We start from the raw sequence: 57,671 nt of genomic DNA on the forward strand, positions 1-57,671 counted from the left end.
CTATTTGAAGCAACGAAATAAGATTGAAACATTGTTTGGTTTGTTGAAAGCTAAATACAACTTAGTGACAAGTAAGGCGAGAAGTGTTCAAGGCTATTTAGCAGGAATTTATGCATCTTTATGTGCGTATCAGGTTTGTCATAAGAATAAGCCGAACATTCGAATCATCGGTGCTTCGGCTTAAACAGGATTCGGGTTACTTATTATTTTTTTAAATAAATATTAATATAAAAAAACTTACATTTTTAATTAAATAAATGTACTTTTTTAAATTTATTAATTTACTTTTTTATCATAACTAATTTACGTTTTTTATTTTATAAAATTACCTTTTTATTTTAGTTAATTTACATTTTTAATAAAAAATATTACATTTTTTTAGCCATAGAATCGACCTGCTCTACGACGTAATCCGAGCTGATGAATCGCTTTCACTAATACAGCATAAGAAACTTTATAGCCAAATTTTTTTTCAAATAATGGAACTAAATCACTGATATTTTGAAATTTTTGTTTATTAATGAAGGTTTTAAATGCATCAAAATCCTTGATATGAGAAGGTGCTCCACGTTTTTTATGACTTTGAGATTGTAGAGATCCTGTTTGTTCTTCAAGTTTTATCCAAGCATCAAGAGTGACTCTAGAAATATTAAATTCTTTACAAACAGCCACCTTATAATCGGTTTTTTTATATTTATCGATCGCTTTTCTTTTGGTTTCTAAACTATACTTTGCCATATTAAATCCATAAATAAGAAAATTATATTATATGGCATATTTTATGCAAGTTAATAAAAAGTGTTTATAATTTGAAGTGAAGTGTAATGGAAAAAACCTCTAAAGGATTGTCGTTGTGGCAAGTGGTTGCTATTGGCATTGCATATATGACACCGATGACTGTATTTGATACCTTTGGGATCGTATCAGGTACAACACAAGGTCATGTACCGTTAGCTTACTTGTTTGCCATGGTTGCGATGTTATTGACTGCATTTAGTTATGCACGTTTTAGTCGAGTTACTGAAAAATCAGGATCTGCATATACCTACACAGCGGATAGTTGTGGAGCATCTGTCGGTTTCTTTATCGGATGGTGTACGTTACTCGATTATTTACTGCTTCCATTAATTAATGCACTTTTATGTGGTATCTATTTATCTGCTTTATTTCCGAATTTACCTTATTGGTTTTGGGTCATGTTATCTGCAAGTTTTGTCACTTTTATTAATTGTTTTAGAGTCAAATTATTAGCGAATTTAAGTTTAATTTTTGTAGTTGCACCCATTGTTCTGATGTTTGTTTTTATTTATTTGGTGATTATTGGCGTTGGAAAATCACCTGATTATCATACAGTATGGACATTAAACCCTTTGTTTAATCAGCATACAGAGCTTTTACCCTTAATTGCAGGTGCATCTATTTTATGCTTTTCTTTTTTAGGCTTTGATGCAGTCACGACATTAGCGCATGAAACACATAATCCTAAAGTGAATATTCCTAAAGCAATTATTTTAACCACATTGATTGGCGGTTTTATTTTTTTTACTGCGTCATGGTTTATTCAATTGTATTTTCCAAGTAATCGATTATTTAAAAACCCTGATGAAGCATTACCTGAGATTGTACTGATTGTTGGTGGTGCCTTGTTTCAATCGGTATTTTTAGTGGGGCAAATTATGAATACTGTTGCATCAGGTTTAGCCAGCCATGCAAGTGCATCGCGTCTACTCTTTATTATGGGTAAAGATGGTATTTTTAATCAAAAAACGTTTGGTCATATGAGTAAAAAATGGGGCACACCTGTATTTTCCACCATTTTTGTGGGTGTGGTGTCTTTGGCTGCAATGTTTTTAAATCTTGCACAAGTGGTGAGCTTAATTAGTTTTGGTGCTTTGATTGCTTTTACCGCTGTAAATTTTTCAGTTTTTATGCGTTTTTATATTAAAGAACAGCAAAAAAATGGCATAAAAAATATGTTTCTGAATCTTATTTTACCCCTAGTGTCTGTTCTAGCGATCGCTTGCTTATGGTTTAACCTAGATCGCGAAGCTATGGTTTTTGGTGGGTTATGGTTTGCAGTGGGCGTAATTTTCTTTGTGTATAAGAAGTTGAAAAAGCAAGCATTACATATTAGTGGCGTATAAGGATAGTTTTGGAGTAATGATGATGAGTAAGCCTGTAATTTTAGAAGATGTTGAATTTAAACGAAGTCAGAATACATTAAATAGTGCAGATTGGAATTGGAGTTCAAAGCATTATGCAAATCATGATATTCCTGCTAACTACTATGAAAGCTCTCTTGCATCGTGGTTGTCATTTGATGCACTGAATAAAGATCTAACGTGTGATGTCGTTGTGATTGGTGCCGGTTTATTGGGTGCTTCTGCAGCATTACATTTAGCAGAGCAAGGGCTTGAAGTTGTATTGGTAGATAAAGATCGTATTGGTAGTGCAGCATCTGGTCGTAATGGTGGTCAGCTTACACCGGGGCTTGCTCGCTGGGAAGCGGAAGATATGATTCATCATTTTAGCCATGAAGAGGCAAAAAAAATATGGCAATTTACCGCGATTGAGTCGATGCAACTGATTGATGATATTGCTGATAAGTATGGGCTTCATTTGGCGCGAAGTTATGGTCATATTACTGCAGCTGTACATCCTGGGCATATTTCATCATTAACTAAAGGTGCGAATGCTCGTGTATTATTAGGAGATACCAATACTCACATAGTGAGTAAAAAAGAGCTTTTAGATTATGTCGTATCAGAAACATATCATGGTGGATTAATCGATAGATTAGGCGGGCAAATACATCCATTGGCATTAAATCGTGGTTTGGTACATGGGTTTTTAAAAAATAATGGTAGTGTGTATGAAAACACAACCGTGACATCTATCCATGAACAGAATGATTGTACATATGTAAATACAACTGAGGGCACAATCAAAGCTAAAAAAGCCGTAGTGATGGCTGTACATCATTCTTCTTTTCAGCTTTTAGAAAATAGCCCTAATACAACAATTCCATTTTTCACCTATGTGGGAGTAACGAAGCCTTTAGATGTAGATCTAGAGCAAATTCTACCCAAAAAATATCCTGTTTATGATACCCAATTACAAATTGATTATTACCGAGGAGTATCAAAAAATCGCTTGTTATTTGGTGGACAAGGTACAGGTTCGTGTTGGAATCCAGAAAAAACATCAGCATATTTACTTGGGCGTATCGCTCATGTTTTTCCAGATCTTAAAGCAACTTCATTTGATTTTGTATGGAGTGGTAAAACTGATTTAACGGTGAATGGTGCGGTAGATAGTCGAAAAAGTACTGCAAAAGCCCCTGTTTATGCTGTACATGGTTGGAGTGGGCATGGTGTTGCTCAAACGGTACGCATTGGTAAAGCAATTGCTGATGATGTATTTGGTTATAACCAAGATTATGATCGATTAACTCAAATTGAACATAAAAATATTCCATTGGGTCGGATGTTTGCACCTTTAGCTATTCCTTTAGCAAAATGTTTATACAGTGCGCAAATTGCTTTACAACCAGGAAAAATGATTTCTTTTTGATCGATATTGTGTGGTACAGATGAAAATATTCACGCTATATAGAGTCTTGCAGAATGCAACATATGCCGATATATAGCGTGTGATGAGATCTGGTATTGATTTTGCTGTACTGGAGGACTTTTGCAAAATAGAACAGATCGTATGGAAATCATCATATATTTTTTAATAGGTGGGATTGCTGGTTTTACAGCAGGTTTATTTGGGGTTGGCGGTGGTTTAATTATTGTTCCTATTTTATATATTGTGTTTCAACAACAAGGATATCCTATAGATACAGTAATGCATCTTGCATTAGGCACATCTTTGGCAACTATTCTTATTACCTCAATCAGTTCAATTTTAGCGCATCATAAAAAACAAGCTGTACTTTGGCCAGTGGTGAAAAATTTAAGTTTTGGATTATGTACAGGATCTTTTTTAGGTGCTGGTATTGCAGGCATACTATCGGGGTTTATTTTACAATTTTTGGTGGGATTATTTGCATTATTTATTGCTTACAGTATGTTTAATCATCGAAAAATAAATGTTGATACGAATAAAACATTGCCTTCAAAACAAAATCAATGGACTGCTGGAGCATTGATTGGTATAGCATCTGCCATCTTTGGTATTGGTGGAGGTTCTTTAACGGTACCTTATTTAAATAGATGTGGTGTTGTGATGCAAAAAGCGGTTGCCACTTCTGCTGCGTGTGGTTTTCCGATTGCTTTAGCAGGTGCTTTAGGTTTTATGTGGTTTGGTCAAAATCAAGCAATAAATTTACCACATACGTTGGGATATGTGCATATTTATGCTTTTTTAGGTATCAGTAGTATGAGTTTTTTATCGGCAAAATTGGGGGCTAAGATTGCACATCAATTATCACCACAGCGACTTAAAATAAGTTTTGGTTTTTTATTACTAACGATTGGGATTTACTTTATTGTCCAAGCTGGACGAGGGTTTTTTTAACCTACTGTTGATTTAAGAATCCATATTTTTTCCAAACATATATTTATTTTATTTGAATTTATCATAGGGCATTGAAAAATGCCCTATTTTTTATTGTACAGAATAAGTGCATTTTCTTTAAAAATGTTTCTTTCTAGCTCAGGCATTTTTGCAACATCCTTTGAGAAAACTTGGCTTTTACAGACAAATTTACTTCAGTAGACTCACTCTTACCGCAATATTTATTATTGTTTTTAAGTTTTTGATTCGTTCGCATAACGTTTGTTGGGGTGTATTGTCTAGGAGTGATTATGAATCAGGCACATGCATGGGATCGTATTTATGCAGATCCTCAGTTTAATCAATTGGTAATTAAACGACGTAAAGTCACTATTAAATTATTTTGTATTTCCATGTTGTTTTTTTTCGCTATTCCTTTTTTTTCTGTTGTATCTCCCAGTTTTTTACGTATTCAACTCATGGGTTCGATAAATGTTGGGCTCTTGCTAGTGATTGCTCAATATCTAGTTGGTGGATTAGTCGCATGGCGCTATGTGGTTGAATTGAAAAAAATTGATGAAATGTCACATCAATTAATTTCGACCTATGCTGATCATAGCTAGCATTTTTTATGTCTTATTTATACGGTTGTATTATGAATTATTTAAACATCAACGTACGTCGTATATTGAGCATTTTGAGCATCAGCTTAATCAGCCAATGTACTTTTGCACAATCTACTTTAGTGTCTGATAGTAGTCGTAATTTCACTTTTTTTATTTTTGCATTGTTATTTATTTTAACCTTTGTGGTTATTTATTTGGCCGCAAAAAAAAATACAACGACAGGTGATTTCTATACGGGAGGGGGTGCAATTTCAGGACGCACCAATGGTATTGCAATTGCAGGTGATTATTTATCAGCAGCAGCTTTTTTAGGTGTTTCAGGTTTAATTGCATTATATGGACTCGATGGCAGTATTTATTTGGTCGGTTTTTTTGTTTCATTTATTCCTGTCTTGCTTTTGGTGGCTGAACCTTGTCGTAATTTAGGAAAATATACGCTAGGTGATATTTTATCATTAAGAAATCACTTTAGATCGACCAAGTTTGTTGTGGCCATTTCAAGTATTTTAGTGGCTTTGTTTTATATGGTTCCACAAATTGTAGGTGGTGCTGTCATTATTAAAGCATTAATTGGTATTCCATACGAAACATCTGTGGTGGTTGTCGGTGTTTTGATGCTGAGTTATGTATTATTTGGTGGAATGCGAGCTACCACAGCTATACAGTTGTTTAAAGCAATTGTTCTGATTTCATTTTGTTTTTTACTGGTGATTTTAACGTGGATACCCTATGGATTTAATATTCACGGATTTTTTCAATCTGTTACAAATAGCCCGTTTATTCAGCAACATGTGTTATCTCTTTTAGGTAATTCATCTACTTTATCTGCAACAGAAGCGGGTCAGCGTTTTTTAGAACCAGGATTATATTTAAAAAGTCCTTTAGAGCAATTTTCTTTAAGTCTTGCGCTGGTGTTAGGTACAGCAGCCATGCCTCATATTTTAATGCGATTTTTTACGGTTGCTAATGCACAAGGTGCAAGATCATCTGCATTATGGGCCATGCTTGCGATTGGCGTGTGCCACTTATTTATTATTGTGATTGGTTTTTCAGCTGCTTTAAATATAGGCCCATTTGCCATTTCTCAAATTGACAAAGGCGGTAATCTTGCAGCACCGATGCTTGCTCAATTTTTAGGGGGTGGTGCTGACAGTATGACTGGTAATTTTTTACTGGCCTTAGTTGCTGCCGTTTCTTTTGCAACGATTGTTGCTGTGGTTGCAGGTTTAACACTTGCAGCAGCATCATCTTTGGCACACGATGTATATGTTGGTGCAATTAAAAATGGTCAAGCTACTGAGCATGAACAAAAAAATGCTGCTCGAATCGCCACAATTATTATGGTGCTCATTGCCATTGGTGTTGGAATTTTAGCGAAAGGTCAAAATGTTGCACATTTGGTTGGATTGGGTTATGCCGTTGCAGCTTCTGCAAATTTACCTGCATTACTCATGACATTATATTGGAAAAAATGCAGTACCGCTGGTGTGCTTGCAGGTGTTATTGGTGGAACGATACTGTCTATTGGTTTGGTCTTAATTTCACCAAATATGACCTATCCAATATTACAAAAAGAAGCGGCTATAGCCACAGTAAAAACTTTAGATACAAAACTCAATCAAGTTAAAGACGGGACGTTGCAAGCCTCTGATCGTGAGCTCATAGAGTGGAAAAAAACACGTGATATTGCAGTAGATAAAATCATTCATACACCAGATCAAGCAACAAGCCTTGTAGGGTTAGAAAAACCACTGATGAATTTAAAGAATCCAGGCATTATTTCCATTCCTGTGGGTTTTTTATTGGTCATTATTTTTTCATTGTTGTTTCCAAGTCGTTATTCACAACAGTCGTGGACAGAGTTTTCTGTGCGTAGAGAGTCGGGACTAGGTGTACATAAACCTGTCAATCATTAAATATCAGATCGTGAGTAAGGTCGAATGAACTTTACTCAGTGTCATTGAATATAGAGTATTTTAAGATGAGCAAACTACCTGTTACTAAAGTTGCTGCTGCTCACGTAGCACCTGTATATATGAATAAATCGGCAACGGTTCAAAAGGCTTTAGCGATTATTGATGAAGCTGCAAAAAATGGCGCAGAATTGGTGGTTTTTCCAGAATCATTTATACCCGGATTTCCAGTTTGGGCTGCATTATGGGCACCGATTTATAATCATGAGTGGTTTAAAATCATGGTAGAAAATAGTGTATTAATCAATGGTCCAGAAATCTGTGCCATTCGTGCAGCAGCAAAACGTCATGGCATATTTATTTCTTTAGGGTTTAGTGAGGCTACAGAGGTGAGCGTTGGTTGTATTTGGAACAGCAATATTATGATTGGTGATGATGGTGAAATACTAAATCATCATCGTAAATTAGTCCCCACATTTTATGAAAAAATGGTATGGGCTGCCGGTGATGGAAAAGGATTACAGGTTGTAGATACAAGAATCGGAAAAATTGGTGCGCTTATTTGCGGTGAAAATACCAATCCGTTAGCTAAATATGCTTTAGCTGCTCAAGGGGAGCAAATTCATATTTCAGCATGGCCTGCAATTTGGCCGACCCGAAAACCCGGAGTACATAACTTTAACAATTTAGAAGCCAATCGTATTCGTGCAAGTAGTCATTGTTTTGAAGCAAAAGTATTTGGCATTATTAGTGCAGGATTTATGGATCAAACAATGATTGATTGTTTATCAAAAGATGCAGATCAAGATGCGTTAGAGGTCATTTTAAATACCCCTAGAGCAGCTACACAGTTTATTACACCAACAGGTGAAGTGATTGGTGATACATTACAAAACGAAGAAGGGATTGCTTATGCAACGTTTGATTTAAATGCGTGTATAGAACCTAAACAATATCATGATATTGTCGGTTATTATAATCGGTACGATGTATTTGATTTGGCAATCACACGTAAACGTGATGTTCCTGCACGGTTTGTAGATGATATATCTCAGGCGAAAATAGGCTGTACTGAGTTTGATCAAAAACTTATTAGTGATGAATGATCAAAAACGGATTCACTCATCAAGTATTATATTTCTTTCATGATAATGCTTGGTGGGCAAGGGTAGTCCTGCTGAAATATTTCATATAAAAAAGACATCGTTGTTTTAATTCTACGAGTGTATCTTAAATCTTGGTGTACAGACATCCACAAAGTTCTAGATGTTTTCACTTGATTGTCTAATATTTTGATGAGCCCTAAGTTTTCTGCTTGTGCAAAATTAGGTAGCATAACAATTCCCATACCCGCAGCGGCAGCGTACATTTGAGATAACATACTTGTCGAGCAAAAGACAATGTGGGGTTGTGTAGTGGCTTCATCTAACCAACGTACAGTATCTAATTGTATTAAATCATTAATGTATGAAACAAAACGATGTGTATTTAAATCTTGAATAGATTTCGGCTGTCCTTTTTCTGCTAAATAAGCTGGAGAAGCATATAAATACAGTGAAAATTCACCAATCGGTAAGGCATCAAGACCTCTTGCTTCAAGTGGGAAAAAACTTAAAAAAATATCTGCTTCACGCCTATTCACATGAATCATTGTTGAAGAAGTTACCAACTCAATTAGTAACGAAGGATGACGTGCTCTTAGTTTTGCAAATTGCCCTGCAAGATATAAGGTTGCAATTCCTTCCATAGATGCAACACGTACTCTACCATGTGGTTCAGAAACAGTATGATTTACGCTTTCAAGCAAAGAAAGAGCTGCACGTTCCATGTCTTCAACATGTTGAAGTAGATTTTCACCTTGTGGTGTTAAATGAATACCTTGGTGATCTCTTTCAAGCAATGCGCTATTTAATTGATACTCTAAGTGAGTAATTCGTCGACTGACGGTTGAATCATCAATAGATAATTGTTTTGCTGCTGAGGACAGTGTTTTACTACGTGCTACGGTCAGGAAAACCCGAAGGTCATTCCAATTTAAACGATTGAGATCCATAGGAGCCCTCAATAAAAATGTAGGAGCCTAAGCATAGTGTCAGTATGAATCAAATGTTGTCAAACACTTTAAATAGATCATGTTTATTTTACCGTATTATGTCATTAAAATAAGATATATTGTGAACCTTTACGCCAATTGTAGCGTAAAGTGAAATTTATAAAGATATTGAGGTAAAAATGAAAGGCACTATTTTAGACTTTTCAATACAGTCGGGGACAGGGGAAATTGCAGCAGAAGATGGTCATTGCTACGAATTTCAGGGGAAACAGTGGCGTGAAAAAACAATGCCTGAAAAAGGGATGCATGTTGATTTTTCTATTGAATCAACGATAGGGCAAGCGATTGACGTGTACTTGGTTCAGCGCGATGAACCCTCTTTTTTGTCTAAACATCATGCAGTAGAAGAAAATTACAATCTGATTGATTGGACTAAAAAATGTTTTCAAAATTATACGAATTTTAGAGGTCGAGCATGCCGTAAAGAGTTTTGGTTATTTTACTTGACCATTATGATTGTGAGTATATGTACTCAAACAATAGATGCAAAGGTGGATTCAAATGGTTTGTTTAATATATTGTGGAATATCATGACTTTAATTCCTCTACTTTCTGCAGGTGCGCGTCGACTACATGACACAGGGCGTTCGGGGTGGTGGCAACTGCTTATATTAACCCTTATTGGTATTATTCCGTTAATCATTTTCTTAGCATCTGAAACAAAACCAGAAAATAACAAATGGGGTGTTCCTGCAAAATAAATAAATCTTCCCATTACATGAAATAATCTGTAATGGGGAGCTATTCCCCATATTTGGCAGCAAATTTTTCATCAGATGTACATAGATAAATAATAAATTCAATAAAAGAGATCAAATAAGGAATAAATGTCCAACAAAAGATTAAATAAACAATACCCCAGCCAGTTTGACCTAAATAAAATTTATGTACACCAAATCCTCCTAAAAAAAAGGCCAATAAAGCAGCAATAAAGCGATTTTTATGGCCAAATTTTTGATAAACAAATATTTTCTCATTGGCAGTGGCATAAATATCTTGGGCTTGATTACGGTGTGCAGCAAAGTCAACACTCATGCCTTTGTGTGGCACTGAACGATCTTTCCAAGCATGTGAGGTAAACTCATAACGATTGCCATCTTCTGCTGCAATAATACCTTGGTTGCGTTGTAACGAAAAATCTAAGATTGTACCTTTCATTTTTTGCTCTTGAGATGAGGGTGAAGTGGCTGTAACTCAATAAAAAAAGAGCATGAAGTGCTCTTTTTTTATTGAGTGTTGTCTTACGTTAAGCATCAAGCAATGCTTGAGCTTCAGCAAGTTGTAAAGTTCCTTCGTAAATAGCACGGCCTGTTATTGCACCCAAAATACCTGTTTGGCCTTTTAAGTGTTTGACATCATCTATGTTAGTGACACCACCTGATGCAATAATAGGTAAACCACAGTATTGTGCTAAAGCAACAGTTTGTTCAACATTTACGCCTTGCATCATACCATCACGTGCAATGTCTGTATAAACAATGCTTGAAACCCCTGCATCTGCAAAACGTTTTGCTAAATCAGTGGCTTTTAAATCGAGTACATTGGCCCAACCATCGGTAGCAACGAAGCCCTCTTTGGCATCAATACCTACAATAATTTTACCTGCAAAAGCACGGCAAGCCTCTTCAACGAACTCAGGTTCTTTGGCTGCTTTTGTACCAATAATTACATAAGATACACCTGCATCGAGATAATGCTCAATGGTTTCGAGTGAACGTATGCCACCACCAATTTGTATTGGCAATGTTGGATGAGCTTTTGCAATCGCTTCAACCACATTTTTATGAATTGGTGTTCCAGCAAATGCACCATTTAAGTCGACTAAATGTAAACGGCGAGCACCTTCATTAACCCAATGTGTTGCTGTTGCCACGGGGTCATCTGAAAATACAGTATCATCTTCCATACGACCTTGTTTGAGTCGAACGCATTTTCCATCTTTTAAGTCAATTGCTGGAATGATCAGCATAATTAAACACCTTTAACATCGCATCATAAAATGAAGCATGATAGTAACAAATTATTGAAATATCTCTAAAGTAAATTGTGAGTGATCGTATAATTTACACTACAACACATTGTTTAAGAGGAACTGATCGCACTTGCATTAGGGGTAGATGCAGGTTTTTGTTCGATATATGTGTGATGTTCAGAAATTTTTACTTCCGATACTGGCATAGAGTAAGCGTGAACAAATAACCAAATCGTGATTAAAAGACTCCATAAAGGTAGCAATAGCATGGGCCAACCAAGAATTTTTTCCCATGTTTGCGTTTTACGTACTGATCCATAGGTATTTTGATCATTTGTTCCTTTGGCATACATTAAATAAAATGTAAAAAAGAATCCAACTACAGGTACAAAATTTAATAAAAAAATCCAACCCACTTTGTCTAAGTCATGCAAACGCTTAATTGACAATATGACATTCATGTACATGATTGCTAAAGTGATTAATCCAATCACGACTATACTCACTACAGCAAAAGTATTACTCGTATCAAATTGAGTGTGTGCAGGGTCAACTCCAAAGCTTAAAAGGTAAACGACATAAATGGCGACTCCTATCATGACGGGTAAAAAAACCACCAAAAATAGCCATGCTGCATAAGACAGACGCCCCAATCTACCATCGGCACTGAAGATAGACGGATTGGGGGTATTTTGCTGTTCAATTCTTTGAGTCATTATTGTTCTCTATTTTGAATGTGATTTAATTCAATAAAAAAATGATCTATGATAATTGCTTATCTATTATAGGTCAGATGGTGCTTGGTTCAATAATTTTTAGTCAAAATAAAATGCGGAATACTTCTTAATAGCTTACGTAAAAGAAGAGAATAAACCAAGATGTTGTATAAATGATCATACAAAAAATGATACTTAAAACGACAATTGATCGCAAAGCATCTTTGATGGAGTGGCTGAGTGTGCAAAAAATAAGACATTCATCGTAATGAAATGATGGTTGAGTAGGTCATGATGATGGGTATATGTCGATGAGAAGAGATAAATTTGCAGCAGGGCAAATTTATCTCTATAAGCATATATTTGTTATATATTCCACTCAACAAAATTTTTCAATAATTGCAAACCTGCGGTATGGCTTTTTTCAGGATGAAATTGTGTTGCAAACAAATTTTCTTTATGAATTGCAGCGCAAAAGTCCACACCATACTGACAACGGGCAGCAACAAGTGCTTGATCGACAGGTTCAACATAAAAGCTATGCACAAAGTAAAAACGAGTATCTTGTGCAATGTTATTCCACATAGGGTGTGTAGGATCAACTTGCTGCACTTGATTCCAACCCATATGTGGTACTTTAAGGTTAGGTTGTTCAGGAAATTGTTTGACTGTACCTTCAAAAATACCCAAAGCTGTACTGCCGCCATTTTCTTCTGATCGATTCATTAAGGCTTGCATACCTACACAAATCGCTAAAACAGGTTTGTTTAACGCAGCGTGTTTGATTACATCATCAATACCGGCATCTTGCATCCCTTGAATGCAATCACGCATTGCTCCGACACCCGGAAAGACTATTTTATCTGCACGTGCAACTATTTTTGGATCATTTGTGACATCAACACGTGCACCCACATATTCAAGTGCTTTTGCAGCCGAATGCAAGTTGCCCATGCCATAGTCAAGTAGCGCAATACGAGTCATTATAAACTTCCTTTAGTTGATGCAATAGTACCCGCTGCACGAGGGTCTTGTTCACATGCCATACGTAGTGCACGTGCGAAAGCTTTAAAGGTACTTTCAATTTGATGATGACTGTTTTTACCTTTAAGATTGTCGATATGTAATGTCATCAAAGCATGATTTACAAACCCTTGAAAGAATTCTGAAAACAAGTCAACGTCAAATGTGCCGATACGTGCACGAGTAAAAGGAATGTCCATAAACAGTCCAGGACGGCCAGAAATATCTACAACAACGCGAGAAAGTGATTCATCAAGCGGTGCATAAAAATGACCGTAACGGCGAATACCTTTTTTGTCACCTAGTGCTTGGGCAAAAGCTTGACCTAGGGTAATCCCACAGTCTTCAACCGTGTGATGATCATCAATGTCTAAGTCGCCATCACAATGAATATCGATATCGAACAGACCATGGCGTTTAATTTGATCGATCATATGATCTAAAAATGGAACACCGGTATTGAGTGTGCCTTGACCTGTACCATCGAGATTGACACGCACTTTAATTTTAGTTTCGTTGGTGTTTCTCACTACTTCACTGATACGTTGTGTCATAAACACATTCCTCAAAATGGCTAATTCTAAATAAAAATGGCTGTTTCATCTTGCTATACTAGATGGCTAGGCAGGCTTAATCAATGCCCAAACGATTATATCATGTTGCCTATATTTACAAAGTATATTGAATGAATTAGACCATTTGAATCTTGGTTGTATGTTATAAAATAAAGCATTTAGTCTGAATAGAAGTACTTTTATAAGAAAAAAATTATATTTTTGAGATTTAATGCTTGACGAAATAATTTGAAACGTGTTTAATACGCTCCACATTGGCGTGATAGCTCAGTCGGTAGAGCAACGGATTGAAAATCCGTGTGTCCCCAGTTCGATCCTGGGTCTCGCCACCATAAATTTGTGTTTTTATATCTCTGATCTCATCAGAGATTTTTTTTGCCTAAACATTGCTCAATCATTTGAAAGATTAAAGTTTTTTATTGACTCAATGGCATAATTCAGGCTTAATATACCCATTGGCGTGATAGCTCAGTCGGTAGAGCAACGGATTGAAAATCCGTGTGTCCCCAGTTCGATCCTGGGTCTCGCCACCATATTCAAAAACCCCTATTACGTGTTAATAGGGGTTTTTTAATGCGTATTAAAGAATAAAATGTATATAATCTATTCATCGATGATGGGCTGAAAAATATTTGCTCAATCGTATTTCACGATATAAACAATTGATATTTAAAATGAAGACATCATTAATTTTAGATTCCCACTTGATTAAATGATAATCATTTTCATATACTAAATCCTACCTAAAAGGCATTCGGTTTATCTATGAAATATAAAAGCAATATTAGCCTACAAGAAGTCAATAACACGGTACCTATTCCTAAAAATGCATCTTTTTTACGTAAATTGTTTGCTTTTTCTGGTCCTGGTGCATTGGTTGCTGTTGGATATATGGACCCAGGAAATTGGATTACGTCTATTCAGGGTGGGGCATTGTATGGCTACTTGTTGCTGAGTGTGATTTTATTATCTAGTTTAATTGCGATGTTATTACAAGCCATGTGCAGTAAATTGGGTATTGTTACAGGTATGGATCTTGCACAAGCCACCAAGGTTATTGCAGGAAAAAAATGGTCTGTTGTGTTATGGATTGTGGCAGAACTTGCCATTATGGCCACAGACATTGCAGAAGTGATTGGCACAGCGATTGCCTTAAATTTGTTGTTTGGTTTACCACTGATGCTAGGGGTGTTGATTACCTTATTGGATGTGTTTTTACTGTTATTCTTTTTGTCTTTAGGCATTAGAAAAATAGAAGCTTTTGTTTTTACATTAATTTTAACGGTATTTGTCATCTTTGCATATGAAGTTATGTTGGCTTCTCCACATTTGGGTGATGTGGTACGTGGGTTTATTCCCCAAAAAGAAATTTTTACCGCCCATCTTTCAGGGCAAGATTCAGCATTATTAATTGCCTTGGGTATCGTGGGTGCAACGGTCATGCCACACAATTTATATTTACACTCATCGCTGGTTCAATCTAGAAAGTATGAACGTTCAGTCAAGGGCATGAAAGATGCCATTAAGTTTTCTATTTTTGACTCAAATTTACAGCTTAGTTTTTCTTTTATTATTAATTGTTTGCTCTTGGTTTTGGGTGCGGCATTATTTTTTGGCCATGACCCAGAGCAATTTGGCCGCTTTTCACAACTGTATCATGCTTTAGAAAATCCAAATATAGTGGGGCATATCGCAAGTGGTTTGTTGGCCACCTTATTTGCCGTTGCATTATTGGCTTCAGGACAAAACTCAACCATTACGGGGACTTTAACTGGTCAAATTGTGATGGAAGGTTTTGTAACGTTAAAAGTGCCTGCATGGCTACGTCGTTTTATTACACGTGGTTTAGCCACGCTACCTATTTTGACTGCAATTTACTTTTGGGGTGATCGTGAAGATGTTGTCGAAGGTTTATTGATTTATTCACAAGTCTTTTTAAGCTTAGCTTTGCCTGTATCTATGATTCCATTAATTTGGATCACATCAAATAAAAAATGGATGGGTGAGTTTGTAAATTCAAAATTAACGATCACTATTGGTGTTATCGCTACGGTGTTGTTGATTGCATTGAATCTGCAATTAATTATAGAAACAGCCAGTAAGTTTTTGAGTTAATTCTGAAAAATAAGATGAGAAAATGAATTGAAGTGGTTAAACAATATATGTAAAAACAAGTAACTAGATGCATTTAGTATGTATTTAGAATCATTGTGCAATCGAGTAAAAGACGTTTGTGTTTTGTTGCAAGTATGATGATTGAAACAGTGGTTTAGCCCAATCAATGGGAATGATCTGTAATAAAGTCTGATGTATGCGATAAGGTGTAAACCTTACCGCATAGATGCGTGTTTATGGTTTCATGGTGCCATAGGTTTCAAAATTGGTATGCCATTCAATGGCTTCTTTTAAGAGGTGTGGTGTATGCCCACCTTTGGCAGATGCTCGATGAAAATAGTCTAAAATGAGGTCTTTGTAGTCTGGGTGAACGCAGTTCTCGATAATTTCTAAGGCACGTTCTCTTGGCGCGAGTCCTCGTAAATCTGCTAACCCTTGTTCAGTAACCAAAATATCAGTGTCATGCTCGGTGTGATCTACATGGCTAACCATTGGCACTACCGATGAAATAAGCCCCTGTTTTGCAATAGATTTGGTTACAAAGATGGCTAAATGCGCATTTCGTGCGAAATCTCCTGATCCTCCAATCCCATTCATCATTTTACTGCCACTCACATGTGTTGAGTTCACATTGCCATAAATATCAAATTCAAGTGCCGTATTAATACTGATAATTCCGAGTCTACGAATAACTTCAGGATGATTGGAAATTTCTTGAGGGCGTAATATAAATTTATCTTTGTAGTGATCAATATTTTCAAACACGCGTTGTCCACATGCTTTAGACAAGGTTACAGAAGAGGCCGATGCAAATGACATTTTCCCTGCATCGATCAGTTCAAAAGCAGAGTCTTGGAGTACTTCGGAATACATGACAAGATCATTAAATGGTGATGTTTTAAAGCCTGAAAGCACAGCATTTGCAATTGAACCAATGCCTGCTTGGATTGGGCCTAAGTGGGCAGGCAGTCGTCCTTGCTTCACTTCATGTTCAAAAAAATGAATGAGATGATCAGCAATAGACTGTGTTTCTAAATCGGGCTCAGTAATATTTGAGGCTGAGTCAGGTGTGTCATTAAACACAATACCAATCACTTTATCTGCATCAAAGGCAATGCCCCGTGTACCTATACGATCTTTCACTTGAGTGAGTGGAATCGGTGAGCGATGAGGTCTGTTGGTGGGGGTGTAGATATCATGCAAACCTTCAAGTGCAGTACTAACACTGGTGTTGATTTCAATTAATATTTTATCTGCAAACTCAATAAAGCTGGCAGAGTTACCTACAGATGTGGTGGGAATAATAAAACCATCTTCGGTAATTGCTACAGCTTCAATAATGGCAAGATCGGGCTTTTTTAGCGTGAGATTTCGCATTTGCTCGACAGTTTCTGACAAGTGTTGATCAATAAACATCACTTCACCCATATTAATGGCTTTTCGTAATGTGTTATCTACTTGAAAGGGCATACGCCGTGCAAGTACACCGCTTTCAGTTAATTTTTTGTCGAGATCATTGCCTAAGCTTGCTCCTGTCACTAATGTAATTTTTAAAGCCTCTTGTTTAGCACGAGCAGCTAAAGCCAAAGGAATGGCTTTAGCTTCACCTGCACGAGTGAATCCACTCATGCCAACCACCATTTGATCTTTAATGCACATGGCTGCTTGTTCAGCTGAAATAATTTTATCTTGAAGTTGTGCGAGTCGAATATGGTGCTGTGGCATGATCAATGGTCTCAGTGTGCGTCTACAAATAAATGCGGTGCTTTAGTTAGGTTAAAGCTATCCTACGTGAGGCAATGGTTGTCACCTAGATGCTTTATCCTAAGGTCTAATGATGAATTGTTGTGTGTTAACGTGGGTTAGGTTGAATCATCGGTAGTGTAATTGTGACTTCAAAGCCACCACGCTCTTTATTTTTTAATTGAATGGTACCTTGGTGTAAGTCTACAATTCTTTTTACGATTGCCAGTCCTAACCCGCTGCCTTGTATGGTTCGTGCTGCATCACCACGTACAAATGGTTGTAGTAACTCAAGTATTTGTGCATTAGGTACCCCTTGTCCATGATCTGCAACACAAATTTCTAACTGATCTGCCTTCACTATCGCTTTAATATCTATTGGTTCTGCACCATAGCGTTTTGCATTGTTGATTAAGTTACCAATCAAGCGTTTGAGTGAAAGGCTTCTGACCATAATATCGGGAATAGGATGCGGTTCAAAGCGAATATTTAAGGGTTGAAATTGTACAATCAGTTCTTGTAAGAGTGTATTAATATTTGCTTGAGAGGGTTCTTCATCGGAACCATCGCGCATATACGAAATAAATTGGCTTAAAATCGCATCCATATCATCAACATCGTAAACTAAACCTTCTCGTAAAAACTCATCAGGTAGCATTTCTGCTGTTAATCGAATACGTGTTAGAGGGGTTCTTAAATCGTGAGAAATACCTGCAAGCATGATTTTTCGATCTTTTTCAGTTTGTTCTAAAGTGTGTACCATGTGGTTAAATGCTTGATTAACTTGGCGAATCTCTAATGGTCCATGATTGATTTCTAAGTAAGGTGCACGGCCAGTTTGACTGTAAGATCGGGCTGCATTTTGCAAGCGTTTAAGTGGGCGATTTAATTGTCTGACGAGCGTTAAAATAATGATGGCTGACACTAACGGAATGCCGACAAGCCAAGCAATAATTAATTCTATACTGTAGTCTGCGTAACTGACTAAAGGCTCTTTGAGCCAATTACCTTGCATATCTGGTGTTTGAACCCAAATGGTTGGCGAAGGTTTGAATTTGAAATATACCGTAACACCGTCACGTTTGACTTGCATTTCTTGTGCGAGTCTTTTTTCAATACGACTAGTAAAAATATCTGCAATGAGTTTTTTTTGTACATCGGGATATTGTTTTGGATCGGTAATATATTCAACGCCTAGGCGGTGTTTTAACCATTCATCTGTATCAATATTTTGATCTTTATACACAATATGGAAATTGGGGTTATGAATAATATCAAGCTGAATGGCAAGGTAGCGTGCATGTTGCTGAATTTCGGGCAAATACAAGGTTCGCCAAAAAAATAAAATAGAGGTAAAGAGGCTAAAACAGACCACCACAGTGACTAAAACTGTGGTTCGAACCGCAGCAGATTTTGGTTTGAGTCGGTCTAAGAAGCGCTCTAAAGGTGTGCGCTCCTGTTGTTTTGGGTGGTCTAATGAGCTTGTGTTTGAAGTGGTGTTCATGTCATGTGTTATTCAGAACCATCGGGTACAAACACATAACCAATGCCCCACACGGTTTGAATGTAGCGAGCACGTGCAGGATTATCTTCAATTAAGCGACGTAAACGAGAAACCTGTACATCAATAGAGCGTTCCATGGCACCCCATTCGCGACCACGTGCAAGATTCATGAGTTTGTCACGCGTGAGTGGCTCACGAGGGTGTTGTACTAGGGCTTTTAATACCGCAAATTCACCTGTTGTGAGTGTCACGACTTGGCCTTCTCGAGTGAGTGTTCGAGTAGATAGGTCAAGTGACCATGAACCAAAACCAATGACTTCCATTTGCTGACTTGGTGCACCAGGTACTTCTCGTACTTGACGGCGTAAAATGGCACGAATACGTGCAAGTAACTCATTTGGGTTAAATGGTTTTGGTAAGTAGTCGTCTGCTCCTGCATCTAAGCCTGCAATACGATCTGCATCGCTGCCACGTGCGGTTAGCATAATAATAGGTGTGTCTAAATTTGACTGACGTAAACGACGGCAAATACTCAAACCATCTTCTACAGGTAACATAAAATCGAGTACGATGAGCGAAAATAGTTCACGTTGTAATAGACGATCCATTTGTGTTGCGTCGTGTGCGGTTTTTACCACAAAGCCTTTATCTTCTAAAAAGCGTTGCAGTAGTGTGCGTAGTCGTACGTCATCATCAACGACTAAAATACGTTCAACACGGTCTGTTTCATGCGTGTTGTGATCAGTTGGTTCAGCAGGTACCACTAAACTCATACAGTGCTCCCTTTTTATATGTTTATTTCATTTTAGATCTTTTGAGTATAATGCGATAACCCTATCTATGGCTATGTATTAATGCAGTGAATTGTATAAAAATATACAATATAGATATAGGTTTAGTGCTTTGACTTGACTTGAAAAGAAAGGGCAATATGGCTTTTTATGGTGTTAAAATAGATCTATTGAGACGATCAAAATCCTATTTAGCCCAATTTATTGCGATAAAACACAAATTTTATTGTTCTAGCTGTAGATTTTACAAGCATGGCCTTTATAATCTTGGCCTTTAGTTTATGTTCCTTAAGTAGGATTCCATACGATGACTGACCTCGTTCAGCAGTTGGCAAGTGAGATTGCCGCACGTCCGAACCAAGTAGAAGCTGCAATTCGTTTGATTGATGAAGGTGCAAGCGTGCCGTTTATTGCACGTTACCGTAAAGAGGTTACGCAGGGGCTCGATGATGTGCAGTTACGTCAGCTTGATACCCGTTTGAACTATTTACGCGACTTAAACGAGCGTCGTGAAAAAGTCATTCAATCATTGACTGAGCAAGAAAAACTCAACGACGATTTGCTTGCACGTATTAATGCAGTAACGACAAAAAATGCGTTAGAAGAAATTTATGCGCCGTATCGTCCAAAACGTAGCAGTAAATCGTTCAAAGCAAAAGAGGCAGGTTTAGGCCCGATTGCAACACAGATTTTAACGCAAGACATCGACCCTCAAGAGGCACTTGTCGGGTTTAGTCATGAAGACTATGCAGATCTTGAAAGCCAGCTTGATGCGGTTCAACACATTATTATTGATGAGTGGGCGCAAAATATTGCCTTGTCTGTAGAGCTAAAGAAAATTTTTGCCAAAACTGCCATTTTAAAAAGTGCTGTTGCTTCTGATGAAAAGAAAGAAGTGGGTAAAAAATTTAGAGACTATTTTGAATTTTCAGAAAATTTAAATAAAGTTGCATCACATCGTTTATTGGCCATGTTGCGTGGGCGTCAAGAAAATGTGTTAGGCCTGAAAATTGATGGCGAAAATGATGCGCCACTGGCTGCCATTTGGCAAAATTATACATTAGATCAAATACAGCCTGCGGCAAGACAAGCATTTTTACAACAAACGGCCACATTGTTTTGGTCGGCAAAAATTCGCCCACAAATTGAACATAGCTTATTAACAGAAAAACGTTTAGCTGCTGAAGCTGAAGCTGTAGATGTATTTTCAGAAAACTTACGCCATTTACTCTTATCTGCGCCTGCAGGTGGTCGTTGTACTTTGGGGGTAGATCCTGGTGTACGTACAGGCGTGAAGTTGGCTGTTGTGAACGCATCGGGTGATGTGGTCGCACACAGTACTGTATATCCATTTGCACCTAAAGAAGACAAAGCAGGCGCTAAACAAGAATTAGCACGTCTATGTCGCGATTTTTCTGTCGAGCTTGTTGCCATTGGTAATGGTACTGCAAGTCGTGAAACAGAAAATGTGATTGCAGAAATGATGGCAGAAAACACTGATTTAACGCTTACTCGTGTAACTGTAAGCGAAGCAGGTGCATCTGTATATTCTGCAAGTGAGCTTGCAAGCCAAGAATTACCTGATTTAGATGTGTCGATTCGTGGTGCGGTATCTATTGCACGCCGTTTACAAGACCCATTGGCTGAATTGGTAAAAATTGATCCAAAATCAATTGGTGTAGGGCAATACCAGCATGACGTCAATCAAACAGGCTTAAATACCGCACTTGAAGCAGTGATTGAAGATTGTGTAAATGCAGTTGGGGTTGATGTGAATACAGCTTCTCCTGCGATTTTGGCGCACATTGCTGGCCTCAATAAAGCCATTGCACAACAAATTGTGGAATATCGTAAAGCACATGGCCAATTTACCAATCGACAAACATTAAAAAATGTACCTCGTTTAGGAGAGCGTACATTTGAACAAGCAGCAGGATTCTTACGTATTCATGCAGGTGAGCAAGCACTTGACGCATCTGCAGTACACCCAGAAAGCTACGATTTGGTTGAACGCATCGCACAAGCACAAAACGTCTCTGTACAAGACCTGATTGGTCAAACAGAAATTATTCGTAAAGTGAATGTCGAACAGTTTGTCGATGAAGCTCAAGTTGGTATATTGACCGTCAAAGATGTATTGAGTGAATTGGAAAAGCCCGGTCGTGATCCACGCCCTGAATTTCGTACAGCAAAGTTTCGTGATGACATTGTTGAAGTCGCTCATTTAACAGAAGGTCTTGAGCTTGAAGGTGTAGTCACCAATGTGACAAACTTTGGTGCTTTTGTTGATGTGGGTGTACACCAAGATGGTTTAGTACATATTTCTGAATTGGCCAATGAGTTTGTGGCTGATCCACAAAAAATTGTTAAACCGGGTCAAATTGTTAAAGTGCGTGTAATACATGTCGATGTTGAGCGTAAACGTGTGAATTTGAGTATGCGTCCAGAGGGTTCACAAGCAGAAGCGAAGCAACAACGTGTGACAACACGTCGTGAAAAGCCAAGTGATGTATCTGCAGCAACGAAAACATCGAACAAACGTACTTCACCACGTGCCAATACAACCCCTCAAAACAAACAGCGTACTAAGCAAGATAAACCACAAGAGCAAAAAATTGGTGGTTTAGGTGCACTGTTATTACAAGCAGGTATTAAAAACAACAAGTAAATCCAGTCAGTTGGCAGACTATTTTGACGTAAGTAGGTCGAAATAGTCTGCTTTGACTGTTTAGCACAGATATTTAAGAATATGAATGCTGCTAAGCTGAGCACATGGGATTAAAAACAAAAATAAGCTGTGATGTAAGTATGATATTTATGTAGTTACATAAACTGTGTAATACCTCTCCAAAGCGAGTGATTACATCAAATCACTTTTAAATCATGTATAAATTCATAAAAATCTATTGAGAAATAAGGTATACAAACTTTAAATAATCTTGATTCATTAGAACGTTTTATTGTTTATTGCCATTTTAAGATGCTATGCATATTTTAAATCAAGCACGACCATATTTTACAAAATATTGAATGACGTATTTGAGGTATTTGGACGTGTTCATTTAGAACGCTCAATGATGCGTTTTACATCGTATCGTAATGAAAGAGCAGACACTATAATGCAATCTACTCCCTCGTTTTAAATGGGTGTTATTTAGCGATAAAATGGATATTAGATGGTATTTAAGCCTATTTTACCAATGTTCACCTGGGAAAATTTTAGCATACGCGCGCTGAATCAGATTTAACTTTTCTTTTTCACCGCGAGAGCGACTTGAGCTTGGAAAAAGATGAAAACCAATCGACATAAGTGTGTTATTAACACTTGGCGCAATGGCGTAACTAATCGATGCTAAACGTCCTAAATGTGTTGCAATACTTTTAGGGCGTTTAACAATTGCCTCTGCGATTAAATCAGCTGCTTGTTCGGTCGATAGTGTAGGCACATAATTGTATATTTTGGTGGGTGCAATCATTGGTGTACGTACTAAAGGCATATAGACCGAAGTAATGGCAATTTTATGTCGGTGTACCTCTGCGGCTAAACAGCGACTAAATGCATCTAAAGCGGCTTTTGACGCCACATAAGCAGAAAAGCGCGTAGCGTTGGCCAATACACCAATTGAACTTATATTAATAATATGGCCGTTCTTACGTTTAATCATATGTGGAAGTAGATTGAGTACCAAACGTACTGCACCAAAATAATTGAGTTGCATGGTACGTTCAAAATCATGGAATCGGTCTAAGGATTCTTCAACTGCACGGCGAATAGAACGCCCTGCATTGTTAATTAAAATATCAATATATTCAACTTCAGCCAAGATTTTTGAAGTACACGCATCGATTGCATTCATATCATTAAGGTCACACGGATAAACCGATGCATGTCCACCCGCTTGTTCAATTTCTGCTTTGACTTTAAATAAATCCTCTTCGGTACGAGACAACAATAAAACATGCGCACCTGCTTGAGCCAAACGTTTTGCAATGGTCAGGCCAATACCGCTAGATGCACCTGTAATAAGTGCCACTTTACCTTGAACTTGGTCTTGAAAAAGTTGCTCTAATTTTTTCTTCACGAGATTTACCTAGCTTGAGTCTATCTAAAAAAGCAGTGGTGAGGTTGTAAATAGATATGTCAAAACCCCATCTTTTACCAAGGTTAAATCATAGCAAAATATCGCCTTAAAATAATGATAAAATCACCTGTATTGTTGATTGGCATGTAAATCAATCATTGGTGATGCGTTTGGTAAATTGAGGGTCATGAATTAGACCTAAAGAAAGAGATATACATGATTGATAACAATCATGCCTTATATTTTGATGGCTTTAAGGTATAATGTGATCAGTAGTTAAAGCAATATCACGATCACTATTTTCATTGAGGAGTCTTTGTGGCCCAATATATTTATACAATGAATCGAGTGTCTAAAATGGTTCCACCGAAGCGTGAAATCTTAAAAGACATCTCTCTTTCATTTTTCCCGGGTGCGAAAATTGGTGTACTAGGTTTAAATGGTGCGGGTAAGTCCACACTGCTTCGTATTATGGCAGGTGTAGATAAAGACTTTTCGGGCGAAGCACGTGCTCAACCTGGTATTAAAATTGGCTATTTAGAGCAAGAACCGCCGTTAGATCCAAATAAAGATGTACGCGGTAATGTAGAAGATGGTTTAAGAGAACCGCTAGATGCGTTGGCGCGTTTAGATGAAGTATTTGCAGAATATGCTGCTGAAGATGCAGATTTTGATGCTTTGGCAAAAGAACAAGAAAAACTTGAAGCCATTATCCATGCTTGGGATGCACACAACTTAACCAATCAAATGGAACAAGCTGCAGATGCATTGCGTTTACCTGCGTGGGACGCAGATGTCAATAAACTTTCGGGTGGTGAGCGTCGTCGTGTTGCCTTATGCCGTTTGTTGTTGTCTAAGCCAGATATGCTTTTACTCGATGAACCAACCAACCATTTAGATGCAGAGTCGGTGTCTTGGTTAGAACGTTTCTTAAAAGATTTTGCAGGTACCATTGTTGCAATTACCCATGACCGCTATTTCTTAGATAACGTGGCTGAATGGATTTTAGAGCTTGACCGTGGTCATGGTATTCCTTATCAAGGAAATTATACGACTTGGCTTGAGCAAAAAAATGCCCGCCTAGAGCAAGAAAATAAGCAAGAAGAATCATTTGCTAAAGCACTGAAAAAAGAGCTGGAGTGGGTGCGTTCTAATGCCAAAGGTCAGCAAAAGAAAAACAAAGCGCGTATGGAACGTTTTGAAGAACTCAACTCAAAAGAGTTCCAAGAGCGTAACGAAACGTCTGAAATTTACATTCCACCTGGCCCACGTTTAGGTAATAAAGTGGTTGAAGTGGAAAATATCAGTAAATCTTTTGGCGATCGTTTGCTGTATGAAAACTTAAGCTTTTCTGTTCCACCTGTATCGATTGTGGGTATTGTTGGGCCAAATGGTGCAGGTAAAACCACGCTATTTCGTATGATGACTGGTGAACAGCAACCCAATACAGGAACTGTAACAGTTGGTGAGTCGGTTAAAGTGGCCTATGTTGGGCAGATTCGTGAAGCACTCGATGACAGTAAAACCGTGTGGGAAGAAGTCTCTGGTGGTTTGGATATTTTAAAAGTGGGTGACTATGAGATTGCATCTCGTGCATATATTGGTCGCTTCAATTTTAAAGGTTCGGATCAGCAAAAACGTGTAGGGGATTTGTCAGGTGGTGAGCGTAACCGTTTACAGCTTGCGAAAATCTTACAGCAAGGTGCAAACGTACTGTTACTTGATGAACCATCAAATGACCTTGATGTTGAAACTTTACGTGCTTTAGAAGATGCAATTTTGGTCTTCCCAGGTACGGTTATGGTTGTATCGCATGACCGTTGGTTCCTAGACCGTATTGCAACACATATTTTAGCATTTGAAGATGAAGGCCCTGAATTCTTCGATGGTAACTATACTGAATATGAAGCATATCGTAAAAAGAAACTTGGCGAAGATGCACGACCAAAACGTGCAAAATATCGAAAAATTGGTGCTTAATTGACCGAAAAAAACCAGCGTATAACGCTGGTTTTTTTATATTTTCAATTAGTGTGTAACATGTAAACTAACAATTGTATATCGCTGTGTGGTCGGTTTGACTTGAGGATTAAATTTTGTGGTTGCTACAACTAAATATTGACCTTCAGTTGCAAATCGCATGCTTGCTTCACCTTCTTTGTTGGTGGTGAGTGTTTTGGCTTGCTCATCGGATTGACCAATTTTACGTACAGAAATCTCGATTTCGCCTAAGTGTTGGTCTTTATTGTGATTATGCGCATGTATAATGACATCTTGATTGGCTTTAATCTCATTTGGATGAATATTAAAGGTTAAATCAATGGGTGCAAGTTCTACTTCCTTGATGGCTGTGATTTGCTTTTTACTAATATAACTTTGTATTGTCCATTCTCTTGCGATATCTACAGTCTCAGGTGCTTTTTTAAAGTCACTTGGAATGAGATATTCACGGCTTGCTTTTGCAGGTGCTTTGTCTGCAGGCATGTCTAAAAACATATGCCAAGTTTTGTCTTGTAGTGCATATTTTATATTGTACGAAATTGTCGAATGAACTTTGTACGTACCTTCTTTAGGAAGGTTTAAGTCAAATACGGTTGCGGATTTAAGTGATGTTTCAGGTGTAATTTGACTGACTTGAGCGTCTGGATCCACAATAGAAAACACAGCTTTTTTGAGTGCTGCTTCACTGCTAAGGGCTTCTTCGGCATAGCCTGCAATAATTGGTGTGCGAGAGTTTTCAGTTTTTCCAACAAGTGTTGAAACATAAGGTTGGTGTGCAGATACTGTTGCAGAAAAAACAAGTGCAGTAGCAACAAGAATTTTTTTCATGGGAAAATCCTGACTGATGAACTAGAAATATCTATATTGCTATAAATAGAATTGAGAATCATTATTATAAAGAGAATTATATATTTGAATAGTATTATCTGATATAAAAAAGTAGGTTTAATCTAAATAAGGCATCGAAGAGCGCTTACGACGTTATCGAAGACGCTCCTGATCAGTGAGGGTGTTAATTTTGCCACTGATGCTGACATTCACGGCACTTCCACATTTTTTGCGATTGCATAAACGTTTGCATAGATTGTTTAAATTGAGGTAAATCACGCCAAAACATAAAGCCTGAGCCTGCAGTAATCAAAAAGACAATAACCGTAGCAATTTGTAGATTGCTGCCTGCTCCATTGCTAAAAATCCACATCACAATGCTTGAAATAACGAGCAGTAAAAGGAGGAAAATAGAAAAAATTAACGTGATTAGGCTTTTAGGTACATCAGGCCGAGCGCCATTACCTTGAGCAATTGGCATAAGTTTGGCACTTTGGCATTTAGGGCAACGGTATTGCATACAGATTCCGAAAAAACATAGTTTATCTATTTTAACAGTGTGTATGAAAAAAAGAAAAAATATAAATCATTGAGAATAGTTATTGTTTAATATGGTTCATTTGCTATTATTTGTGTAACTTTATGTAATCAATTATTTAAACTATGTATTTTTTACACACAAAATTAACAACAGTGGCCATGTCTATTGCTTGTATGGGCTTGGGTTCATCTTTTACCTATGCACAATCGAATGAAACGATGCTAGACACGATTACAGTACAAGCGCAAGGAAACTGGTTAGATGATGTAACAACAAAAAAAATATTTGAACATGCTGGGGCAAGAACAATTATTGAACGCCAACGAATGAATGATACGGCATCAATGACCATCAAAGATGCATTAAAACAAGTCCCTGGTGTACAAGTACAAGATAATGTAGGCACAGCAGGCAGTGATTTGTCATTAAGCTTTGGCGTGCGTGGTTTAACTTCACGTTTTTCACCTCGCTCAACGGTTTTAATGGATGGTATACCTTTGGCTTTTGCACCGTATGGCCAACCACAGTTGTCACTTGCTCCAACGAGTTTAGGTAATATTGAATCTATTGATGTTATTCGCGGTGCAGGTTCGGTGCGTTTTGGGCCACAAAATGTGGGTGGAATTATTAATTTTAATACCCGTGCTATTCCTGAAACATTGACAGGCAATATTGGGCTTAATCAAGAAATTGCCAAAAATGGCCATGTAAAAATGAATCCAAATGTGTTTTTAGGAACAACTTTTGAAAATGGTTTGGGTTTGGCTGTTTTATATTCAGGAACACAAGGTAATGGTTATAGAGACAGTAATGACCATAATAATATTAATGATGTGTTGGTTAAAACGGCATACCGTATCAATTCACATAATAATATTGAGTTTAATGTTCATCGTTATGATGCAAAGGCAGATATGCCCGGTGGATTAACTGTCAAGCAATATCGCGTAGAACCAAATCAGTCAGTAAAATCTTATGATTTTTTCTCAGGGCATCGGACTGATGGTTCATTGAAATATAGCTATAGTGATGATGTTAATCAATTTGAGTTGCTGGCCTATCATACAGATACATACCGTAATGCTGTGATGGAAAAAATTAACGATACCGATAAAAATAAAACACAACTTAGAAATGCACCTCGTAGCTATAAAGTAACAGCATTTGAGCCTCGTTTCTCTCATGCATATGCTTTAGGTACAACAAGCAATGAAATTTCAGTAGGTTATCGTTATTTAGATGAAGATAGTCAAGAGTATATTGGCCGTAGTGCATGGTATAAAAGTGGTACAGCACCTTTAAATGTAGATGGGTATAGTGCGGCAGATGGAAGTACCAAAGCACATGCGGTGTACTTAGATCATCGAACACAATGGAATAATTGGTCTATTACACCGGGACTACGTTTTGAGTCGATTAAAAGTAAAGAAAATTATTATAAATTGAACAGCAACAATAGTGTAAAAAATAAAGTAGCTACTGAAGTGAACTCTGATGAGCTGTTACCTAATTTATCTATTTTGTATCGTGTGAATGAGCAGTGGAATATTTTTGCAAATTACGGGGTATCTTTTGGACCACAACAATATAGCCAAATGGCTAAAATTGACGATACTAGTAAACTTGCTGTGTCGCAGACAGCAGGGTTAAGCCCTGAAAAAGCGAAAAACTATGAGATAGGCACACACTATTTAGGCCAAGGGGTTGCTGCAGAATTTACGGTCTTTTATATCGACTTTGACCAAGAATTACTACGTTATAATTTAGCAGGTACTGAAGGTTGGACAAATTTAGGTGCAACAAAGCACCTCGGTTTTGAATTTGGTACGAGTTACGATTTTGGTCAATGGTCAGACAAGCTCAATGGTTTTTCTGCTTATGTTAATTTAACATATACTCATGCAACCGCAGCAGCAGGCACAAGAAAAGGTAAAGATATTTCGTTTTACTCAAGATGGGTGGCGAATGTCGGTTTGGGCTATAAATACGAGCAGTGGGTTGTCAATGCGGACAGTTTTGCACAGTCAAAACAAGTTGCCCCAAACAAAGATGACTTGGTGGTTGAAGATTCTCTTGGAATGTATGGCAATATTCCGGGGTATAGTACATTCTCTATGCGTGTTGGTTATGATTTTAGCCAACATGTCAAAGGGCTAAAAGCTGCCGTTGGGATGAAAAATATATTTGATCAAAACTATTTCACACGCTCTTCTGATGCCAATGGTGGAAAGTTTACTGGCCAACCACGAACAGTCTTTATTCAAACTTCTTTTGATTTTTAATTTATTTTACTCAATAAAAAAAGGTACGGTTCGCCGTATCTTTTTTATTGTTCAAAAGAATAAATAGACATAAAAAAAAGCCACAACATCATGTGTTGTGGCTTTTTAGAATTTGGCGTCCCTACGGGGATTCGAACCCCGGTTACCGCCGTGAAAGGGCGATGTCCTAGGCCTCTAGACGATAGGGACATATATACACAAACAAGCGATTTGGTGGAGTCAAGCAGGATCGAACTGCTGACCTCTACAATGCCATTGTAGCGCTCTACCAACTGAGCTATGACCCCAGTTGCTGTGTGAGCGCTATATTAGGGTGAAGATGCGATCACGTCAAGAAAAAAATATAGATTTATGAGTCGATTGCATCATTTTTCGGCAATTGTAGAGATTCATTGAGTTTTTCCCATACTTTTAACTCTTTTTTGCTTGGTGAACCGACAATGTCGAGCGCATGACGTAAGCGAGCATAGGTAAGATCTGGTCCAATGGTGACCATCGCTTGCATAATTGGTGTTGCGCTGGTTGAACCTGCAATGGCAATAAAAAACGTGGGCATGAAGTCGCGTAATTTGATGCCCATTTGAGTGGCTAAATCCATCAAAATTTGACTTACTGTGTCGTTATTCCATGTGAATGTTTTTTCTAAACGCCAAATGGCAAATTGTAAGCTTTGACGCACCTGTTCAGGAGTAAGCTTTTTATGTACAAACATGTCTGCATTTAAGTTTGGCATGTGGTTAAAGTACAATGTAGACCAATTTACCGCTTCAGACAGTAAGTTAATTCGAGGTTGAATTGCTTGAGCGATCTCTTGTAATTTACTTGGATTATTTTGCCAAGATAAAAGACGTGTTAAGAGCTCTAGAGGGGTTAAAGATTTAATCCATTGACCATTGAGCCAATTGAGTTTATCGACATCAAAAACAGGGCCACCTAAAGATACACGTTGTACATCAAAATGTTCCATCATCTCTTGTAAAGTAAATACTTCACGCTCATCTGGCATAGACCAACCCATACGACCTAAATAGTTGAGTAAAGCTTCAGGTAACACACCAATATCTTTATAGTAATTAATAGATGTTGGGTTTTTGCGTTTAGAAAGTTTAGATTTATCTGGGTTGCGTAACAATGGCATGTGACAAAGTGTAGGCATCTCCCAACCAAAATATTGGTATAGTAATTGATGCTTTGGTGCAGATGGCAACCATTCTTCACCACGCAATACATGTGTGATTTGCATGAGATGATCATCAACTACATTGGCAAGATGATACGTTGGTAAACCGTCTGTTTTGAGTAACACTTGCATATCTACTTGTGCCCATGGGATTTCAACGTCACCACGTAGTAAATCGTTAAATTTACAGGTACCTTCTTGGGGCACTTTCATTCGAATGACGTGTGGTTCACCTGCATCTAAGCGTTGTTTCACTTCAGCGTCTGTTAGTGCTAAGCTTCTGCCGTCATATTTCGGTGTTTCACCACGTGCCTGTTGTGCTGCACGCATGTCATCGAGCTCTTCTGCGGTTGCAAAACAATAAAAGGCATGTCCTTTTTCTACAAGTTCTAGTGCATATTGCTTATAAATATGCATGCGTTCGGATTGACGATAAGGGGCATGAGGGCCGCCAATATCGGGGCCTTCGCTCCATGTGAGACCTAACCAATTGAGTGAATCCAAGATCATTTTTTCAGATTCAGGGGTTGAGCGTTGTTGGTCAGTATCTTCAATACGAAGAATAAATTCACCACCGTGTTGTTTGGCAAAACATAAATTAAACAGTGCAATATAAGCAGTACCAACATGTGGGAAACCTGTTGGAGAGGGTGCAATACGTGTGCGTACAGTCGTCATAATGAGGTCGAAATCTTTTTTAGTTAATATGCATTATAACGAAAAATAACGGTGGTGATAGGGTGTTGTCATTGCCAAAGTTTGATGGCTATGAATTACATAATGAAAATAGATTTTGTAAAAACCGAGAAAAGCGTTGTTGCTGTGCTGCAAAAAAATTTTGGGTGGGTGCAGCATGAATGGTATTTAGCAAGACAAGATCATCATGCTCTGATAATGGGTTATTTAAATTTTGTTTTTGCTTATTGAGTGCATTTTCTGACAGTTGTAACTGTGGTTGATTAAGTACATCTTGATGAATAAATAAGCTATGAGTACTGTGTGATTGACTATTCAATTGAAGATGACTTGCCATAGTAGTTGCTTGTGCAATGTTGATATACATACTGCAAGAGAGTATGAGAATCGCAAAACGTACAAACGACATGATAAATGCTCCGATCAATTTGACAAAGCAATGTACGATGCTGCTTTGTTTTATTGTATGTAGTGATTTTATACTGATATTGTATCTTATTTTTATCTTTTAAGTATGAACTAATCATGGATAAGTGCATTTTAAACGGTGTGATTTAATTTTTTAGATGATTTTATGGCTGATTCGGACACTTATGGGCCATTTTTGAACAAAAAGTTGAGAAAAAAGCAAATAATGATTAAATATTAATATTTTCCTACAAAAAGTTGTTTGGCAGAGTTAAATATCATCGTGATAATAGTAGACTATACCATTAATTTTTTTTGATACGATTTTATGTCACATATTTCTGTACTGCTTAATGAAACAATAGATGCACTTTTGGCACATCGTCAAACAGGAATATATGTGGATGCAACATTTGGTCGTGGTGGACATACGCGTTTATTGCTGTCAAAGCTCGATGCGCAAAGTCGAGTGTATGCGTTTGATAAAGACCCTCAGGCTTTACAAACAGCATCTGAGTTAGCGCAAGAAGATGCACGGTTTCAAATTATTCATGCCAGCTTTGCTGATTTAGAGGTTGAGCTAAAGCACCGAGGCATACAGCACGTTGATGGCATTATGGCTGACCTTGGTGTGTCTTCGCCACAACTTGACCAAGCTGAACGTGGCTTTAGCTTTATGAATAATGGCCCTCTTGATATGCGTATGGACAATTCTAAAGGTGTCACCGCAAGGCAGTGGCTTTTAGATATCGATGAAGAAACGTTGGCCAACACAATTTATAAATATGGTGAAGAACGATACAGCCGTCGTATTGCTAAAGCCATTAAAATGGCTGGAGATATTGAAACGACAGCAGAATTGGCTGAACTGGTCAAAAAAGCCCATCCAAAATGGGAAAAAAAGAAGCATGCAGCAACTCGTACGTTCCAAGCCATTCGTATTGCCATTAATAAAGAATTAGAAGATGTAGAGGCATTTTTACCACAGGCGGTAAATATGCTCAAACCCGATGCACGTTTGGCAGTGATTAGTTTTCACTCTTTAGAAGATCGAATGATTAAACAATTTATACAAAAAGAATCGACCTTGCCAGAAGACAATGGTTGGGGGTTACCTATCGTACAACAAGATACACGACGTTTAAAAAAAATTGCACGTGTTTGTGCAAGTCCTGAAGAAGTGAAAATTAACCCACGTTCACGTAGCGCATGGTTACGCGTTGCAGCAGGGTTACCGCGTGATATAGAAGAATAAGCATGAAAAAAAGTATTGTAGATACACGTTTAGAGTCTCAATTTAGCCAAGGTCATAAAAAAACCATGTTGTATGCATTTTTGGTTCTCTTGATTTGTGTGAGTGCAATTATGGTGGTGTTTGAAGTATTTGAATATCGGCACGACTACAGACAAATGACGGTGTATTTAAAAGAGCAAGATGACTTAAATGCTGAATGGACACGTTTGTTGATTGAACAACAAACATTTGGTTCAACATCCCAAATTGGGACACGAGCAGTCACACAATTACGGATGTTTTCACCACCAGCAGCAGAAACAGTGGTGATTGCTCTACCGCCGTTAGCGCCAAAAAAATAAGGTTGTGGTATGGCTGAAAAAAAAACAATGAATCAAAATAAAGTGACTCCTTCAGTCACCCCTAAAGTGGCGACTTTGAGTCAGGGACGTTTTTATTTTATCTGGCTAATTGTGGTGGCATGTTTTACGTTACTGATCGGCAGGGCTTTTTATGTACAGGTCATTAATAAAGACTTTTTACAAGATAAAGCCAATGCCGTGATTCAGCGTGATCAAACAGTTGAGCCTATGCGTGGCGTTATTAGTGATCGTAATGATGTGCCTCTTGCGATTAGTTCACCGATTATGAAAATTATCATGGACACAGCAGATTACTATGAAAACAAAAAAATCTATGATCAGATGACAGCACCTGCTATTGATGGAAAAAAACATAAGGCAAAACAAAAACTGCCAGATAAAGATTTTAATCTAGATGAATTGGCTGATGCTGTAGGAATGAGTCGTGCAGAGTTAAAACAACGTATGCAAGCGCATCCTAAATCGAGATATTTGGTACTTAAAACAGAAGTCCCACCACCTGAAGCAGATGCCATTATGGCACGTAATTTTCAGGGGCTTTATACTGAAAAATCATACAAACGTTACTACCCACAGCCACAACCTAATGCGCAAATTATTGGTTTAACCAATAATGACAGTAAGGGCGTGGAAGGGTTGGAAATGAAGCTCAATAAAGAGCTTGCAGGAACGTCTGGGTTACAAACGACGATTCGTGATAAGTTTGGTAATCGAGTACGCGACCCTGAAATTATTCGTCCGGTCGAAAATGGTGAAAACTTTACATTAAGTATTGATTCACGTATTCAGTATGTAATGTACAGAGAATTAACGGCCGCAGGTGTTGCAAACAATGCTCGATCTGCTACAGCCATTGCAGTAGATGTGAAAACAGGTGAGATTTTGGCCATGACCAGTTGGCCATCATACAATCCAAATGATAAAAATGATTTAAATAACAAAGATGCGATGCGTAACCGTGGTGCAATTGACATGTTTGAACCTGGTTCAACCATGAAACCGTTTACTATGGCTGCTGCACTTGAGAGTGGCAAATATACATCAACATCTATTATCGATACTCATCCTGGTTCAATGCGTATAGGGTCACATACCATTAGAGATACACATGACCATGGTGTGCTGACCTTGGCAGGAATTATTATTAAGTCATCGAATGTGGGGTCGGCTAAAATCGCGTTATCTTTGCCACAAACGACTTTACCGAATGCATTTAGACGATTTGGTTTTGGTGCAAAGTCTGCAGTACGTTTTCCTGGAGAAAGTGCAGGTTTGATTTTGCCACAAAAATATTTAAATGTGTCTGAAATTGGTACGATGGCATATGGCTACGGTTTAAATGCAACTGTTTTACAATTGGCACAAGGCTATGCCATGTTAGCCAATCATGGTAAAGAAATGCCATTGTCATTGTATCGTTTAGAACAGCCCCCTGAAGGAAAACAAGTGCTATCTGCTAAAATTGCAGATCAAATTGTGGGTATGTTAGAGCAAGTTACACAGCCGGGTGGTACAGCCACACAAGCACAGATTCCAGGGTATCGAGTGGGTGGTAAAACGGGAACTGCACACAAATTAAATCCTGATCGTAAAGGATATTCTACCTCTGAATATCGTGCTTTATTTGCAGGGATTGCCCCAATTAGTAACCCTAGAGTTGCCATGATTGTTGTGGTTGAAAATCCACAAGGTGCGTACTATGGCGGGGTTGTCGCTGCACCTGTATTTACTCGAATTATGCAAGAAACGTTACGTTTGCTCAATGTTCCTTTAGACAAACCATTACAGCCGACAAATCTCAAAAAATAAGGTGCTTTTATGTCAATGTGCTTTCAAGATCTCTGTGATGTAAAAGCAGACTTTCCTTGGCTTACCCAGCCATTGAAAGGATTTTGTTTAGACAGTCGTGAGTTAAAACAAGGGCAAATTTTTATTGCACTAAATAGTTTTTCACAGCAAGAAAAAATAGCGATATTTGCAAAAAGTGCGATACAAAAAGGGGCGTTAGGCATTATTTCTGAGTCTGAAATTGAGGGTGTAAATACACTTATTATTCCTCATGTTCGTCAGCAAATGGGGCAATGGCAACGCCAATATTTACAGCATTGTTTGCAAGTTACAGCGCCTAAAGTGATTGCAGTTACAGGAACGAATGGTAAAACAACCATTTCAAGATTGGTCGCTGAACTATTGATGTTTACAGGGCGTACAGTTGCTGTGATGGGTACAGCAGGCCACGGTATTTTACCTCATTTAGAACCATCTACTCATACCACAGTAGATGCTTTGCAGTTACAACAACGATTGATGCAATTTAAGCAACAAGGCGCTGACTATGTGTCGTTAGAGGCCAGCTCACATGGGTTAGATCAGGGGCGTTTAGTTGGAACTGATATTGAAATTGCGATTTACAGTAATTTAAGTCATGACCATTTAGATTATCATCGTACCTTTGAAGATTACGCCAAAGCCAAAGCTAAACTTTTTTCATTTTCAACACTGAAAGTTGCAGTGATTAATATTGATGATGATTATGCTTCTGTTATGCAAACGGCTGTAAAAAATAATACTGCACAACCTCAGCTCATAACGTACTCTAGAGAAAATAGTCAAGCAGACGTTTACGTTCGTAATATTGTGTATAGTTTAGATGGCGTAACGTTTGATTTGCACAGCCCACAAGGGGTGATGGCAATCTCTAGTCCATTGCTTGGTCAATTCAATATTGACAACTTATTGGCAAGTTTAGCAACGATACATGCTTTGGGGATAAATTTACGTCATATTGTGGATCAATTACCTCAGTTGGTTGGAGCACCTGGGCGTATGCAAGTTATGCATGATCAGCATCGAGTTTTTATTATTGATTATGCACATACACCAGATGCATTAGAGCAAGCTTTAAGTAGTGTGAGAAAGCATGTCGAAGGTAAATTGTGGGTGGTTTTCGGTTGTGGTGGTGATCGGGATCGTACAAAACGTCCAATGATGACCAATATTGCATTGGTACAGGCTGATGTGGTTGTACTGACTGCAGATAATCCACGAACAGAAAATTTACAACAGATTTTTAATGATATGACCACAGGGATAGATTTTTCTACGTATCATGCCTATCAAATCGATCATCGCCGTGATGCAATTGCTTATGTCACACAACAGGCACAAGCAGGTGATGTTGTTGTGATTGCAGGTAAAGGCCATGAAAATTATCAAGATATAGACGGTGTGAAGCATTTTTTTGATGATATGGTTGAATTAAAAAATGCATTAATAGACTCGTCTTCGCTTTCAAAAACATATCTGCCACTGAGGTAATGATTATGCATACATCAACGACAAGTACAGATGTACTCATGCCTTGGTCGGCACAAGAACTTGCAGAGGCAACGCACGGCACGTGGTATAAAGGACGTTTACCTCAAACATTGGTTAAACGTATTTTAACCAATTCGCGCGATGCTGAAATGGACGATGCCTTTTTAGCACTTCGGGGAACGAGATTTGATGCTCATACATTTTTACCGCAGCTCTCTACACAAGGCTGTCGTATTGCGATTGTAGAGCATCCAATCGAAACGCTCGAGATCTATCAGTTGGTGGTTAAAAATACTCGTTTGGCTTTAGGGCATTTAGGTGCATTTCGACGACAAGCATGTCGTGATTTAAAGGTCGTTGCATTAACAGGCAGTAGTGGTAAAACGACCACTAAAGAAATGTTAGGCAGTATTTTAAGTCTTTTGGCACCGACACTTGTGACTCGAGGCAATTTAAATAATGATTTAGGTGTGCCGATGATGTTACTTGAGTTAACTCAGCAACATCGCTATGCAGTTATGGAGTTGGGTGCAAATCATCAAGGTGAAATTGCGTATACGTCAGGTCTTGTTTCCCCTGATGTTGCAGGTATTTTAAATATCGGTACTGCACATTTAGGTGAGTTTGGTGGGCGTGAGGGTATTTGTCGAGCAAAATCTGAAATTTATCAACATTTAAATCCTTTTGGATGTGCCATTATTCCTCAAAAAGACGATTTTACACTCAAAATTCAAGCACATACACAGCATCTTCAGTGCTTAAGTTTTGGGCAAGATGGAGATGTGTACGCCACAAAAATTCAATTAAATCCAGAATCCACACAATTCATGTTACATACACCTCAGGGTGTGAGCCAGATCCAACTGCCTTTTGCAGGCATACATAATGTCGATAATGCATTGGCTGCAACAGCATTTGCTTTGGCACTTGAAGTACCCTTAGATGTTATTGCACAAGGTTTAGCACGTGCTGTGGCCGTTAAAGGACGTTTGAACTTTATCCGTAAAAAACAACATTTATTTATAGATGATACGTATAATGCCAACCCCACCTCGATGTTGGCAGCAAGTAAAGTATTAAGCCAGCAAAGCGGTATAAAAGTGCTGGTCATGGGTGACATTGGTGAGCTTGGCGATACGGCTGTATTTGAACATCAACAACTTGGTCAACAATTATCACAAGATAACATCGATCATATTGTTGCTGTGGGCGAGTATGCGCATGTGGTATGTGCTGCTGCAACAGGTACAGTGCCCATTACCGCCTTTGAAACACAAGCACAAGCACGACCGTATTTAATTGAAATGATAAAAAAACATCAACCTCAGACCATGAGTTTCCTGTTTAAAGGTTCTCGTTTTACCCACATGGAGACGTTGATGGCTGATGTGATGGAGACGCTTTAAAATGTTGTTATGGTTATTTGAACGATTAGGTGGGTACGATACAAGCTTTTTAGTCGTACGCTATCTGACATTACGAACGCTACTGAGTGTAATTACCTCATTATTGATTGGCTTAGGTTTAGGCCCTGTCATGATTAAAAAACTACGTGCGTTAAAATATGGTCAAGCCGTCAGTACGTTTGCTCCAGAAAATCATGCTCAAAAAATGGGTACACCGACTATGGGTGGGGTGTTGATTCTAATGTCGATTGGAATTAGTACCTTATTGTGGGCAGATTTATCTAACCCATATGTATGGATTGTCTTGGCTGTTATGGTGATTTTTGGTGCTGTCGGTTGGGCAGATGATTGGATTAAAATTCGCTATAAAGACAATGCAGGTTTACCTGCTCGGAAAAAGTTTTTTTGGACATCAGTAGGGGCATTAGGTGCAGGTATTGCGCTGTATAGCATTGCTCAAGCACAACCTTCAGTGACGACCACGCACAATATGCTTGATTTACTGATTCCATTTTTTAAAAATTTAAATATTCCTTTATCTGCTGTGCCGTTTGGTTTGGCTTTTATCGCATTTACTTACTTGGTCATTAATGGCGCATCTAATGCGGTAAATTTAACAGATGGTTTAGATGGTCTTGCTATTATGCCTGTCGTTTTAGTGGCGGCAGGGCTAGGTGTGTTTGCCTATTTGTCAGGTGATGTTCGTTTTGCCAATTACTTGCATATTCCATATGTGAAATATACTTCAGAACTGGTGGTGATTTGCTCTGCGATGGTAGGCGCAGGCTTAGCATTTTTATGGTTTAATGCGCATCCTGCACAGATTTTTATGGGTGATGTTGGCGCATTGGCATTAGGTGCAATGCTTGGAACCATTGCAGTAATGGTTCGCCAAGAAATTGTGTTTGCAATTATGGGTGGTGTATTTGTGATGGAAGCAGTCTCTGTTTTCTTACAAATTGGCTCACTACGTATGCGAAATAAACGAGTATTTCTCATGGCACCTTTGCATCATCATTATGAAAAAAGAGGCTGGAAAGAAACACAAGTCGTGATTCGTTTTTGGATCGTGACGATTTTCTTGGTGGTCATTGGTTTAATGACTTTAAAGCTACGTTAATTGTAGATGTATTCATTCAAAAGCTGGCAAAAGCCAGCTTTTTACATTGGAGGACGTTGTGTGAAAACACCGAAAAATTTACCGTTAATGTGTCCTGTGTGTCGAGATCAATTGAGTCTATCGGATCGAACGTGGCAATGTGTACAGAAACACAGTTTTGATTTGGCAAAACAAGGATATGTTAATTTACATGTGGTGCAACACAAACACAGTAAAACACCTGGAGATACTGCTGAATCTGTAGCAGCACGTCGAAACTTTTTACTTGAAGGTTACTATGAACCATTACAGCAAGCCATTACTGCACTGATAAAACAATACAATATTGATTCTATACTTGATATTGGTTGTGGTGAAGGGTATTACACCAGTGCCATGCAACGTGGTGTTTCACAGTGCATAGGGGTGGATATTGCAAAAACGGCCATACAACGTGCAGCAAAAACCAATCATGATGTCACTTGGGTTGTAGGTACAGGTGCTGTATTACCTGTGATGGATCACTGTATAGATTTATGCACGAGTTTATTTAGTCCGCTCCCATTAGATGAAATCTCTCGAGTGCTCAAGCCACAAGGCTATTGTTTAGTCGTTACACCTGCTCACAATCATTTATATAACATGAGAGCGGCTTTGTTTGATCAAGTGACTCTGCATGAGCCGAGTAAAATATTGACTCAATTTGAAGCAGATTTTGATGTCGTGAAACAACAGCATCTTGAATATGACATGACCTTAACACAACATGCGTTGAAAGACCTGGTTGCTATGACACCGTATGCATACAAAGCCAAGCGAGATAAGCGTGTTGCACTTGAGTGTATTGATCAGTTTGCTGTTACAGCAAGTTTTCAAATATATTTGTTTCAGCATCGTGCACCGACCGTTGCAATTTGCCCTACAGCAGTATGAAGCTAGAGCAAATTGCATATATGTGACTACTGTACTTGATTGATTAAGTTTTCAATATCATCACCATTTGCATGTTTATTTGGGGGTGTTTGTGCATTTGGTACGTTATTGGGTTGTTCATTCTCGGCAGGTGCAGGTAAGTCACTAAAATCGTTGCTGTCTTGTGTAGGTTGAATAGTCACAGGTTTATACATTGGTTTTGCACTTGGGGGTGAAATACGACCATTGTTATGGTCTTTATTTTTCATGTGTGCAGTATCATCACTATCTATGTTAACCCATGCATAGGGTGTCCCAGCTAAAGCATTTTTCATGAAGCCTGACCAGATAGGGAGTGCTGCAACACCACCGTATTCACGCCGTCCTAATGTGGTTGGTTGATCAAAGCCAACCCAAGCCACTGTGACAAGTTTGCCATTGAAGCCAGAAAACCATGCATCTCTAGCATCATTGGTGGTTCCTGTTTTTCCACCAATATCATCACGGCCTATGGCCAATGCTGCACGACCAGTACCGACTTGAATAACATCTCGTAAAATATTTGCCATATCAAATGCAGACTCTGATTTGATAATACGCTGTGCTTGACGGTAATCACTACGTTTTAATGCAGTTTGATTGATTTTTTCGGTTTGTTGAAAGGCTGTATCATCACTGGTATGTTGTGTCTCAGAACGAATGTTAGATGATGCCTCAATACAAGAGATACATGCATACTCAGGGTTGGCTCTATACACTGTTTTACCATAGGCATCATTAATATAGTCTATAAAATAAGGTTCTATACGATAACCACCATTTGCAAAAGTAGCATATCCTGTCGCCATTTGTATGGGTAGAACCTGTGGTGTACCTAAAGCGATTGTAAAGTTGCGAGGGATTTGATTTTCTTGTAAACCAAAATCCATCAGTAGTTGACGAGCATGCTCTACGCCAACATTTTGTAATAAACGTACAGATACTGTATTACGAGATAAATAGAGTGCTCGACGTAGTGGCATGAGCCCTAAGTAGCGTCCATCGGAGTTTTTTGGTGACCATTTGCCAATCGTAATTGGTGCATCATCGACCATACTATAAGGTGTCATACCCCGTTCTAAAGCCAATGCATAAATAAACGGCTTAATGGTAGAACCTGGTTGACGCCAACCTTGTAAAGCACGATTAAATGTCGATTGGTAGTAGTTATAACCACCAACGATGGCCTCTATAGCACCATTATTGGGGTTTAAAGCAATAAGCTGACCTTGTACTTTTGGTAGTTGTACCAAAAGCCATGTTTTTTTATCTTCACTGTGTCGTAAACGAACAATATCATTTAATTTCACAATTTGATTTGCACGACTTGGCATCGGCCCCACACTGTTGGCATTTCTATAAGGGTGTGCCCAAGCCATGCTTGTCCAAGGTACAGTCACTTGTGTACCATCTTTAAACTCTGCATCAAAGGTACTGTTTGATACCTTCGTGACTTTGGCAGGGTAGGCTTCTGCAATCGGGAAAAACTGACTTAATGGTTTGTCATTTGCTTCAGCACCACGCCAACCATGGCGATGATCATAATCTTCTAAGCCCGCTTGAATGGCTTCTTCGGCATATTTTTGACGTTGACTATTAATAGTTGTGTAAATTTTAAATCCTGAGTCAACAGCTTGTTCTCCAAACTTGCTGACAATCTCTGAACGTACCATTTCGCCCACATATGGAAATTGAGTATTAATTCCTCGATCTTGCATATCTAAGTTTAATGGTTCTGTCACAGATTTTTGGTATTCTTGCGAACTGATATACCCTAGCTGTAGCATACGACCAAGAATCCAGTTTCTACGCTCAAGTGCTCGATCTGGATTTGCGACCGGATTATATTTTGAAGGCGCTTTAGGTAGGCCTGCAATCATGGCCATTTGTGCAATGCTGAGTTGATCTAGGCGATCTTTGTTGTAATAAATTTTTGCCGCTGCTGCGATGCCATAAGCATTTTTTCCTAGAAATATTTTATTGACATATAGCATTAAAATTTCTTGTTTACTCAGGTTTTCTTCTAGTTTTCTGGCAAGAAAGACTTCTGTCAGTTTGCGTTTGAGCGTTCTTTCAGGGCTTAAGTAATAATTTTTTGCCACCTGCATGGTAATGGTTGACCCACCTGTTTGTACATCTGAACCAGTGATACTCTCACTGACTGCACGGCCAAGTCCTTTAAAGCTAATACCACTGTGTTCGAAAAAAGACGAGTCTTCTGCGGCTAAAAATGCATGAATAAACTGAGGAGGAATTTGATTGTACTCGACAGGAATAGACAGTTTACCGCCATATTCTGCAATCAATTTTTGATCTGCAGTGTATATTTGAATCGGTTTAAGAAGTGGCGCTTTTTTTATTGTACTCATTTCAGGAAGTGAGGGTGCAATGTATAAATACATGCCATAAAATCCCATCGGAATGCTGATCATCAGCATAAAGATAAACAGGAAAAAGGGGTAAATTCGGCCAGAACAAGAAGTTTTTTTCATATTTAGCTATGGTTAAAAAATGGGGTGGCGAAAAGAAAGTATAATCTATGTCGTTATATTATGGCGTATTATATACGATTATTGTGCAAATCATATTGAAAGTAGTGTATTGTCGAAAGATCTTACTCTCATAGAAATCATGAGGAAGCGTTGTGCTTAAATTGAATGGTAAACTAAAAAAGGGGTTAGTGGGAGTAGATATTGGTTGCTCCTCTGTGAAGTTGTTAGAGCTTTCGCAAAAAGGCGAGCGTTATAAGGTTGAGAGCTATGCCAATATCGCTTTAGCTGAAGGTGTGATTGTCGATAACAGTATTGTGGATGCTGAAGCACTTTCAGATGCTTTACAAGAAGCTGTGGATGTTGGCAACCCTTCTGCCGACTTAGTGGCTTTTTCTTTACCCAATGCACAAGTGATTTATAAAACATTAGAAATGGATCGCGATTTAACTGACGAAGAAAGAGAAATACAAATTCGTTTAGATGCAGAACAATATATTCCCTTTCCCTTAGATGAAGTCAGTTTGGATTTTGAAGTACTTGGTGCCAATAAACAACAATTAGATCAAGTGTATGTACGCTTAGTTGCCACTCGTACTGAAAATATCGAAGCAATTACAGATGCTTTATCTTATGCAGGTTTAACACCTAAAGTTGCAGATGTAGAAAATTTGGTATTAGAGCGCGCATTTTCTATTTTTTGTAATCATCTCCCGATGTCTGCAAAACGTGTTGCCGTACTCGATATTGGACACACAACCACCAACTTTACTGTACTAGATAACGGCCGTGTTATTTATACCAAAGAACAAATGTTGGGTGGAAAACAACTGATTTTAGACGCACAGTATCATTATGGAGGATTATCAGAAGCCGATGCAACGGCACTGATTTTTGATCATAGTCATCATGAAGATTATGACGCAGCAATTATGACGCCGTTTAAGCAAGCTATTTTAGACCAAACTACACGTGCATTACAGTTGTTTTTCTCTAGTTCGTCATATCATCAAGTTGACCATATTTTACTGGCAGGTGGTGTGGCAAATTTAAACGGCTTGGCACAATATTTACAAGCTGAGCTCAGTTATAGAGTCACGGTCGCTTATCCATTTTTAAATATGACGTTCTCACCTAAAGTGAACGTACAGCAGTTTGAACAAGATGCCCCTGCACTAATGCTTGCATTGGGTGCAGCACTTCGGAGTTTCGATTGATGTCAAAAATAAACTTATTACCTTGGCGTGATGATGTTCGTGAGCAAAAGAAAAAGACATTTATTTTTGTGTCAGTGCTGATGGCCTGTTTGGGTTTGAGTGTTGTTGCGGTAACGTGGTTTGCACTGAATGAACGTCGAGCAGATCAAGAAAGTGCAAACCAAATAATTTTAGCGAAAAATCAACAAATTGATACACAACTTAAATCTTTAACAGGCTTGCAAGAGCAAAGACAAGCGATTATTGATCGAATGGTATTGATTCAAAACTTACAAGCTCAACGCCCGATTCCTGTACGATTGGCGGATGAGTTGGTTCGTGTTGTTCCATCACAAGTGTATCTCACACGTTTTACACGTACTGGCGATGCTTTGGCGTTTGAAGGTCGTGCAGATAACCCAGATACTGTGGCAGAATTAATTCGTAATATGGACAGCTCTGCTTGGTTTCGAAATGTTTTCATGAGTTCATTTATTGCAAATGATAAAGATGTTGCACCCAATACACAGACGTCTATTTTACCGAGGGTAGAAGAAAAGTATGGGGCGTTTGTTGTGACTGCAAGTATGGGAAGTATTGCACAACCAATATCTGCACATGGGAAATCGGGAGGACAATAAAATGGCAGATCAAGATGCATTGGTTGACTTTGAGGATAAAGTAACGCAAAAAAAGCGTTCACTACAAGATTTTTTAGATCAATTTAAATCATTAGATGCAAATAATTATGGGAGTTGGCCCACTGTTGTAAAAATAACAAGTTGGGCTTTTATCTTTATTTTTATTTGTATTTTGGGTTATTTTGTATTGATTGTATCTGTACTTGAAGATACATCAACTGCGCAAGCACAAGAAGCAAATTTGCTCAATGAATATCAACAAAAAGAGTCTAAATTACGTAACTCTCAAAATTATGATAAACAACTCAAAGTCATGCGGGAAAATTTCGATCAACAATTGCAACAGTTACCCAAAGAATCTGAAATAGCAGGTTTGGTTGAAGATATTAACCGTACAGGACTACAAGCTGGATTAAAGCTCAAAAATATTCGTTTAGAAAATGAAGTGAAACAAGACTTTTTTGTTGAACAACCCATTACCATTGAAGCAACGGGTGACTATCATTCTTTTGCGCGTTTTGTGAGTAATTTGGCTGTACTATCACGTATTGTAAATGTAGGTGATTTTTCTATTACGGCTGTAGACAAGAAAAACGGCAAAGTCGAGGTCCCTGAACTTAACTATGTGATTAAAGCAAAAACATACCGTTATTTAGGTGATGCAAAACCGACGACAAATCAAAAGGCAGGAGGCTAATGAAAATGAGTCATCGCTTAATCTGCTCTACGATTGCACTATTGTTGATCTCAGGTTGTAGCTCTAGAGTGAGTCATGTCGAGTCAGAAATGAGTCGTATACAACAAGAGCCTCCATTGCCCTTACAGGCAGCGCCTGTGTTTGATAAAGTCCCAAATTTTGAATACGCAGCTCAGGGTTTAAGAAATCCCTTTCTACAAACTTCATTATATACAGAGCTTAAAGTACGTGCTGGAAAGAAAGTATCACCCAATCTTGCACATGTAGCACAACCACTTGAAGCTTATCCATTAGAGTCATTATTGATGCGTGGTATGTTACAAGATGGTGGAAAAACATTTGCACTTATACAAGCACCTGATAAACAAGTGTATCGTGTAAGCATAGGTAGTTACATGGGATTAAATCAAGGGCGTATTGTTTCATTGACACCGGAGCGTATACAGTTGATCGAAATCGTCTCTGATGGCCAAAATGGTTATTTAGAGAGACCAAGAACCTTAGTTTTAGTTGGCCAAAACGCTTAGCGAATTAGATAAAGCATACTAGACAGAATGAAAAGATTGTGGGGAATAAACGAATGACATATTCAAGAATGTATCGATTCGCACTAGGAGCGATTCTTTTTAGCAGTAGCTTATCTGCGATGCAATTGGCACAAGCACTTGCGATTACTAATGTGACTGCAAGTGATCAAGGCAACCAAAATAGTGAAGTTCGTATCGTATTTGATGGTACACCTATTGATCCTAAAGCATATCAAGTTGGGCAAACACCAAAACTCATTTTAGATTTTCCAAAAACCGATGTAAAAGTTACAGCAGCTCAACTCGCTAAAGTACGTACCAATCAGTTAAACCGTGTTGCTGTTGTCTCACAAAATCAACAGTCTCGCTTAAGTTTAGATCTCAAATCAAATGCACAGTTCTCATCTCGCATTGAAGGCACAACATATATTTTAAGCGTGACACCGACCACCGCCGTGGCAGCTGTAAGTGCAGAAAAACAAACCAATAATAATGTAGTACCACCACCACAATCACAAGTGCAATCACAAACGAAACAAGTTCAACCTTCAGCGAAACAAGTGCAAGGGGTTGCAAATATCGGTTTTCAGCGCAGTGAAAAAGGCGATGGTCAAATCGTGATTGATTTATTAGATGGTCAAACACCGATTGATATTCAACAGCGTAATAACTATGTGGTGGTTCGTTTAATTGGCAATAAAATTCCAACACATTTAATTCAGCGCATGGATGTCAATGACTTTGCAACACCTGTAAGTACTGTAGATAGTTTTAACAATGGTGCCAATGGCATGATTGAAATTAAAAATACAGGAAATTTTGATTACAAAGCATACCAAACTGAAAAGAAACTGACCATTAATGTCGCACGTAAAGAAACGGCTTCAAACAGCACACCTACTGAACCCAAATACACAGGGCGTAAGCTGTCTTTAGATTTCCAAGATATAGAAATTCGTCGTGTATTACAGGTATTGTCTGATTTTTCTGGTGTAAATATCGTTGCTGCCGATAACGTGCAAGGTAACATTACTCTAAGATTAAAAGATGTTCCATCAGATCAAGCTTTAGAATTAATTTTAAAGGCAAAAAACTTATCTAAAAAACAAATTGGGCAAGTGGTTTGGGTGATGCCAACGGCTGATATGATTAAAGCAGATGAAGAAGATGCAAAGCTTAAAAATCAGCAAAATAAAGCAACGCCATTACAAACTGAATTCATTCAGCTCAATTATATTAAAGTGAAAGATCTCGAAGATATTTTTGACTTGAAAAATAAAGGCCAAGATCGTAAAGAAAATAACTCTTTATTGACGCCAAGAGGCTCGGCAGTGCTCGATCCAAGAACCAATACGATTGTTCTCACAGATACAGCAGAAAAAATTCAAGAAGTAAGAAAATTATTTAAACAGCTCGATACGGCAGTAAAACAAGTCATGGTAGAAGCCCGTATTGTTCGGACAGAAACCAATTTTAGCCGAGAGTTAGGTGTGAATTGGAGCTTGTCACAACAAACATCTACGTCAGGGTGGGATAACGGTAAAATTACGCGTTCAATTTCTGCTGGAGTAGATTTAGGCACAACAACAAACTACGGTTCACTTTCTTTAGGTTTACTACGACTAGGTAGTAATATGTTGGACTTAAAGCTAGCGGCCTCACAAAGCGATGGTCAAAGTGAAATTTTATCTACACCAAAAGTCATGACAGGCGATAACCAAGAAGCCTTAATTCGTTCGGGTCAAAAAGTACCTTATGCAACAACCAGTGGTAATAATGGAACAACCATTACCTTCCAAGATGCAGTACTTGAGCTAAAAGTAACACCAAGTATTACCCCTGACGGAAAAATTCAGATGAAACTGAATATTTCTAAAGACTCTTTGGGTGTTTTAACGACCGCAGGATACGCAATTGATACCAATGAACTGAAAACGAATGTCTTGGTTTCAGATGGTGAAACAGTAGTTTTAGGCGGATTATATGAAAATACATCATTAAACCAAACCAATAAGGTGCCATTATTGGGTGATCTTCCAGCCATAGGTCATTTATTTAAAAATAATACCAAGTCAGACACCAAGCGAGAGCTATTGATTTTCATTACACCACGAATTATTAATGACACATTTTAAAGAAATCATTAATATAAGTGGTATAGATCGAAAACAATAGGTGGCGTCTTGCCAAAACAAGCAATTGACACCCTGCCAAATATCTATTTGGTAGGGCCTATGGGCGCTGGAAAAACTACAGTGGGGCGTCATCTTGCTGAAATTCTTGGGCGTGAGTTTATTGATAGTGACCATGAAATTGAAACCAAAACTGGTGCCTCTATTCCATGGATCTTTGAAAAAGAAGGTGAGCTCGGTTTTCGTCAACGAGAAAAACAGGTTTTAGAAGAACTCACGCAGTTAAATAATGTTGTCCTTGCCACAGGTGGCGGAGCAGTGACACAACAGGAAAATCGTCAAGTGTTAAGAACAAGTGGCGTGGTTGTGTATTTGTTTGCACCTGTTGAAATACAGCTTCAAAGAACATATAGAGATAAAAATCGTCCCTTATTGCAGGTTGATTATCCTGAGAAACGATTACAAGAACTATTAGAAATGAGAGATCCGCTTTATAAAGCAGTCGCACATTATATCGTAGATACTCACAGTGGTGCAGCGCGAGATTTGGCTTATCAAATCTTGAGTAATATTCTTGAAAACCCGCAGACTTAATACAGTAATTGGTTGAAATAATGCAAACTTTATACGTTGAACTTGGTGATCGTCGTTATCCTATCTACATTGGTAGTCAGCTTGATATTGCAACACTGCTATCACCATATTTGCCAAACAAACAAGTCATGATTGTGACCAATGAAACGGTTGCACCGTTATATGCAAAAGCGTATCAACAAGCATTGCATCAATTAGGTAAAACCACAGCAACATGTATTTTGCCAGATGGTGAACGCTATAAAACGATTGAGTGTTTAAATCTTATCTTTGATGCCCTATTAAAAGAAGGATTTAATCGAGATTGTACGGTGCTAGCACTCGGTGGGGGAGTGATTGGTGATATGGCAGGCTTTGCTGCTGCAAGTTTTCAACGTGGCGTCGATTTTATTCAAGTACCAACAACATTGTTATCGCAAGTAGATTCGAGTGTAGGCGGTAAAACTGGGATTAACCATCCTTTAGGTAAAAATATGATTGGTGCATTTAAGCAACCAAATATTGTTTTTGCAGACATGCTACAGTTAAAAACCTTGCCACCAAGAGAGCTTTCCGCTGGGCTTGCAGAAGTTATTAAGTATGCATTATTGGGTGATCTTGACTTTTTAGCGTGGTTAGAACTGAATATGGATGATTTAGTCTCAGGGCATGAAACTAAATTGGCTGAAGCAGTATATCGTTCTTGTGCACATAAAGCCCGTATTGTGGCTAACGATGAAAAAGAACATGGCGAAAGAGCACTTTTAAATTTAGGCCATACGTTTGGTCATGCAATCGAGTCATATTTAGGCTATGGTACATGGTTACATGGTGAGGCAATTGCTGTTGGCATGATCATGGCTGCAGATTTATCTTGCCAAATGGGATTGATTTCAACAGAAGATGTCAATCGTACAAAACGAATTTTCCAGCGTGCACATTTGCCAATTCAATGTCCAAATATTCCATTGGATGAATTTTTAAGTTATATGGCACATGATAAGAAAGTCCTCAATGGCTCAATTCGTTTGATTTTATTGAAACGTTTAGGCCAAGCATTTATCACCAATGATTTTGATGTAGAGCTAATGAAACGCGCCATACTCAATCAATTAGAACAATAGAGACCTAAAATGCCTAGTCCTCGTGCTATTACAAAATCTCGTTTAAAACCGTGGTCGTTGTTTATTGTGGGTAGCACGTGTCTAGTGGGGGCAGTGTTAGTCATGTCCTTGATTAAAGCCCCCACTTCGGTAAAAAAAGCCAATGAAGATGAGGAAGTGACATATCCACGGTTTCAGTCAGAACAGGTGGCAGCTGTTCCTAATTTGGGGGTGCTAACGGATCAAGTCAGGCCATTACAGCAAACCACGCGTGTGGTGACATCAGGATTGCACGAAGCTGAGTTTAGAGGAACAAAATTTGTGCTTGAATATCGTAATCGTTACAGTATTCAGATTGTTCAAATTGGTAAAGAAGACATTATTAAAAACTTTTTACAGTTAAGGTCAGACCGTAAAGACTTTACTTATTTAAGATTAAGTGGTGAAAATCAGCCTGAACGTTATGTGCTGCTTTATGGTATTTATGACGGTGAACAAGAGGCAAAAGCGGTATTGGCTCGAATGAATTTACACTTACCTGTATCTATTCGGCCAAGTGTTGAAAAAATCGCAAGCTATGCACCATATGTCAATGACATGGGGGCAGAAGAAGGATTAGATACAGTAAAATTATATGATGTTCGTTTGACCAGTGCGCCACTGCCTAAAGTGACCTTGCCTGTTTTAAATTCAACACCAGAAACAGTGCCTTCAACAAATACAAATGAAGACGATACAGAAAAAACAGTACCTTTTGGTACAAATTAAAATTCAAACAACACAGTGAAACATGTAAATAGGGTCATTTACACTAGAACTTTAGTCTGATTGCTTCGCTGTGACATGTCTTATTTAACATCTTAAAATACAGATCCATTTTGCGCTTAAAAAGCGAGCGTCTATATTTTTTATTGCACCAATATGGTGCTTTTAAGAAATAAACCAATTTGCATTTATTTTTATAATATATTGATATTATTTATATTTTTTATTTTATGATTGGGATTTTTTTGCTTGGCATATATTTTGCTTATATTGGTGCGAAAAGCTTCAATTTGGTGATGTATGCTCCAAATTAAAGCTAAAAAATCAGCCATTGTGTTTTAGATTTTTCATGGTGCAGTACATACATTTTTGCAATTTCATGTATGGGAACTGGCATAAAACACGATATGCTATTTAAACGAACTTTAAAATTTAGCCCACGTTTGTTCGCACAAGCCACAAGCTGCCGATAAAAGTCGCAAAAAAATTTCTCAAGTGTATTGCTCGATAGAGCAAATTGATAGAAAGGGTCCGCTATGCATATGCCATCGCTAAACACTGTAGCCCCCGCTCAAGGTTTATATCAACCTGATGAGTTCAAGGATAATTGTGGTTTTGGTTTAATTGCCCATATGAAAGGCAATGAAAGTCATGACTTAGTAAAAACAGCAATACATAGTTTAAGCTGTATGACACACCGTGGTGGTATTGCCGCAGATGGTAAAACGGGTGACGGGTGTGGTTTACTTTTAGCTATGCCCAAAGAATTTTTCCGAAATGAAGCCAAAAAAATTAGCGATATTACACTCAGTGAAATTTTTGCTGTAGGTTCGGTATTTTTAAGCCTAGATGAAACGATTGCACAGCATGCACGTCATATCCTCACCAAAGAAATAGAAACAGAAGGTTTACGTGTCATTGGTTGGCGTGAAGTTCCTGTGAATTTAGATGTACTGGGTGAAATTGCACTACAGTCATTGCCACGCTTTGAGCAAGTTTTTGTGAATAGCCCAATGGGCGTAACTGAACCTGAATTTAATCGTAAACTCTTTTTAGCACGCCGTAGAGCAGAACAGTTATTACGCCAAGATCAAGATTTTTACGTCACAACTTTGTGTTCGACAGTCATTAGCTATAAAGGCTTAATGATGCCTTCAGCGATTGCTGATTTTTATACAGATTTAGCCAATGAAGATTTAAAGTCACACATTGCTGTCTTTCATCAACGATTTTCAACCAATACATTGCCACGTTGGCCATTGGCACAGCCATTTCGTTATTTAGCCCACAATGGTGAAATTAATACGATTACTGCCAATCGTAATTGGGCAAGTGCGCGTACGCCTAAATTTGAAAATCCATTGCTTCCTGGCTTGTCTGAGCTTGATCCGATTGTTAACCGTACAGGTTCGGATTCGTCAAGTTTAGATAATATGTTGGAAATTCTCATTGGTGGTGGCATGGATTTATTCCGTGCGTTGCGTATGCTTGTACCCCCTGCATGGCAAAATGTTGAAAACCTAGATGCAGATCTACGTGCTTTTTATGAGTTTAACTCAAAGCATATGGAAGCTTGGGATGGCCCTGCAGGACTTGTGATTCAAGATGGTCGCCATGCCATTTGTATGCTAGACCGTAATGGCTTAAGACCTGCGCGTTGGGTTATCACTAAAAATGATTATATTACACTGGCGTCAGAAATTGGTGTGTGGGGCTATAAACCAGAAGATGTTGTGTCTAAAGGCCGTGTTGGTCCTGGACAAATCTTAGTGGTAGATACCTTTACAGGAAAACTCCTTGAAACAGAAGAAGTCAGTCAACATTTAAAGCGTATGCGCCCATACCGTCAATGGTTGCGTGAAAATGCAGTACGTTTGCAAGCCAGCCCACAGCTTGAAGAACACCTGATTGATAAAGGTCTGACCGGTGAGCAACTAAAAACAGCTCAAAAAATGTTTATGGTCACCTTTGAAGAACGAGATCAAGTTTTACGACCAATTGCAGAAAATGGCCAAGAAGCTGTCGGTTCGATGGGCGATGACACGCCTATGGCTGTGCTATCAAAACAAGTGCGTCATGTTTCTGACTACTTTAGACAACAATTTGCTCAAGTAACGAACCCACCAATTGACCCATTGCGTGAGTCGATTGTGATGTCTCTTGAAACATGTCTTGGGCGTGAGCAAAATGTCTTTGAACAAAGCCCTGAACATGCCGATCGATTAATTATTGCTAGCCCTGTTTTGTCTAACTCAAAAATGCATCAATTAAGAACAATTGGTCGTAAAGGGTATGAAGCAGCAGAAATTGACTTAAATTATGAAGTCTCAGAAGGTTTGCAAGCAGCAATTAAACGTATTTGCGAAACATCTGCGCAAGCTATTCGAGATGGTAAAACACTATTAATTATCTCAGATAAAAAAATTAGAACAGGATATTTACCTGCTCATGCTGCTATGGTCACAGGTGCGATACATCATCACTTAATTCAAGTGGGTTTACGCACAGATGCCAATATTATTGTAGAAACAGCAGTTGCAAGAGACCCTCATCAGTTTGCAGTCATTTTAGGTTTTGGGGCAACTGCTATTTATCCATATCTTGCATATGATGTAATTAATGATTTGGTTGCAAAAGGTGAGTTACTTGGTGACCCACTACAAGCACAAAATAATTTCCGCAAAGGAATCGATAAAGGCCTATTGAAAGTTCTATCAAAAATGGGCATTTCAACAGTTGCTTCTTATCGCGGTGGACAATTATTTGAAGCGGTCGGTTTATCGAGTGAAGTGGTTGATACGTGTTTCCTTGGTGTACCAAGCCGTATACAAGGTGCAACATTTACAGATTTAGAAAATGACCAAAAAGTTTTAGCTGATCTTGCATGGAAAACACGTAAACCGATTGATCAAGGTGGTATGCTGAAATTTGTTTTTGGCAAAGAATATCACGCGTTTAATCCAGATGTGATTAATGCATTACATACGGCTGTCCGTTCGGGTGACTACCAAGACTTTAAAGCATATGCAGAGCTTGTGAATAGTCGTCCAATCGCAACCATTCGTGATTTATTAAAGCTAAAAATCACCGATTCAATTTCAATTGATGACGTAGAAGATATTGGCCAAATTCTACCTCGCTTTGATTCGGCAGGCATGTCAATTGGTGCTTTATCACCAGAAGCACACGAAGCTATTGCAACTGCAATGAATACCATGGGTGGACGCTCAAATTCAGGAGAGGGCGGTGAAGACCCTGCTCGTTATGGTACGATTCGCAACTCAAAAATTAAGCAAATTGCCTCTGGCCGCTTTGGTGTTACTCCTGAGTATTTAATGTCGGCAGAAGTCCTGCAAATTAAAGTCGCACAAGGCGCTAAGCCTGGTGAAGGTGGCCAATTACCAGGTGGTAAAGTCAATCCATTGATTGCAAGATTGCGCTATGCTGTGCCGGGTGTAACACTGATTTCACCACCACCACATCATGATATTTATTCAATTGAAGACTTATCACAGCTAATTTTTGACTTAAAGCAAGTTAATCCAAAAGCGATGGTTTCGGTGAAATTGGTTTCTGAACCTGGTGTAGGTACTATTGCAGCGGGTGTGGCGAAAGCATATGCTGATTTTATTACCGTCTCTGGTTACGACGGTGGTACAGCAGCATCACCATTATCATCTATTCATCATGCAGGGTCTCCATGGGAGCTTGGATTGGCCGAGGCACATCAAGCATTAAGAATTAATGATTTACGTGGCAAGGTACGTGTACAAACCGATGGTGGTTTGAAAACAGGGCTAGACGTGGTGAAGGCCGCTATTTTAGGTGCAGAAAGCTTTGGTTTTGGTTCTACACCAATGATTGCTTTGGGATGTAAGTACTTACGAATCTGTCATTTAAATAACTGTGCAACAGGTGTGGCTACACAGCAAGATCATTTAAGAAAAGACCATTATATTGGTGAGCCAGAAATGCTCATAAATTTCTTTAAATTTATTGCAGAAGAAACGCGTGAATGGCTCGCTGCCCTTGGGGTAAGCCAATTAAAAGACTTGATTGGTCGTGTAGATTTACTTGAAATGCTACCGGGTGAAACAGATAAACATCGCCATATAGATTTAAGTTCATTGCTATATTCACACCCTGCTGCAGAAGGAAAAGCACAGTACTGTGTGCAACAAGGTAATCCACCATTTGATAAAGGCCTATTGGCTGAAAGAATGGTTGATGAAATGCGCTCTGCCATTGAATCTGCGACAGGTGGTGAGTTTTTCTTTAAAGTCGGAAACTGTGACCGTTCAATTGGCGCAAGATTATCAGGTGAAATTGCCAGCCGTCATGGAAATTTAGCCATGGAAAGCAACCCTGTTGTTGTTAATTTAACAGGTACAGCAGGCCAATCACTTGGTGTATGGAATGCAGGTGGTTTACATATTCGTTTAGAAGGTGATGCTAACGACTATGTGGGTAAAGGCATGGCAGGGGGTAAATTGTCGATCTTCCCACCAAAAGGTTCACCATTTCAAACACAAAACACAGCAATTATTGGTAATACGTGCTTATACGGTGCAACTGGCGGTAAGGTTTATGCGGCAGGTACAGCAGGCGAACGCTTTGCGGTACGTAACTCAGGCGCTTTTGCTGTTATTGAAGGTGCAGGTGATCACTGCTGTGAATACATGACTGGCGGTGTGGTCACTATCTTAGGTAAAGTTGGTTACAACTTTGGTGCGGGAATGACGGGTGGTTTCGCTTATGTGCTTGATTTAGAAAATGACTTTGTTGACCGTTATAATCATGAATTAATTGATTTAACACGTATTTCTACTGAGTCAATGGAAGAGCATCAAGCGAATCTCCTGCGTATCTTAGATGAGCACATCAAAGAAACTGGAAGCGCGTGGGCATATAAGATTCGTCATGAATTTGACTTTTATAGCCGAAAATTTTGGTTAGTCAAACCAAAAGCTGCAAACTTACTTACGTTGTTAAAAACAACACAGGCCGACCCACAGTAACTTGAATCTTGATATGAACAGGCAAATACCAATGGTGAGCCAACCATTGGTATCGACCCCACGGAGAACAATATGGCAGAACGCCTAAGTAACGACTTCCAGTTTCTCGATGTCGCACGCCAAGACCCTGAAAAAAAACAAATTGATGTACGTAAAACTGAATTTGTAGAAATCTATAAGCCGTTTAGTACAGATACTGCCCAAAATCAAACACATCGCTGTTTGGGCTGTGGTAATCCGTATTGTGAATGGAAATGCCCTGTGCATAACTATATTCCCAACTGGCTTAAACTGATTGCAGAAGGGCGTATTTTTCAAGCGGCAGAGTTATGCCATCAAACCAATACATTGCCTGAAGTGTGTGGCCGAGTATGTCCACAAGACCGTTTATGTGAAGGTGCGTGTACTTTAAACGATGGCTTTGGTGCAGTAACCATTGGTAATGCTGAAAAGTACATTAATGATACCGCTTTTGCATTAGGGTGGCGACCAGATATGTCTGCGGTACAGTGGACAGACAAAAAAGTTGCCATTATTGGTGCAGGCCCTGCAGGTCTAGGGTGTGCGGATATTTTGGTTCGAAGTGGTGTAAAACCCACTATTTTTGATAAACGTCCCGAAATTGGTGGCTTACTAACATTTGGAATTCCAGAATTTAAAATGGAAAAAGATGTTATGAAGCGTCGCCGTGAAATTTTTACAGGCATGGGCGTTGAGTTTAAGCTAAATGTTGATGTAGGTACGGACATTAGCATAGAACAACTGTTAGCAGATTATGATGCTGTATTTATGGGAATGGGAACATACACCTACATGAAAGGTGGTTTTGCAGGTGAAGATCTTGATGGTGTTCACGATGCTCTAGATTTTCTGATTGCCAATGTTAATCGTTGTCAAAATTGGGAAAAAGACCCTTCAGAATATATTTGTATGGAAGGGAAAAAAGTCATTGTACTTGGTGGTGGCGATACTGCAATGGATTGTAATCGTACCTCTATTCGCCAAGGTGCAGCAGAGGTCACATGTGCTTACCGCCGTGATGAAGCCAACATGCCAGGTTCTCGTAAAGAAGTACAAAATGCCAAAGAGGAAGGGGTAAAGTTTTTATTTAACCGCCAACCTGTTGAAATTGTAGGTGAGCAAGGTAAAGTCACAGGTGTAAAAGTGGTGACAACACAGCTGGGCGAGCCTGATGTGAGAGGACGTCGTAGCCCAGAGCCAATTCCTGGTTCAGAGGAAATTTTACCAGCAGATGCAGTTTTATTGGCATTTGGCTTTAGACCAAGCCCAGCAGATTGGTTTGATGGTGCCAAAATTATGCTTGATGGTTCTGGACGAGTACTTGCACAAGAGCAACAGCAATACAAATTTCAAACATCTAATCCTAAAATATTTGCAGGAGGTGATATGGTGCGTGGATCTGATTTGGTGGTCACTGCCATTTGGGAAGGTCGTCAGGCTGCCGAAGGGATTTTAGATTATTTAGACATATAATCGATTCTTTGCCATTCACTTTTCAGTAAAAACTCTAAGCAAGTCTTAGAGTTTTTTTTATAAATTAGAAAAAAATGATGTGTTTTGTATAAAAATGATCAAAACGGAATATGGTATGGCAAAATCAATAAAAAAGTATTGCCTGTGAATTGCTTAAGCCTAAATTATATAATGACTTACAGGTCAGCTAAGAAGATTCAATCAATTTTTCATCAAAGAAAAGGTTAAAAAATGAATTTTGTCAAAAAAGTCGCAACAACAACATTAATTTTGAGTAGCCTTGCTTTTTCTGGTTGTGGTTACAATACGCTACAGGTCAAAGATGAAGCAGTGAATGCCACATGGTCTGATGTTGAAAATCAATATCAACGCCGTGCTGACTTAGTACCAAACCTTGTTAATGTGGTAAAAGGTTATGCAAAACATGAAAATTCAACATTGACTGAAGTGACACAAGCTCGTGCAAATGTAGCGGGTTTAAAAGTAGATAAAGAGGTGTTAGAAAACCCAGAGCTTTTTGAAAAATATCAAAAAGCCCAGCAACAATTGAGCGGTTCATTGTCAAGACTACTTGCTGTTTCTGAAAATTATCCTGATTTAAAAGCAAATCAGCAATTTTTAGATTTACAAGCACAACTTGAAGGCACTGAAAACCGTGTTGCTGTAGCAAGAAATCGCTATATTACGACTGTACAAGACTATAACACTTACGTTCGTCAATTTCCTCAAGCATTGACCGCAAAAGTGATTGGCATGAAAACCCGTCCGAATTTTAGCGCACAGACAGGGGCAGAAAAAGCACCTACCGTCTCATTTTAATACATTTAAATAGGTGGTTTGATGCGTATTTACGATAGGGATAAACATGGCTGCTTACGTTTTATTTTGGCTCTTGTTTTACTGAGTAGTACAGTACTTGCTTGGAGTAATGATCAAAATAAACAAATTTTGTCAACAGGCGTACTGAATGAAGCATCACCAGATCAAGCAGTGATTGGGCAAGCCATTCAGCAACCTTCTACACTTACTGCCT

Annotated in this window: 46 protein-coding genes, 4 tRNA genes and 1 pseudogene (1 of these 51 running past the window's edge); 33 read left to right on the top strand and 18 right to left on the bottom strand. The window is 38.5% G+C overall.

What is annotated here, in order from left to right:
- Window positions 1-184, top strand: a pseudogene (locus I2F17_RS04065) (IS982 family transposase); the annotation flags it as partial.
- A 194-nt stretch (window positions 185-378) separates the two neighbouring features.
- On the opposite strand, the gene I2F17_RS04070 reads toward I2F17_RS04065, so the two are convergent.
- The gene (locus I2F17_RS04070) at window positions 379-738 is read right to left on the bottom strand and encodes a COG3415 family protein (protein WP_211139147.1); all 360 of its coding nucleotides are present in this window, start codon (window positions 736-738) and stop codon (window positions 379-381) included.
- A gap of 86 nt (window positions 739-824) precedes the next feature.
- Here I2F17_RS04070 and I2F17_RS04075 point away from each other — a divergent pair, with 86 nt between their 5' ends.
- From I2F17_RS04075 to I2F17_RS04100, 6 genes are all read left to right on the top strand, one after another.
- The gene (locus tag I2F17_RS04075) at window positions 825-2,144 is read left to right on the top strand and encodes an APC family permease (RefSeq protein WP_211139148.1); all 1,320 of its coding nucleotides are present in this window, start codon (window positions 825-827) and stop codon (window positions 2,142-2,144) included.
- 16 nt (window positions 2,145-2,160) lie between these two features.
- A complete protein-coding gene (locus I2F17_RS04080; RefSeq protein WP_235985913.1) occupies window positions 2,161-3,573 on the top strand; it encodes an NAD(P)/FAD-dependent oxidoreductase in 1,413 nt (470 codons plus the stop codon).
- 141 nt (window positions 3,574-3,714) lie between these two features.
- Window positions 3,715-4,524, top strand: coding sequence for a sulfite exporter TauE/SafE family protein (locus I2F17_RS04085; RefSeq protein ID WP_211139242.1), 810 nt, complete (start codon window positions 3,715-3,717; stop codon window positions 4,522-4,524).
- Between the two features lie 290 nt (window positions 4,525-4,814).
- A complete protein-coding gene (locus tag I2F17_RS04090; protein ID WP_211139150.1) occupies window positions 4,815-5,126 on the top strand; it encodes a DUF485 domain-containing protein in 312 nt (103 codons plus the stop codon).
- 32 nt (window positions 5,127-5,158) lie between these two features.
- Window positions 5,159-7,045 (top strand): solute symporter family protein, encoded by a 1,887-nt coding sequence (locus I2F17_RS04095; protein WP_211139151.1) that lies wholly within the window; start codon window positions 5,159-5,161, stop codon window positions 7,043-7,045.
- Between the two features lie 65 nt (window positions 7,046-7,110).
- Window positions 7,111-8,148 (top strand): carbon-nitrogen hydrolase family protein, encoded by a 1,038-nt coding sequence (locus I2F17_RS04100; RefSeq protein WP_211139152.1) that lies wholly within the window; start codon window positions 7,111-7,113, stop codon window positions 8,146-8,148.
- Window positions 8,149-8,174: 26 nt separating this feature from the next.
- Here I2F17_RS04100 and I2F17_RS04105 read toward each other — a convergent pair whose 3' ends face one another.
- Window positions 8,175-9,095: a LysR family transcriptional regulator gene (locus tag I2F17_RS04105; protein WP_211139153.1), complete on the bottom strand. Its 921-nt coding sequence runs from the start codon at window positions 9,093-9,095 to the stop codon at window positions 8,175-8,177.
- Between the two features lie 179 nt (window positions 9,096-9,274).
- On the opposite strand from I2F17_RS04105, the gene I2F17_RS04110 reads away from it, so the two are divergent.
- Window positions 9,275-9,856, top strand: coding sequence for a DUF805 domain-containing protein (locus tag I2F17_RS04110; protein WP_211139154.1), 582 nt, complete (start codon window positions 9,275-9,277; stop codon window positions 9,854-9,856).
- A gap of 40 nt (window positions 9,857-9,896) precedes the next feature.
- On the opposite strand, the gene I2F17_RS04115 is transcribed toward I2F17_RS04110, so the two are convergent.
- The 5 genes from I2F17_RS04115 to hisB all read right to left on the bottom strand — a co-directional run bounded on the left by I2F17_RS04115 (window position 9,897) and on the right by hisB (window position 13,420).
- Window positions 9,897-10,313, bottom strand: coding sequence for a TM2 domain-containing protein (locus I2F17_RS04115; RefSeq protein ID WP_196422138.1), 417 nt, complete (start codon window positions 10,311-10,313; stop codon window positions 9,897-9,899).
- 88 nt (window positions 10,314-10,401) lie between these two features.
- Window positions 10,402-11,124 (bottom strand): 1-(5-phosphoribosyl)-5-[(5-phosphoribosylamino)methylideneamino]imidazole-4-carboxamide isomerase, encoded by a 723-nt coding sequence (gene hisA / locus I2F17_RS04120; RefSeq protein WP_196422139.1) that lies wholly within the window; start codon window positions 11,122-11,124, stop codon window positions 10,402-10,404.
- A gap of 113 nt (window positions 11,125-11,237) precedes the next feature.
- Window positions 11,238-11,843 carry a DUF805 domain-containing protein gene (locus I2F17_RS04125; RefSeq protein WP_211139155.1) on the bottom strand — a complete coding sequence of 202 codons (606 nt, stop codon included), beginning with the start codon at window positions 11,841-11,843 and terminating at the stop codon, window positions 11,238-11,240.
- 366 nt (window positions 11,844-12,209) lie between these two features.
- A complete protein-coding gene (gene hisH, locus I2F17_RS04130) occupies window positions 12,210-12,827 on the bottom strand; it encodes an imidazole glycerol phosphate synthase subunit HisH (protein WP_196422141.1) in 618 nt (205 codons plus the stop codon).
- A complete protein-coding gene (gene hisB, locus I2F17_RS04135; protein WP_196422142.1) occupies window positions 12,827-13,420 on the bottom strand; it encodes an imidazoleglycerol-phosphate dehydratase HisB in 594 nt (197 codons plus the stop codon). Before hisB ends, hisH begins: the two co-directional genes overlap by 1 nt.
- Before the next feature lie 277 nt (window positions 13,421-13,697).
- Here hisB and I2F17_RS04140 point away from each other — a divergent pair.
- The 3 genes from I2F17_RS04140 (at window position 13,698) to I2F17_RS04150 (ending at window position 15,556) form a co-directional block, all read left to right on the top strand.
- Window positions 13,698-13,773: transfer RNA gene (locus I2F17_RS04140), tRNA-Phe, on the top strand.
- Window positions 13,774-13,898: 125 nt separating this feature from the next.
- Window positions 13,899-13,974 (top strand) — tRNA-Phe (locus I2F17_RS04145).
- Between the two features lie 232 nt (window positions 13,975-14,206).
- A complete protein-coding gene (locus tag I2F17_RS04150; RefSeq protein ID WP_211139156.1) occupies window positions 14,207-15,556 on the top strand; it encodes an Nramp family divalent metal transporter in 1,350 nt (449 codons plus the stop codon).
- A 234-nt stretch (window positions 15,557-15,790) separates the two neighbouring features.
- Here I2F17_RS04150 and I2F17_RS04155 read toward each other — a convergent pair whose 3' ends face one another.
- The 3 genes from I2F17_RS04155 to ompR all read right to left on the bottom strand — a co-directional run bounded on the left by I2F17_RS04155 (window position 15,791) and on the right by ompR (window position 19,576).
- The gene (locus tag I2F17_RS04155) at window positions 15,791-17,281 is read right to left on the bottom strand and encodes an acetyl-CoA hydrolase/transferase family protein (protein ID WP_211139157.1); all 1,491 of its coding nucleotides are present in this window, start codon (window positions 17,279-17,281) and stop codon (window positions 15,791-15,793) included.
- A gap of 127 nt (window positions 17,282-17,408) precedes the next feature.
- A complete protein-coding gene (locus I2F17_RS04160) occupies window positions 17,409-18,803 on the bottom strand; it encodes an ATP-binding protein (protein ID WP_211139158.1) in 1,395 nt (464 codons plus the stop codon).
- Between the two features lie 8 nt (window positions 18,804-18,811).
- Complete coding sequence (gene ompR, locus I2F17_RS04165) at window positions 18,812-19,576, bottom strand: osmolarity response regulator transcription factor OmpR (RefSeq protein WP_196422146.1); 765 nt, start codon at window positions 19,574-19,576, stop codon at window positions 18,812-18,814.
- 325 nt (window positions 19,577-19,901) lie between these two features.
- On the opposite strand from ompR, the gene I2F17_RS04170 reads away from it, so the two are divergent.
- Window positions 19,902-22,262: a Tex family protein gene (locus I2F17_RS04170; protein WP_196422147.1), complete on the top strand. Its 2,361-nt coding sequence runs from the start codon at window positions 19,902-19,904 to the stop codon at window positions 22,260-22,262.
- A gap of 526 nt (window positions 22,263-22,788) precedes the next feature.
- Here I2F17_RS04170 and I2F17_RS04175 read toward each other — a convergent pair.
- On the bottom strand, window positions 22,789-23,676 hold the full coding sequence (locus I2F17_RS04175) for an SDR family NAD(P)-dependent oxidoreductase (protein ID WP_211139159.1): 888 nt from the start codon (window positions 23,674-23,676) through the stop codon (window positions 22,789-22,791).
- A gap of 318 nt (window positions 23,677-23,994) precedes the next feature.
- Between I2F17_RS04175 and ettA the strand changes: the two genes are divergently transcribed.
- Entirely contained in the window at window positions 23,995-25,656 is a 1,662-nt protein-coding gene (gene ettA / locus I2F17_RS04180; protein ID WP_196422149.1) for an energy-dependent translational throttle protein EttA, read from the top strand.
- Window positions 25,657-25,704: 48 nt separating this feature from the next.
- Here ettA and I2F17_RS04185 read toward each other — a convergent pair whose 3' ends face one another.
- Window positions 25,705-26,505: a DUF4198 domain-containing protein gene (locus I2F17_RS04185; RefSeq protein ID WP_211139160.1), complete on the bottom strand. Its 801-nt coding sequence runs from the start codon at window positions 26,503-26,505 to the stop codon at window positions 25,705-25,707.
- A 184-nt stretch (window positions 26,506-26,689) separates the two neighbouring features.
- A complete protein-coding gene (locus I2F17_RS04190; RefSeq protein WP_196422151.1) occupies window positions 26,690-27,025 on the bottom strand; it encodes a hypothetical protein in 336 nt (111 codons plus the stop codon).
- Window positions 27,026-27,204: 179 nt separating this feature from the next.
- Between I2F17_RS04190 and I2F17_RS04195 the strand changes: the two genes are divergently transcribed.
- Complete coding sequence (locus I2F17_RS04195; protein ID WP_235985914.1) at window positions 27,205-29,328, top strand: TonB-dependent receptor family protein; 2,124 nt, start codon at window positions 27,205-27,207, stop codon at window positions 29,326-29,328.
- Window positions 29,329-29,441: 113 nt separating this feature from the next.
- Here the strand turns inward: I2F17_RS04195 and I2F17_RS04200 are convergent.
- The 4 genes from I2F17_RS04200 to I2F17_RS04215 form a co-directional block, all read right to left on the bottom strand.
- Window positions 29,442-29,517: transfer RNA gene (locus tag I2F17_RS04200), tRNA-Glu, on the bottom strand.
- A gap of 22 nt (window positions 29,518-29,539) precedes the next feature.
- Window positions 29,540-29,615 (bottom strand) — tRNA-Ala (locus I2F17_RS04205).
- A gap of 62 nt (window positions 29,616-29,677) precedes the next feature.
- Window positions 29,678-31,186 carry a glutamate--tRNA ligase gene (gene gltX, locus I2F17_RS04210; protein WP_196422153.1) on the bottom strand — a complete coding sequence of 503 codons (1,509 nt, stop codon included), beginning with the start codon at window positions 31,184-31,186 and terminating at the stop codon, window positions 29,678-29,680.
- An 88-nt stretch (window positions 31,187-31,274) separates the two neighbouring features.
- Window positions 31,275-31,613: a hypothetical protein gene (locus I2F17_RS04215; RefSeq protein WP_211139162.1), complete on the bottom strand. Its 339-nt coding sequence runs from the start codon at window positions 31,611-31,613 to the stop codon at window positions 31,275-31,277.
- Between the two features lie 327 nt (window positions 31,614-31,940).
- On the opposite strand from I2F17_RS04215, the gene rsmH reads away from it, so the two are divergent.
- The 7 genes from rsmH to I2F17_RS04250 all read left to right on the top strand — a co-directional run bounded on the left by rsmH (window position 31,941) and on the right by I2F17_RS04250 (window position 39,985).
- Window positions 31,941-32,867 (top strand): 16S rRNA (cytosine(1402)-N(4))-methyltransferase RsmH, encoded by a 927-nt coding sequence (gene rsmH / locus I2F17_RS04220; protein ID WP_211139163.1) that lies wholly within the window; start codon window positions 31,941-31,943, stop codon window positions 32,865-32,867.
- A 2-nt stretch (window positions 32,868-32,869) separates the two neighbouring features.
- Window positions 32,870-33,208, top strand: a complete 339-nt coding sequence (ftsL, locus tag I2F17_RS04225) for a cell division protein FtsL (protein ID WP_211139164.1) — start codon at window positions 32,870-32,872, stop codon at window positions 33,206-33,208.
- A 27-nt stretch (window positions 33,209-33,235) separates the two neighbouring features.
- Window positions 33,236-35,038, top strand: coding sequence for a penicillin-binding protein PBP3 (gene ftsI, locus I2F17_RS04230; protein ID WP_235985918.1), 1,803 nt, complete (start codon window positions 33,236-33,238; stop codon window positions 35,036-35,038).
- Window positions 35,039-35,047: 9 nt separating this feature from the next.
- Window positions 35,048-36,547 carry a UDP-N-acetylmuramoyl-L-alanyl-D-glutamate--2,6-diaminopimelate ligase gene (locus I2F17_RS04235; protein ID WP_211139166.1) on the top strand — a complete coding sequence of 500 codons (1,500 nt, stop codon included), beginning with the start codon at window positions 35,048-35,050 and terminating at the stop codon, window positions 36,545-36,547.
- 5 nt (window positions 36,548-36,552) lie between these two features.
- Window positions 36,553-37,953 (top strand): UDP-N-acetylmuramoyl-tripeptide--D-alanyl-D-alanine ligase, encoded by a 1,401-nt coding sequence (locus tag I2F17_RS04240; protein WP_211139167.1) that lies wholly within the window; start codon window positions 36,553-36,555, stop codon window positions 37,951-37,953.
- A 1-nt stretch (window position 37,954) separates the two neighbouring features.
- Window positions 37,955-39,073 (top strand): phospho-N-acetylmuramoyl-pentapeptide-transferase, encoded by a 1,119-nt coding sequence (mraY, locus tag I2F17_RS04245; protein ID WP_196422160.1) that lies wholly within the window; start codon window positions 37,955-37,957, stop codon window positions 39,071-39,073.
- 87 nt (window positions 39,074-39,160) lie between these two features.
- Window positions 39,161-39,985 carry a putative RNA methyltransferase gene (locus tag I2F17_RS04250; protein ID WP_235985919.1) on the top strand — a complete coding sequence of 275 codons (825 nt, stop codon included), beginning with the start codon at window positions 39,161-39,163 and terminating at the stop codon, window positions 39,983-39,985.
- Between the two features lie 26 nt (window positions 39,986-40,011).
- Here I2F17_RS04250 and I2F17_RS04255 read toward each other — a convergent pair whose 3' ends face one another.
- On the bottom strand, window positions 40,012-42,495 hold the full coding sequence (locus I2F17_RS04255; RefSeq protein ID WP_211139169.1) for a penicillin-binding protein 1A: 2,484 nt from the start codon (window positions 42,493-42,495) through the stop codon (window positions 40,012-40,014).
- Between the two features lie 152 nt (window positions 42,496-42,647).
- Here I2F17_RS04255 and pilM point away from each other — a divergent pair, with 152 nt between their 5' ends.
- The 12 genes from pilM to I2F17_RS04315 all read left to right on the top strand — a co-directional run.
- Window positions 42,648-43,709: a type IV pilus assembly protein PilM gene (gene pilM / locus I2F17_RS04260; protein ID WP_196422162.1), complete on the top strand. Its 1,062-nt coding sequence runs from the start codon at window positions 42,648-42,650 to the stop codon at window positions 43,707-43,709.
- Window positions 43,709-44,329, top strand: coding sequence for a PilN domain-containing protein (locus I2F17_RS04265; RefSeq protein WP_196422163.1), 621 nt, complete (start codon window positions 43,709-43,711; stop codon window positions 44,327-44,329). The genes pilM and I2F17_RS04265 overlap by 1 nt, the downstream gene beginning before the upstream one ends.
- A 1-nt stretch (window position 44,330) precedes the next feature.
- Window positions 44,331-45,026: a type IV pilus inner membrane component PilO gene (locus I2F17_RS04270; protein WP_196422164.1), complete on the top strand. Its 696-nt coding sequence runs from the start codon at window positions 44,331-44,333 to the stop codon at window positions 45,024-45,026.
- A gap of 5 nt (window positions 45,027-45,031) precedes the next feature.
- Window positions 45,032-45,553, top strand: a complete 522-nt coding sequence (locus tag I2F17_RS04275; RefSeq protein WP_407926544.1) for a pilus assembly protein PilP — start codon at window positions 45,032-45,034, stop codon at window positions 45,551-45,553.
- 53 nt (window positions 45,554-45,606) lie between these two features.
- Window positions 45,607-47,688: a type IV pilus secretin PilQ gene (locus tag I2F17_RS04280; RefSeq protein ID WP_211139170.1), complete on the top strand. Its 2,082-nt coding sequence runs from the start codon at window positions 45,607-45,609 to the stop codon at window positions 47,686-47,688.
- A gap of 36 nt (window positions 47,689-47,724) precedes the next feature.
- Complete coding sequence (gene aroK / locus I2F17_RS04285; RefSeq protein WP_407926546.1) at window positions 47,725-48,279, top strand: shikimate kinase AroK; 555 nt, start codon at window positions 47,725-47,727, stop codon at window positions 48,277-48,279.
- Window positions 48,280-48,299: 20 nt separating this feature from the next.
- On the top strand, window positions 48,300-49,382 hold the full coding sequence (gene aroB / locus I2F17_RS04290) for a 3-dehydroquinate synthase (RefSeq protein ID WP_196422168.1): 1,083 nt from the start codon (window positions 48,300-48,302) through the stop codon (window positions 49,380-49,382).
- Window positions 49,383-49,391: 9 nt separating this feature from the next.
- Window positions 49,392-50,129, top strand: a complete 738-nt coding sequence (locus tag I2F17_RS04295; protein WP_196422169.1) for a hypothetical protein — start codon at window positions 49,392-49,394, stop codon at window positions 50,127-50,129.
- 539 nt (window positions 50,130-50,668) lie between these two features.
- Complete coding sequence (gene gltB, locus I2F17_RS04300; protein WP_196422170.1) at window positions 50,669-55,144, top strand: glutamate synthase large subunit; 4,476 nt, start codon at window positions 50,669-50,671, stop codon at window positions 55,142-55,144.
- A 72-nt stretch (window positions 55,145-55,216) separates the two neighbouring features.
- Window positions 55,217-56,638: an FAD-dependent oxidoreductase gene (locus I2F17_RS04305; RefSeq protein WP_211139171.1), complete on the top strand. Its 1,422-nt coding sequence runs from the start codon at window positions 55,217-55,219 to the stop codon at window positions 56,636-56,638.
- A 231-nt stretch (window positions 56,639-56,869) separates the two neighbouring features.
- The gene (locus I2F17_RS04310; protein WP_196422172.1) at window positions 56,870-57,457 is read left to right on the top strand and encodes a LemA family protein; all 588 of its coding nucleotides are present in this window, start codon (window positions 56,870-56,872) and stop codon (window positions 57,455-57,457) included.
- Window positions 57,458-57,478: 21 nt separating this feature from the next.
- Window positions 57,479-57,671: the 5' end (the start) of a TPM domain-containing protein gene (locus I2F17_RS04315; protein ID WP_211139172.1), read on the top strand. 872 nt of this gene lie beyond the right edge of the window; only the first 193 of its 1,065 coding nucleotides appear in the window; its start codon is at window positions 57,479-57,481; the stop codon falls past the right edge of the window.

The sequence above is a fragment of the Acinetobacter baretiae genome, assembly GCF_015627105.1.
Taxonomy (GTDB): Bacteria; Pseudomonadota; Gammaproteobacteria; order Pseudomonadales; family Moraxellaceae; genus Acinetobacter; species Acinetobacter baretiae.

What these genes read in the sequence shown, in the direction of transcription:
- mraY (WP_196422160.1), top strand. Translation starts at nt 37,955, where the DNA reads ATGTTGTTATGGTTATTTGAACGATTAGGTGGGTACGATACAAGCTTT.
- I2F17_RS04275 (WP_407926544.1), top strand. Translation starts at nt 45,032, where the DNA reads ATGAGTCATCGCTTAATCTGCTCTACGATTGCACTATTGTTGATCTCA.
- I2F17_RS04215 (WP_211139162.1), bottom strand. Translation starts at nt 31,613, where the DNA reads ATGTCGTTTGTACGTTTTGCGATTCTCATACTCTCTTGCAGTATGTAT.
- aroB (WP_196422168.1), top strand. Translation starts at nt 48,300, where the DNA reads ATGCAAACTTTATACGTTGAACTTGGTGATCGTCGTTATCCTATCTAC.
- I2F17_RS04115 (WP_196422138.1), bottom strand. Translation starts at nt 10,313, where the DNA reads ATGAAAGGTACAATCTTAGATTTTTCGTTACAACGCAACCAAGGTATT.
- I2F17_RS04090 (WP_211139150.1), top strand. Translation starts at nt 4,815, where the DNA reads ATGAATCAGGCACATGCATGGGATCGTATTTATGCAGATCCTCAGTTT.
- I2F17_RS04265 (WP_196422163.1), top strand. Translation starts at nt 43,709, where the DNA reads ATGTCAAAAATAAACTTATTACCTTGGCGTGATGATGTTCGTGAGCAA.
- I2F17_RS04070 (WP_211139147.1), bottom strand. Translation starts at nt 738, where the DNA reads ATGGCAAAGTATAGTTTAGAAACCAAAAGAAAAGCGATCGATAAATAT.
- ompR (WP_196422146.1), bottom strand. Translation starts at nt 19,576, where the DNA reads ATGAGTTTAGTGGTACCTGCTGAACCAACTGATCACAACACGCATGAA.
- I2F17_RS04195 (WP_235985914.1), top strand. Translation starts at nt 27,205, where the DNA reads ATGTCTATTGCTTGTATGGGCTTGGGTTCATCTTTTACCTATGCACAA.
- I2F17_RS04240 (WP_211139167.1), top strand. Translation starts at nt 36,553, where the DNA reads ATGCATACATCAACGACAAGTACAGATGTACTCATGCCTTGGTCGGCA.
- I2F17_RS04235 (WP_211139166.1), top strand. Translation starts at nt 35,048, where the DNA reads ATGTCAATGTGCTTTCAAGATCTCTGTGATGTAAAAGCAGACTTTCCT.
- I2F17_RS04110 (WP_211139154.1), top strand. Translation starts at nt 9,275, where the DNA reads ATGAAAGGCACTATTTTAGACTTTTCAATACAGTCGGGGACAGGGGAA.
- I2F17_RS04150 (WP_211139156.1), top strand. Translation starts at nt 14,207, where the DNA reads ATGAAATATAAAAGCAATATTAGCCTACAAGAAGTCAATAACACGGTA.
- I2F17_RS04190 (WP_196422151.1), bottom strand. Translation starts at nt 27,025, where the DNA reads ATGCAATACCGTTGCCCTAAATGCCAAAGTGCCAAACTTATGCCAATT.
- I2F17_RS04270 (WP_196422164.1), top strand. Translation starts at nt 44,331, where the DNA reads ATGGCAGATCAAGATGCATTGGTTGACTTTGAGGATAAAGTAACGCAA.
- I2F17_RS04105 (WP_211139153.1), bottom strand. Translation starts at nt 9,095, where the DNA reads ATGGATCTCAATCGTTTAAATTGGAATGACCTTCGGGTTTTCCTGACC.
- I2F17_RS04155 (WP_211139157.1), bottom strand. Translation starts at nt 17,281, where the DNA reads ATGCCACAGCACCATATTCGACTCGCACAACTTCAAGATAAAATTATT.
- I2F17_RS04280 (WP_211139170.1), top strand. Translation starts at nt 45,607, where the DNA reads ATGACATATTCAAGAATGTATCGATTCGCACTAGGAGCGATTCTTTTT.
- I2F17_RS04075 (WP_211139148.1), top strand. Translation starts at nt 825, where the DNA reads ATGGAAAAAACCTCTAAAGGATTGTCGTTGTGGCAAGTGGTTGCTATT.
- I2F17_RS04305 (WP_211139171.1), top strand. Translation starts at nt 55,217, where the DNA reads ATGGCAGAACGCCTAAGTAACGACTTCCAGTTTCTCGATGTCGCACGC.
- hisB (WP_196422142.1), bottom strand. Translation starts at nt 13,420, where the DNA reads ATGACACAACGTATCAGTGAAGTAGTGAGAAACACCAACGAAACTAAA.
- gltX (WP_196422153.1), bottom strand. Translation starts at nt 31,186, where the DNA reads ATGACGACTGTACGCACACGTATTGCACCCTCTCCAACAGGTTTCCCA.
- I2F17_RS04160 (WP_211139158.1), bottom strand. Translation starts at nt 18,803, where the DNA reads ATGAACACCACTTCAAACACAAGCTCATTAGACCACCCAAAACAACAG.
- ftsI (WP_235985918.1), top strand. Translation starts at nt 33,236, where the DNA reads ATGAATCAAAATAAAGTGACTCCTTCAGTCACCCCTAAAGTGGCGACT.
- gltB (WP_196422170.1), top strand. Translation starts at nt 50,669, where the DNA reads ATGCCATCGCTAAACACTGTAGCCCCCGCTCAAGGTTTATATCAACCT.
- I2F17_RS04085 (WP_211139242.1), top strand. Translation starts at nt 3,715, where the DNA reads ATGGAAATCATCATATATTTTTTAATAGGTGGGATTGCTGGTTTTACA.
- I2F17_RS04100 (WP_211139152.1), top strand. Translation starts at nt 7,111, where the DNA reads ATGAGCAAACTACCTGTTACTAAAGTTGCTGCTGCTCACGTAGCACCT.
- I2F17_RS04170 (WP_196422147.1), top strand. Translation starts at nt 19,902, where the DNA reads ATGACTGACCTCGTTCAGCAGTTGGCAAGTGAGATTGCCGCACGTCCG.
- hisA (WP_196422139.1), bottom strand. Translation starts at nt 11,124, where the DNA reads ATGCTGATCATTCCAGCAATTGACTTAAAAGATGGAAAATGCGTTCGA.
- I2F17_RS04080 (WP_235985913.1), top strand. Translation starts at nt 2,161, where the DNA reads ATGATGATGAGTAAGCCTGTAATTTTAGAAGATGTTGAATTTAAACGA.
- I2F17_RS04250 (WP_235985919.1), top strand. Translation starts at nt 39,161, where the DNA reads ATGTGTCCTGTGTGTCGAGATCAATTGAGTCTATCGGATCGAACGTGG.
- I2F17_RS04310 (WP_196422172.1), top strand. Translation starts at nt 56,870, where the DNA reads ATGAATTTTGTCAAAAAAGTCGCAACAACAACATTAATTTTGAGTAGC.
- rsmH (WP_211139163.1), top strand. Translation starts at nt 31,941, where the DNA reads ATGTCACATATTTCTGTACTGCTTAATGAAACAATAGATGCACTTTTG.
- ftsL (WP_211139164.1), top strand. Translation starts at nt 32,870, where the DNA reads ATGAAAAAAAGTATTGTAGATACACGTTTAGAGTCTCAATTTAGCCAA.
- hisH (WP_196422141.1), bottom strand. Translation starts at nt 12,827, where the DNA reads ATGACTCGTATTGCGCTACTTGACTATGGCATGGGCAACTTGCATTCG.
- I2F17_RS04255 (WP_211139169.1), bottom strand. Translation starts at nt 42,495, where the DNA reads ATGAAAAAAACTTCTTGTTCTGGCCGAATTTACCCCTTTTTCCTGTTT.
- I2F17_RS04095 (WP_211139151.1), top strand. Translation starts at nt 5,159, where the DNA reads ATGAATTATTTAAACATCAACGTACGTCGTATATTGAGCATTTTGAGC.
- I2F17_RS04185 (WP_211139160.1), bottom strand. Translation starts at nt 26,505, where the DNA reads ATGAAAAAAATTCTTGTTGCTACTGCACTTGTTTTTTCTGCAACAGTA.
- I2F17_RS04125 (WP_211139155.1), bottom strand. Translation starts at nt 11,843, where the DNA reads ATGACTCAAAGAATTGAACAGCAAAATACCCCCAATCCGTCTATCTTC.
- I2F17_RS04295 (WP_196422169.1), top strand. Translation starts at nt 49,392, where the DNA reads ATGCCTAGTCCTCGTGCTATTACAAAATCTCGTTTAAAACCGTGGTCG.